Origin of the sequence: Flavobacterium hydatis (assembly GCF_000737695.1) — a bacterium.
In the GTDB taxonomy this organism is placed as follows: domain Bacteria; phylum Bacteroidota; class Bacteroidia; order Flavobacteriales; family Flavobacteriaceae; genus Flavobacterium; species Flavobacterium hydatis.
This window is the reverse complement of sequence record NZ_JPRM01000013.1, coordinates 1-57,671: the sequence shown is the minus strand read 5'-3', so window position 1 is coordinate 57,671 and position 57,671 is coordinate 1. Positions and strand designations below refer to the sequence as shown.

The 57,671-nt window shown below is 31.4% G+C and carries 57 protein-coding genes; 25 read left to right on the top strand and 32 right to left on the bottom strand.

Translation table 11 applies throughout. From position 1 onward, the window contains the following. Positions 1-227: 227 nt before the first annotated feature. On the bottom strand, positions 228-1,247 hold the full coding sequence (locus tag IW20_RS09475; protein WP_035621283.1) for a threonine aldolase family protein: 1,020 nt from the start codon (positions 1,245-1,247) through the stop codon (positions 228-230). 396 nt (positions 1,248-1,643) lie between these two features. Between IW20_RS09475 and prfB the strand changes: the two genes are divergently transcribed. Continuing rightward, positions 1,644-2,745 (top strand): peptide chain release factor 2 gene (gene prfB / locus IW20_RS09470; protein WP_117614470.1). Its coding sequence is split into 2 segments (ribosomal slippage): positions 1,644-1,706 and positions 1,708-2,745, totalling 1,101 coding nucleotides; the frame shifts between segments, so codons are not numbered across the junction. A 292-nt stretch (positions 2,746-3,037) separates the two neighbouring features. Further along, positions 3,038-4,528: a hypothetical protein gene (locus tag IW20_RS09465; RefSeq protein WP_051885671.1), complete on the top strand. Its 1,491-nt coding sequence runs from the start codon at positions 3,038-3,040 to the stop codon at positions 4,526-4,528. A gap of 132 nt (positions 4,529-4,660) precedes the next feature. Here the strand turns inward: IW20_RS09465 and IW20_RS09460 are convergent, their stop codons facing one another. Beyond that, positions 4,661-5,569 (bottom strand): phospholipase A, encoded by a 909-nt coding sequence (locus IW20_RS09460; RefSeq protein WP_035621280.1) that lies wholly within the window; start codon positions 5,567-5,569, stop codon positions 4,661-4,663. A gap of 331 nt (positions 5,570-5,900) precedes the next feature. Between IW20_RS09460 and lpxD the strand changes: the two genes are divergently transcribed. From lpxD to hemN, 6 genes are all read left to right on the top strand, one after another. Next, positions 5,901-6,899 carry a UDP-3-O-(3-hydroxymyristoyl)glucosamine N-acyltransferase gene (gene lpxD, locus IW20_RS09455; protein ID WP_035621279.1) on the top strand — a complete coding sequence of 333 codons (999 nt, stop codon included), beginning with the start codon at positions 5,901-5,903 and terminating at the stop codon, positions 6,897-6,899. Between the two features lie 172 nt (positions 6,900-7,071). Then, positions 7,072-8,700, top strand: coding sequence for an acyl-CoA carboxylase subunit beta (locus IW20_RS09450; protein ID WP_035621276.1), 1,629 nt, complete (start codon positions 7,072-7,074; stop codon positions 8,698-8,700). Between the two features lie 116 nt (positions 8,701-8,816). Beyond that, positions 8,817-9,239 (top strand): DoxX family protein, encoded by a 423-nt coding sequence (locus tag IW20_RS09445; protein ID WP_035621274.1) that lies wholly within the window; start codon positions 8,817-8,819, stop codon positions 9,237-9,239. Positions 9,240-9,340: 101 nt separating this feature from the next. Beyond that, positions 9,341-9,694 (top strand): hypothetical protein, encoded by a 354-nt coding sequence (locus tag IW20_RS09440; RefSeq protein WP_035621273.1) that lies wholly within the window; start codon positions 9,341-9,343, stop codon positions 9,692-9,694. Positions 9,695-9,809: 115 nt separating this feature from the next. Beyond that, positions 9,810-10,286, top strand: a complete 477-nt coding sequence (locus tag IW20_RS09435; RefSeq protein WP_035621270.1) for a hypothetical protein — start codon at positions 9,810-9,812, stop codon at positions 10,284-10,286. 118 nt (positions 10,287-10,404) lie between these two features. After that, positions 10,405-11,769: an oxygen-independent coproporphyrinogen III oxidase gene (gene hemN / locus IW20_RS09430; protein WP_035621268.1), complete on the top strand. Its 1,365-nt coding sequence runs from the start codon at positions 10,405-10,407 to the stop codon at positions 11,767-11,769. Positions 11,770-11,778: 9 nt separating this feature from the next. Here hemN and IW20_RS09425 read toward each other — a convergent pair whose 3' ends face one another. The 8 genes from IW20_RS09425 to IW20_RS09395 form a co-directional block, all read right to left on the bottom strand. Then, entirely contained in the window at positions 11,779-12,480 is a 702-nt protein-coding gene (locus tag IW20_RS09425; RefSeq protein WP_035621266.1) for a sulfite exporter TauE/SafE family protein, read from the bottom strand. A gap of 35 nt (positions 12,481-12,515) precedes the next feature. Beyond that, positions 12,516-12,965 carry a FixH family protein gene (locus tag IW20_RS09420; protein ID WP_035621264.1) on the bottom strand — a complete coding sequence of 150 codons (450 nt, stop codon included), beginning with the start codon at positions 12,963-12,965 and terminating at the stop codon, positions 12,516-12,518. A gap of 13 nt (positions 12,966-12,978) precedes the next feature. Then, a complete protein-coding gene (gene ccoG / locus IW20_RS09415; protein ID WP_035621262.1) occupies positions 12,979-14,397 on the bottom strand; it encodes a cytochrome c oxidase accessory protein CcoG in 1,419 nt (472 codons plus the stop codon). A 4-nt stretch (positions 14,398-14,401) separates the two neighbouring features. Further along, a complete protein-coding gene (locus tag IW20_RS09410; protein WP_035621260.1) occupies positions 14,402-15,346 on the bottom strand; it encodes a cbb3-type cytochrome c oxidase N-terminal domain-containing protein in 945 nt (314 codons plus the stop codon). 27 nt (positions 15,347-15,373) lie between these two features. Continuing rightward, the gene (locus IW20_RS25760; RefSeq protein WP_081912460.1) at positions 15,374-15,544 is read right to left on the bottom strand and encodes a CcoQ/FixQ family Cbb3-type cytochrome c oxidase assembly chaperone; all 171 of its coding nucleotides are present in this window, start codon (positions 15,542-15,544) and stop codon (positions 15,374-15,376) included. Between the two features lie 7 nt (positions 15,545-15,551). After that, positions 15,552-17,738, bottom strand: coding sequence for a cytochrome-c oxidase, cbb3-type subunit I (gene ccoN, locus IW20_RS09405; RefSeq protein WP_035621258.1), 2,187 nt, complete (start codon positions 17,736-17,738; stop codon positions 15,552-15,554). 3 nt (positions 17,739-17,741) lie between these two features. Then, a complete protein-coding gene (gene ccoS / locus IW20_RS09400; protein ID WP_035621256.1) occupies positions 17,742-17,933 on the bottom strand; it encodes a cbb3-type cytochrome oxidase assembly protein CcoS in 192 nt (63 codons plus the stop codon). 123 nt (positions 17,934-18,056) lie between these two features. Continuing rightward, positions 18,057-20,432: a heavy metal translocating P-type ATPase gene (locus IW20_RS09395; RefSeq protein ID WP_035621255.1), complete on the bottom strand. Its 2,376-nt coding sequence runs from the start codon at positions 20,430-20,432 to the stop codon at positions 18,057-18,059. A gap of 204 nt (positions 20,433-20,636) precedes the next feature. Between IW20_RS09395 and IW20_RS09390 the strand changes: the two genes are divergently transcribed. Then, positions 20,637-21,317, top strand: coding sequence for a Crp/Fnr family transcriptional regulator (locus IW20_RS09390; RefSeq protein WP_035621253.1), 681 nt, complete (start codon positions 20,637-20,639; stop codon positions 21,315-21,317). Here the strand turns inward: IW20_RS09390 and mazG are convergent, their stop codons facing one another. From mazG to def, 3 genes are all read right to left on the bottom strand, one after another. Beyond that, complete coding sequence (gene mazG, locus IW20_RS09385; RefSeq protein ID WP_035621251.1) at positions 21,318-22,088, bottom strand: nucleoside triphosphate pyrophosphohydrolase; 771 nt, start codon at positions 22,086-22,088, stop codon at positions 21,318-21,320. A gap of 98 nt (positions 22,089-22,186) precedes the next feature. After that, the gene (locus tag IW20_RS09380) at positions 22,187-22,669 is read right to left on the bottom strand and encodes a DUF5606 family protein (protein ID WP_035621250.1); all 483 of its coding nucleotides are present in this window, start codon (positions 22,667-22,669) and stop codon (positions 22,187-22,189) included. A gap of 63 nt (positions 22,670-22,732) precedes the next feature. Continuing rightward, positions 22,733-23,323 (bottom strand): peptide deformylase, encoded by a 591-nt coding sequence (def, locus tag IW20_RS09375; protein ID WP_035621249.1) that lies wholly within the window; start codon positions 23,321-23,323, stop codon positions 22,733-22,735. Between the two features lie 198 nt (positions 23,324-23,521). Between def and IW20_RS09370 the strand changes: the two genes are divergently transcribed. Then, the gene (locus tag IW20_RS09370; RefSeq protein ID WP_035621246.1) at positions 23,522-25,750 is read left to right on the top strand and encodes an FUSC family protein; all 2,229 of its coding nucleotides are present in this window, start codon (positions 23,522-23,524) and stop codon (positions 25,748-25,750) included. A gap of 43 nt (positions 25,751-25,793) precedes the next feature. On the opposite strand, the gene IW20_RS09365 is transcribed toward IW20_RS09370, so the two are convergent. Both IW20_RS09365 and ruvX read right to left on the bottom strand, forming a co-directional pair. After that, positions 25,794-27,287 (bottom strand): malate:quinone oxidoreductase, encoded by a 1,494-nt coding sequence (locus tag IW20_RS09365; RefSeq protein ID WP_035621244.1) that lies wholly within the window; start codon positions 27,285-27,287, stop codon positions 25,794-25,796. A gap of 115 nt (positions 27,288-27,402) precedes the next feature. Next, positions 27,403-27,819 (bottom strand): Holliday junction resolvase RuvX, encoded by a 417-nt coding sequence (gene ruvX / locus IW20_RS09360; protein ID WP_035621242.1) that lies wholly within the window; start codon positions 27,817-27,819, stop codon positions 27,403-27,405. A gap of 634 nt (positions 27,820-28,453) precedes the next feature. On the opposite strand from ruvX, the gene IW20_RS09355 reads away from it, so the two are divergent. Continuing rightward, on the top strand, positions 28,454-30,229 hold the full coding sequence (locus IW20_RS09355) for an LTA synthase family protein (protein ID WP_240478472.1): 1,776 nt from the start codon (positions 28,454-28,456) through the stop codon (positions 30,227-30,229). A 240-nt stretch (positions 30,230-30,469) separates the two neighbouring features. On the opposite strand, the gene IW20_RS09350 is transcribed toward IW20_RS09355, so the two are convergent. Next, entirely contained in the window at positions 30,470-31,096 is a 627-nt protein-coding gene (locus IW20_RS09350; protein ID WP_035621238.1) for a PAS domain-containing protein, read from the bottom strand. Between the two features lie 286 nt (positions 31,097-31,382). On the opposite strand from IW20_RS09350, the gene IW20_RS09345 reads away from it, so the two are divergent. Further along, positions 31,383-32,198 (top strand): 2,3,4,5-tetrahydropyridine-2,6-dicarboxylate N-succinyltransferase, encoded by an 816-nt coding sequence (locus IW20_RS09345; RefSeq protein ID WP_035621236.1) that lies wholly within the window; start codon positions 31,383-31,385, stop codon positions 32,196-32,198. Positions 32,199-32,248: 50 nt separating this feature from the next. Beyond that, positions 32,249-32,986, top strand: coding sequence for a glycosyltransferase family 2 protein (locus tag IW20_RS09340; RefSeq protein WP_035621387.1), 738 nt, complete (start codon positions 32,249-32,251; stop codon positions 32,984-32,986). Here IW20_RS09340 and IW20_RS09335 read toward each other — a convergent pair. After that, positions 32,978-33,700, bottom strand: coding sequence for a polysaccharide deacetylase family protein (locus IW20_RS09335; protein ID WP_035621234.1), 723 nt, complete (start codon positions 33,698-33,700; stop codon positions 32,978-32,980). The genes IW20_RS09340 and IW20_RS09335 overlap by 9 nt on opposite strands. A gap of 62 nt (positions 33,701-33,762) precedes the next feature. On the opposite strand from IW20_RS09335, the gene IW20_RS09330 reads away from it, so the two are divergent. Next, positions 33,763-34,536 carry a glycosyltransferase family 2 protein gene (locus tag IW20_RS09330; protein WP_035621232.1) on the top strand — a complete coding sequence of 258 codons (774 nt, stop codon included), beginning with the start codon at positions 33,763-33,765 and terminating at the stop codon, positions 34,534-34,536. Positions 34,537-34,615: 79 nt separating this feature from the next. Continuing rightward, positions 34,616-35,683 carry a glycosyltransferase family 9 protein gene (locus IW20_RS09325; protein ID WP_035621229.1) on the top strand — a complete coding sequence of 356 codons (1,068 nt, stop codon included), beginning with the start codon at positions 34,616-34,618 and terminating at the stop codon, positions 35,681-35,683. A gap of 14 nt (positions 35,684-35,697) precedes the next feature. On the opposite strand, the gene IW20_RS09320 is transcribed toward IW20_RS09325, so the two are convergent. The 3 genes from IW20_RS09320 to IW20_RS09310 form a co-directional block, all read right to left on the bottom strand. Continuing rightward, entirely contained in the window at positions 35,698-36,447 is a 750-nt protein-coding gene (locus tag IW20_RS09320) for a glycosyltransferase family 2 protein (protein WP_035621227.1), read from the bottom strand. Between the two features lie 216 nt (positions 36,448-36,663). Beyond that, complete coding sequence (locus IW20_RS09315; RefSeq protein WP_035621225.1) at positions 36,664-37,428, bottom strand: hypothetical protein; 765 nt, start codon at positions 37,426-37,428, stop codon at positions 36,664-36,666. A gap of 154 nt (positions 37,429-37,582) precedes the next feature. Further along, entirely contained in the window at positions 37,583-38,446 is an 864-nt protein-coding gene (locus IW20_RS09310; protein WP_035621223.1) for a hypothetical protein, read from the bottom strand. Positions 38,447-38,561: 115 nt separating this feature from the next. Here IW20_RS09310 and IW20_RS09305 point away from each other — a divergent pair, with 115 nt between their 5' ends. Further along, on the top strand, positions 38,562-39,578 hold the full coding sequence (locus IW20_RS09305) for a glycosyltransferase family 2 protein (protein ID WP_051885670.1): 1,017 nt from the start codon (positions 38,562-38,564) through the stop codon (positions 39,576-39,578). Here the strand turns inward: IW20_RS09305 and IW20_RS09300 are convergent, their stop codons facing one another. The 7 genes from IW20_RS09300 to IW20_RS09270 all read right to left on the bottom strand — a co-directional run bounded on the left by IW20_RS09300 (position 39,579) and on the right by IW20_RS09270 (position 45,386). Then, on the bottom strand, positions 39,579-40,535 hold the full coding sequence (locus IW20_RS09300; protein WP_051885668.1) for a glycosyltransferase: 957 nt from the start codon (positions 40,533-40,535) through the stop codon (positions 39,579-39,581). A 77-nt stretch (positions 40,536-40,612) separates the two neighbouring features. Then, a complete protein-coding gene (locus IW20_RS09295) occupies positions 40,613-41,248 on the bottom strand; it encodes an acetyltransferase (RefSeq protein WP_035621221.1) in 636 nt (211 codons plus the stop codon). Then, the gene (locus IW20_RS09290; RefSeq protein ID WP_035621219.1) at positions 41,248-42,258 is read right to left on the bottom strand and encodes a 3-oxoacyl-ACP synthase III family protein; all 1,011 of its coding nucleotides are present in this window, start codon (positions 42,256-42,258) and stop codon (positions 41,248-41,250) included. The genes IW20_RS09295 and IW20_RS09290 overlap by 1 nt, the downstream gene beginning before the upstream one ends. A gap of 8 nt (positions 42,259-42,266) precedes the next feature. Then, positions 42,267-43,010, bottom strand: coding sequence for an SDR family NAD(P)-dependent oxidoreductase (locus tag IW20_RS09285; protein ID WP_035621217.1), 744 nt, complete (start codon positions 43,008-43,010; stop codon positions 42,267-42,269). Then, positions 43,010-44,098 carry an aromatic ring-hydroxylating oxygenase subunit alpha gene (locus tag IW20_RS09280; RefSeq protein ID WP_051885665.1) on the bottom strand — a complete coding sequence of 363 codons (1,089 nt, stop codon included), beginning with the start codon at positions 44,096-44,098 and terminating at the stop codon, positions 43,010-43,012. Before IW20_RS09280 ends, IW20_RS09285 begins: the two co-directional genes overlap by 1 nt. After that, positions 44,095-45,150, bottom strand: a complete 1,056-nt coding sequence (locus IW20_RS09275; RefSeq protein WP_035621215.1) for a 3-oxoacyl-ACP synthase III family protein — start codon at positions 45,148-45,150, stop codon at positions 44,095-44,097. Before IW20_RS09275 ends, IW20_RS09280 begins: the two co-directional genes overlap by 4 nt. A 5-nt stretch (positions 45,151-45,155) precedes the next feature. After that, on the bottom strand, positions 45,156-45,386 hold the full coding sequence (locus IW20_RS09270; protein ID WP_035621212.1) for a phosphopantetheine-binding protein: 231 nt from the start codon (positions 45,384-45,386) through the stop codon (positions 45,156-45,158). Between the two features lie 256 nt (positions 45,387-45,642). On the opposite strand from IW20_RS09270, the gene IW20_RS09265 reads away from it, so the two are divergent. Continuing rightward, entirely contained in the window at positions 45,643-46,719 is a 1,077-nt protein-coding gene (locus IW20_RS09265) for a DegT/DnrJ/EryC1/StrS family aminotransferase (protein ID WP_035621210.1), read from the top strand. Positions 46,720-46,770: 51 nt separating this feature from the next. Further along, the gene (locus IW20_RS09260) at positions 46,771-47,343 is read left to right on the top strand and encodes an L-threonylcarbamoyladenylate synthase (protein WP_035621208.1); all 573 of its coding nucleotides are present in this window, start codon (positions 46,771-46,773) and stop codon (positions 47,341-47,343) included. 28 nt (positions 47,344-47,371) lie between these two features. Here the strand turns inward: IW20_RS09260 and IW20_RS09255 are convergent, their stop codons facing one another. Next, the gene (locus IW20_RS09255) at positions 47,372-48,502 is read right to left on the bottom strand and encodes a cysteine desulfurase family protein (RefSeq protein WP_035621206.1); all 1,131 of its coding nucleotides are present in this window, start codon (positions 48,500-48,502) and stop codon (positions 47,372-47,374) included. Between the two features lie 86 nt (positions 48,503-48,588). On the opposite strand from IW20_RS09255, the gene IW20_RS09250 reads away from it, so the two are divergent. Continuing rightward, complete coding sequence (locus tag IW20_RS09250; RefSeq protein ID WP_035621204.1) at positions 48,589-49,575, top strand: hypothetical protein; 987 nt, start codon at positions 48,589-48,591, stop codon at positions 49,573-49,575. Positions 49,576-49,758: 183 nt separating this feature from the next. On the opposite strand, the gene IW20_RS09245 is transcribed toward IW20_RS09250, so the two are convergent. Next, entirely contained in the window at positions 49,759-50,310 is a 552-nt protein-coding gene (locus tag IW20_RS09245; RefSeq protein ID WP_035621202.1) for a Smr/MutS family protein, read from the bottom strand. Then, positions 50,300-50,485: a hypothetical protein gene (locus IW20_RS09240; RefSeq protein WP_035621200.1), complete on the bottom strand. Its 186-nt coding sequence runs from the start codon at positions 50,483-50,485 to the stop codon at positions 50,300-50,302. Before IW20_RS09240 ends, IW20_RS09245 begins: the two co-directional genes overlap by 11 nt. A gap of 105 nt (positions 50,486-50,590) precedes the next feature. Between IW20_RS09240 and IW20_RS09235 the strand changes: the two genes are divergently transcribed. Further along, positions 50,591-50,872, top strand: coding sequence for a DUF2752 domain-containing protein (locus IW20_RS09235; protein ID WP_035621198.1), 282 nt, complete (start codon positions 50,591-50,593; stop codon positions 50,870-50,872). Between the two features lie 20 nt (positions 50,873-50,892). On the opposite strand, the gene IW20_RS09230 is transcribed toward IW20_RS09235, so the two are convergent. Next, on the bottom strand, positions 50,893-51,594 hold the full coding sequence (locus IW20_RS09230) for a DUF1003 domain-containing protein (RefSeq protein ID WP_035621196.1): 702 nt from the start codon (positions 51,592-51,594) through the stop codon (positions 50,893-50,895). 189 nt (positions 51,595-51,783) lie between these two features. Between IW20_RS09230 and epsC the strand changes: the two genes are divergently transcribed. Both epsC and cysM read left to right on the top strand, forming a co-directional pair. Beyond that, a complete protein-coding gene (gene epsC, locus IW20_RS09225) occupies positions 51,784-52,575 on the top strand; it encodes a serine O-acetyltransferase EpsC (protein WP_035621194.1) in 792 nt (263 codons plus the stop codon). A gap of 1 nt (position 52,576) precedes the next feature. Further along, entirely contained in the window at positions 52,577-53,464 is an 888-nt protein-coding gene (gene cysM, locus IW20_RS09220) for a cysteine synthase CysM (protein ID WP_035621191.1), read from the top strand. Between the two features lie 174 nt (positions 53,465-53,638). On the opposite strand, the gene IW20_RS09215 is transcribed toward cysM, so the two are convergent. Beyond that, positions 53,639-54,676: a sensor histidine kinase gene (locus IW20_RS09215; protein WP_240478471.1), complete on the bottom strand. Its 1,038-nt coding sequence runs from the start codon at positions 54,674-54,676 to the stop codon at positions 53,639-53,641. A 192-nt stretch (positions 54,677-54,868) separates the two neighbouring features. Here IW20_RS09215 and rlmD point away from each other — a divergent pair, with 192 nt between their 5' ends. The 3 genes from rlmD to IW20_RS09200 are packed head-to-tail and all read left to right on the top strand — an operon-like array spanning position 54,869 to position 57,657. Then, positions 54,869-56,281, top strand: coding sequence for a 23S rRNA (uracil(1939)-C(5))-methyltransferase RlmD (rlmD, locus tag IW20_RS09210; protein ID WP_035621187.1), 1,413 nt, complete (start codon positions 54,869-54,871; stop codon positions 56,279-56,281). Positions 56,282-56,327: 46 nt separating this feature from the next. After that, a complete protein-coding gene (locus tag IW20_RS09205) occupies positions 56,328-56,870 on the top strand; it encodes a DUF6452 family protein (protein WP_035621185.1) in 543 nt (180 codons plus the stop codon). After that, the gene (locus IW20_RS09200; RefSeq protein ID WP_035621183.1) at positions 56,842-57,657 is read left to right on the top strand and encodes a DUF6048 family protein; all 816 of its coding nucleotides are present in this window, start codon (positions 56,842-56,844) and stop codon (positions 57,655-57,657) included. Before IW20_RS09205 ends, IW20_RS09200 begins: the two co-directional genes overlap by 29 nt. Positions 57,658-57,671 lie beyond the last annotated feature (14 nt).

Sequence of the window (57,671 nt, the reverse complement as noted above, 5' to 3'; positions counted from 1 at the left end):
GTTCAGAGGTTTAAAAAAGAAACAAAGGTTCAAAGGTCTTACTAAATCAGTAAACTTTGAACCTTTGTTATTTAGTAAGCCTTTTAAAAATTTATGCTATTGCAAAATAGATAATCTTTTTAAATATAAAAAAAAGTTCAAAGACTCAATATTCTACACTAATTAGTAAACTTTGAACCTCTGAACCTTTGTTTCTTTGTACCTTTCCTTAAACCTCTGAACCTTTTCTAAAACTTCTGAAGTGTTTCTAAAACATAAGTATGCATTACTTGTCTATAATCAAGATGCGTAACAATCCTAAGTTTTCCGTTCCCCATTGAACTTATCGAAATATTTTTTTGTTTTAATTTTTCTATCAAAAGCTCATCACTAAAATTTGGTTGCAAAGAGAAAATCAAAATATTTGTCTCTACAGGTTCTACCGAAGCAACCCAATGTTTTGTCAGTAAAACTGCCGCAATTTCTTTTGCTCTCCGATGATCTTCTGCCAATCTTTCCAAGTTATTTTCTAGGGCAAAAATTGCAGCTGCCGCCAAATAACCAACCTGACGCATTCCTCCTCCTAACATTTTTCGGATTCTTAATGCTCTTTTTATATCTGCTTTGCTTCCTAATAACATAGAACCAATTGGAGCACCTAATCCTTTTGAAAAACAAACCGAAATAGTATCGAATATTTTTCCAAATTCTTTTGGATCTTGTCTTTTTGCAACTAAGGCATTCCAAATTCTAGCTCCATCTAAGTGGAATTTTAAATTATTAGCATCACAAACTTGTTTTATTTTTCTTAATTCTTCAAGTTCATAACATGCTCCTCCTCCTTTATTAGTGGTATTCTCCACACATACTAAACTCGTTAACGGACTATGATAAAACTCAGGATCATTAATTGCTCCTGCAACCTGCTCTGCAGTTATCATGCCTCGATGACCATCTAATAAGCAACAAGAAACCCCACTATTAAACGAAGCTCCTCCTCCTTCATAATGAAAAACGTGTGCATATTTATCGGCAATTAATTGCTCTCCGGGTTGTGTATGTAATTTTATTGCGGTTTGATTGGCCATGGTTCCAGATGGAAAAAATAACCCTGCTTCCATACCAAACATTGTTGCTATTCCAGCTTCAAGTTCAATAACCGTTGGGTCTTGCTTGTAAACATCGTCACCTACTTTAGCATTGAACATGTATTGTAACATTTCAACACTAGGTTTGGTAATGGTATCGCTAATTAAATTTATTTCCATATTCTTAAAGACTGTATCTTAATTTCACACAACAAAATTACGTATTACTAATAGTTATTTTGAGCAAGTTTTGATAAAATTTAACTCGTAAATAACATCAGAACCAAATTAACGTATTATTTATAAAAAACATATAAACAGACATCAATAGTTTTAAATAAATTTAAAAATTGGCTAACTAATTTTAAAAAATCATTTCTGTATTATATATATCATCCATTACTTTTTACAAGATATTAATTTACAACATAAACTTTTAGCATTCTTTTTTCTCTAATGAAATTTATTTCCGTATTCTAAAAACTATATCTTATTTTTGTCCAGCATAATTACGTTTTTACTTATATAAAACTGAATTAGCATAATATTTATAAAACATAAAACTACTATTAATTTATGACAACTACCGAACAAATAAAAGGTATTGTAGAGCGCCTTGGTGCGTTGAGGAGGTATCTTTGACGTTGATGCCAAATTAATTGAAATCGCCAACGAAGAGGAAAAAACTTTTGCACCAGATTTCTGGAACAATGCAAAAGAAGCTGAGGTTATTGTAAAAAATCTAAGAAACAAGAAAAAATGGATCGAAGATTATAACAAAGCCATCGAACTTACTGATGAGTTACAAATTGCCTATGATTTTTACAGAGAAGGAGGACTTTCGGCTGAAGAATTAGACGAGCATTATAAAGCCGCACAACAACATATTGAAAACATCGAGTTCAAGAACATGTTATCTGATGAAGGAGATAGCTTAAGCGCCGTAGTTCAAATTACTGCTGGTGCTGGCGGAACCGAAAGTTGCGATTGGGCAGGAATGCTTATGCGTATGTATATGATGTGGGGCGAAAGTTATGGTTACAAAATAAAAGAACTTAACTTTCAGGCTGGTGAGGTCGCAGGAATTAAAACTGTTACCCTAGAGTTTGAAGGAGACTATTCTTTTGGTTATCTAAAAGGAGAAAACGGTGTACATCGTTTAGTTAGAATCTCTCCTTTTGATAGCAATGCCAAACGCCATACCTCATTTGCATCTGTATATGTTTATCCGCTTGTTGATGATAGTATCGAAATTGATATTAATCCTGCTGATATCGAAATTACAACTTCTCGCTCTAGTGGCGCAGGAGGGCAAAACGTAAATAAGGTTGAAACCAAAGTACAATTAGTTCACAAACCAACAGGAATTCAAATTCAATGTTCTGAAACAAGATCTCAACAAGATAACAGACAACGTGCCATGCAAATGTTACGATCTCAGTTATACGAAATCGAATTAAAGAAACAGCAAGCACAACGTGCCGATATCGAAGCTGGAAAAATGAAAATAGAATGGGGGTCACAAATTCGAAATTATGTAATGCAACCGTATAAATTAGTCAAAGATGTTCGTACAGGTTATGAAACCAGCGATGTTGATGGCGTTATGAACGGCGAAATCGATCCTTTCCTTAAAGCATTCTTAATGATGATGGGACAAAAAGAAGAAGACGAATAAATCTCATCTCTTAAACATTTACAAAATACAAACCTCTAAAGTCATTGATTTTAGAGGTTTTTTTTTATAATTCTAAACATCGTTTAAAATATCTAAGCATTAAGATTTTCTTGTTTCAAACAACTTGATTTCAATTCTTACTCACCTCATAAATCACTGTTTTACATTCAAGTATAAATACCTGTTTTTCGTTCAAATAAGAAAAAGTTGACTTTTTCATTGTAAGTTTACTTTACTTTTTTAATAAAACAAATTGATTTACATAAATTAATAGCCCCAAATTATAAATCTTATGAAAACAAAATCAACTTTTTCTACTGTTTTGACTATACTGTCCCTCATAATCCTTGTAATATACAGCTGTGGTAAAAACAGCAAATCCAAAGAAGACAAAACATATTCTAATTTGGAACTTCCAGAAACTAATCGTGCATTTTTAAACCATCGGGATTCAGTACCATCACAACAACAATATAATGCCCCCCTTTTCGTACTCAGTCATGATTACCCCACTAAAGTCAAACCCGTTGTTAACCCTTCTTGGCAACAAGCTCTAAAAGGTCAACCAATCTCTGAATCAAATGCATTTGCTTACATGGATTCATTAAAAAGTCATATTGCTCCAAATATATTGCCTTTTTTCGCAGACAATAAAAAATGGAAAGCTGCAAAATATGGTTGGTTCAATGAACCTTGGTTAGGATTACAAAGAGAGGCTATTTTAGGCGCCTATTTAGGTAATGGAAATCCGGCAAATATGTTCAAAACACTAAAAGAAGATGAAGCAGGATATGCATTAGTTTTATACGATTCTACAGCTGCATATACCTTAGGGCAGATTTGGGGAAAAACTGGTCAAAAAGTAAATCTTGTCAAAGATGCAGCACAATTCAAGGAAGGTAGCATAATTGTGAAATTTGCTTTTTCAAACATCAATTATCCAAACTGGCCAGTACTAAAAAACGCACAAACCTTTAACATTTATGATACAATTGCTACAAAAGAGAACCCAAAATCTGGATATCAGATGCGTAAAGTTAGTTTTTTTCAAATGGATGTTATAGTCAAGGATAGCAAAACATCTCCAAAAACAGGATGGGTATTTTCTACTTTTGTATACAAAATGAATCCTAGAATGGATCCTCCAAAGGACAAAGCTAAAAGATTATTGTGGGATTGGGACAATATGGTACCATTAGGCGCGATGTGGGGTAATGACCCTGCAGTTAATAGTCCTGTTAAACCTCCTTACCCTAAATTATATGAAACAGTAATTAATCCAAATGCACCTGAATACAGTAAAGAAACATTAGGTTGGGGCGGTAGATTGAGTGGACCAAATGATGGAGCTGTTGTTCAAAATGCTTTTGATAGCTCAACAAATAAAAAATATAAAAATCTTGCAGTATCCTCTTGTATGAGCTGTCACAGTCCTGCCCAGGCCCCGCTTAAATCATTCGTATTCCCTGGAAATATGGTATCTGTCACTGTAAATAAAATAGAATATGACACATTGCATATTTACACTCCAGGCAGCCCAAAATGGAATTTATGGTTTAGGGATGATTATGGTAATATCCCTTTTGATTCAGGACCATACCAAGTAGCATTAGACTATGATATGGTCACGGCTCTTCAATCAATTCCTGCTTTTGATTCTGCGCAAAAGGGCAAACAAAACAACATGTATAACTCTCTCGAACAAAAGAAATTAGTAAAGAGAAATGTAGATGCTATAAAAAAATTCAGACTACATAACACTAAGATCGTAGCTAAAAATTAAAAAACTGTTTAAATATTTTGATTGTAAATCCTTTCCTTAAAGCATTCTTAATGATGATGGGACAAAAAGAAGAAGATAAATCTTAATTAAACAAATAGTTAACCCAGTATTTTATGCTGGGTTTTCTTTTACCTATAAGGGTCCGATTAAAGAAACACCAATTCCTACTGTAGTTTGCAAATTATTATAATCGATCAGCGTTTCTCCATAGCCATGTGTAACCAAAAGATATCCTTTTAAATTACCCGCAATGGGATATGACAATGAAAAAGCCGCATTCCCTCTATTTCTATCAAAATTTAAATTATTACTTCCCGTAAAAGTAAAGATGCTTTTATTATTTGTATAAATAATATTTATATCTCCACGCCCTATATATTGAGCAATATCTGGGTTATCATCTTTTTCAGAACGAAGCCTAAGCCAAGGTCTTACATAAACACTCCAATTATCACGATCAAATCCTAGATGAAATATAATCCTATTCCAACTTCTAGAAAAAGGCAAACCTTTTCCGTTTGATTCATGATTAAATGCAACACCAGCCATTCTCATATTAAACCCTAAAACTTTAAAATTAAGTGGATAATTAAAAATAACTTCTGGTTCATAATTAATTTCTCTAAATGGCCTTGACAAACTCTCATTATAGATTTGCCATTGCGATGCTTGCGTATATCCAACCCACAAATCGCCTTTTCCAAAAAGTAGATTATGAAAGATTTTTGTTTTAAAACTAAGCTGAAACTTTGTTTCTATATTATTATAATTCGTTCCTGGAGGCGCAACATATTCTGGCTTTCCGTTTCCAGAATAAGGTTGCTCATTTGGCGAACTATACCAATTAGCAGGCAAAATATAAATAGACTTATATGGAGTTATTAAAAATGTTCCGTTAGAAGATTCTGGAGTTAATTCCCATCTCTCTGATATTGTATGAAGTTTATTAGGCTTACTAAATAAGTCTTTAACCTGAGAATAAGCTAAAAAGGAATTAAATAACAAGAAAAACAGTATTTTTTTAATAGAAAATAATTTCATGAATTTTTAGTTAAATTTTATCATAAAAATACTGCTTAAAAGGCTGCTACATTTATATGTTTACTATTAAATCTTATATCATTCATGCTCATTTCACCTAACCTTTTCATATATAACGGCATTCTGTTATAAAAAAACTAAAAGACAACTTTTATAATAGCAAATCAAAAAACTGTTAACATTTTAATAGATTTAATAACGTTTTTCTAATAATGGAATTGTTATTTTATCTTTTTATTAAAATACATCAAAATATAATTAGGTAATTAAATACTAATTGATTTTATTTGGCAAAAAATACCGCTAATCCCCTAAAACTATAAAACAATAAATGAAATCCTATTCTATCCAAGAGCTTAATGAAGTAATTAATGGTGTTATTTATGGTAATACTTCACAGAACATTACCGCAACAGAACAATTAGACAAAGCCACCAATACCGAAATTTCGTTCATTGGAAATAAAAAATACGAAAAACACTGGCAAGACTCCAAAGCAAGCGTAGCTGTTGTTAATGAAGATATTTCGATAGAACCAGGAGAAAATCGCGCGTTTATAAAAGTAAAAAACGCAGATTTAGCAATGTCTCAAATCTTAGCTCTTTTTGCCCCACCTACACCTATATTCCATAATAACATCCATGTTAGAGCAGTTGTAGACGAGTCTGCAATTATTGGTGAAGGTGTTCGTATTGGTGCAGGATGCTACATTGGTCCTAAAGTAAAATTAGGAAATAATGTAACTGTTTATCCAAACGTTACCATTCTTGACGAATCTACTATCGGAAAAAATACAATTATATGGTCTGGAACAGTAATTCGTGAGCGTTGTCATATTGGTAATGATTGTATCATACATCCTAATGCAACTATTGGAGCTGATGGTTTCGGATTTCGTCCATGTAGTGAAAAAGGATTAGTTAAAATTCCACAAATCGGAAATGTAATTATAGGAAACGGAGTAGAAATTGGCGCAAATTCATGTGTTGATCGTGGTAAATTTAGCTCTACAATTCTTGGAGATGGTTGTAAAATTGATAATTTAGTTCAAATTGGTCATAACAGTAAGCTTGGTAAATTTTGTATCATGGCTGGAAATAGTGGCTTAGCAGGATCAGTAACATTAGGAAACGGAGTTATTATTGGAGGAAGTGCATCGATAAAAGATCATACAACTATTGGCGATGGAGCTATTGTTGGTGCAGGATCTGGAGTTACCGGAGATATTCCTGCTGGCAAAACCATGTTAGGATATCCAGCTGTAGAAGCACGTGACGCCTTAAAACAATGGGCAATCTTAAAACGATTAGTTTGCGATTCTAAAAAATAAAAATAGAATTCTTCATATATAAGAAAAACAGAAGTTCGCTTCTGTTTTTTTTTGTTTATAATTGTCTCTGAACACTTTACAGTTTCATTTTGTAAAACAAATTAATTATACTGTTTATTTCGATCGATTTCGTAAATTAGCAGACACTATTTTGTTAAAAAACTATATTATTATGGATTTAAACTTCAATAAAAACGAAGATCACAATAAACTCTTACTTTCTGAACTAAAACAAAAATTTGCTAAGGTAAAATTAGGCGGCGGCGAAAAACGTATCGAAAAACTTCATGCCGAAGGTAAAATGACCGCAAGAGAACGAATTGATTATTTACTTGATGAAAATTCAAAAAACATAGAGATTGGAGGTTTTGTTGGAGAAGGAATGTACGCAGAACATGGAGGATGCCCATCTGGTGGTGTTGTAGTAAAAATAGGTTATGTACGAGGAAAACAATGTGTAGTTGTTGCCAATGATGCTACTGTAAAAGCAGGTGCCTGGTTCCCAATTACTGCCAAAAAAAATCTACGTGCTCAAGAAATAGCAATGGAAAATAGATTACCAATCATTTATCTTGTAGATAGTGCTGGAGTTTATTTGCCATTACAAGATGAAATTTTTCCAGACAAAGAGCATTTCGGGCGTATTTTTAGAAACAATGCTCAAATGAGTAGTATGGGTATTACTCAAATCGCAGCCGTAATGGGTAGTTGTGTTGCTGGTGGTGCTTACTTACCAATCATGAGTGATGAAGCTTTAATTGTAGATAAAACAGGAAGTATATTTCTTGCAGGAAGCTATTTGGTAAAAGCAGCTATTGGAGAAACAATCGACAATGAAACTTTGGGAGGAGCAACAACTCACTGCGAAATTTCAGGTGTTACCGATTATAAAGCCAAAGATGATAAAGACGCATTAGATAAAATAAAAAATATTGTAGATAAAATTGGTGATTATGACAAAGCAGGTTATAGCCGTATTAAAGCAGAAAAACCAGCGTTAGACCCAAAAGAAATTTATGGTATTTTACCTAAAGCCCGAAATGAACAATACGATATGATGGAAATCATTAAGCGTATGGTTGACAATTCGGAATTTGAAGCCTATAAAGAAGGTTATGGCCAATCATTAATTACTGGTTATGCACGAATAGATGGTTGGGCAGTAGGAATTGTTGCTAATCAAAGAAAAGTAGTGAAAACTGCTAAAGGCGAAATGCAATTTGGCGGAGTTATTTACTCTGATAGCGCAGATAAAGCAACTCGTTTTATTGCTAATTGTAATCAGAAAAAAATTCCATTAGTTTTTGTACAAGATGTAACTGGCTTCATGGTAGGATCCAAATCTGAACATGGAGGAATTATAAAAGATGGGGCTAAAATGGTAAATGCCGTAAGTAATTCGGTAGTTCCAAAATTTACTGTTATCGTTGGTAACTCATACGGAGCTGGAAATTACGCTATGTGTGGCAAAGCCTATGATCCAAGACTTATTTTTGCTTGGCCAAGTGCTGAGCTAGCAGTAATGGGAGGAACACAGGCAGCAAAAGTATTAGCACAAATCGAAGCTTCATCTCTAAAATCAAAAGGAGAAATTGTAGACGAAGCCAAAGAGGCTGAATTATTTGCAAAAATAAAAGCACGCTACGACGAACAGGTTTCTCCATATTATGCAGCTTCCCGATTATGGACAGATGCTATTATAGATCCTCTAGATACACGCACATGGATTTCTATGGGAATAGAAGCCGCAAATCACGCTCCTATCTTAAAACCATTTAACCTAGGCGTTATTCAGGTATAAATACATTTAAACTCTAAAGAAAGATAAAATTACCCAAATCAATTTTACGCTCCTACAAATAACTATGTCATTAAAAATTAGTAACTTAGTGCTATTATTTTAAATAACATAATATCATGGAAAATGTAAAAAATTTAAATAAATGGGCAAATGCGCACACTTATTTACCTGTAGATTTATTACGTATTGCTTTGGGTGTATTTTTATTTATGAAAGGAGTTTTCTTCGTAACAAACATCCAATATTTGCATGATTTAATATCTCCAATTGACAAATTTGGTGGCGGAATGTTTCTTTTACATTACATAGCACCTGCACACATGATTGGAGGCATCATGATTGTTTTTGGGTTGCTTACCCGATGGGCTATTGGTGCACAATTACCCATATTGTTAGGAGCAATCTTAGTGAATTTTATGGGCGAAATGCACTCACAAAATTTACTACTGGCGATTTGTGTTTTTATTGTCTGCCTGTTTTTCTTTTTTTATGGTAGCGGAAAACATTCTGCTGATTATTATTTTAAAATGCAACAATAGTTAGTACAAAATAGCATTTAAAGAACAACATTTGTCTTATCTTATCCTATTTATTTCTTAAAAGAGCACATAAATTGCATTTTATGAATTAGATTTGCCGCATGAATTGGATTCGAAAAACCATCATTTTTGTTGGGCTTTTAATGCTCTTTTTATCTGCTTATTCAGCAGATGAAGTTGCTATTGATGTAATTCAACCTCAAAAAACAGATTCAAATTTTACTCATGATAGTATTCAGGCCTCCGCTTTTATACAACCTCAAGCAGGGTTTCATGTCGTTGCCGATGTAAAGACAAACTATCCGAGTCCTACTCTTACAAAGTGGTTTGATACTTTTTTAATTGTAATTCCAGATTGCAAAATCCAAAAAAGTATATCCAATTTTGCAAACCAAACTTTTAATCAGCGCAAGAAAATTTCAATATTGCTCTACCCTTTCCATTATTTCTGGTGATTTAATTTCATGATTCTATTTATCGAAGATTAATTTCTTCTCAAATAAACAGTTTGCAAACAGCATTCGGTTTAATATTTCATGTTATACAATTAAATTTTAAACACAAACAATAATGGATACATCTGTAACTATAATAGGCATCGCACTTGCCATAATCACACTATTACCTCTTTATTTCTCTTTACGTTCTAATTCGTTAAACAAAGCCAAAATTAAAGCTATAAAAGAAAAACATAGCCAAAATGGAGCTTTTGATTTTGACTTAACAGAATCGCAAAACAAAAGAATTTTAACTATTGACAGAAAGAACAAAGGCTTCTTAGTAATGAACTTTAATAAAGGAAAAGAAGAAGCTTCATTTATAAATTTAAATCACGTTAAATCTTGTCGTTTAGTTCCTACTACCGATGCAGACTCTGATACTATCATAAAAGTTGATTTTGAGTTTCTAGACAAGATATCAGGACAAAAAATTGTAATTCCATTTTACAACATTGAAGACGATCAAATAAGACAAGTTTGCTTACACGAAGATCAACAATTAGGTAAAAAATGGGTGCAAATCATCCAAGATTGTATTTCAAGTTAATTTTAATTCGCTAAAGAGGTTCATTAATGAGCCTCTTTTTTTTGGATTACATTATGATAATTATCATTTTAATCTCTTTGTATTCTAATTAATTTTGATATCCCTTAAATAATGTGCTATGAAAAATTCGTTGATACAAAAATATAATGTTCCGGGACCAAGATACACTAGCTATCCAACGGTTCCATACTGGAATGAAAATGATTTTACCTATCAACTTTGGATTGAATCTTTACAAAAATCATTTGCCGAAAGCAATAAAAAAGACGGAATTAGTTTATATATCCATTTGCCTTTTTGCGAAAGTATGTGTACTTTTTGTGGTTGCAACAAGAGAATTACAAAGAATCACGATGTAGAGAATCCGTATATAGAAGCTGTTATTAAAGAATGGAGTATATACTGCAAGCTTCTTAATGAAAAACCAATAATAAAAGAGATTCACCTGGGGGGCGGAACACCTACTTTCTTCTCCCCTAAGAATCTTGAAGATTTAATAAATGGCATTTTTTCTTATGCCGATAGAGCCAAAGATTACGAATTTAGTTTTGAAGGACATCCTAACAATACTACTTACGAACATTTACAGAAACTATACAATTTAGGCTTCCGAAGAGTTAGTTATGGTGTTCAGGACTATTCCAAAAAAGTACAGAAAGCAATTCATCGTGAGCAACCTTTTCACAATGTAGCCAAAGTAACCTTTTGGGCTAAAGAAATTGGCTATACCTCTATAAGTCACGATTTAATTTTTGGATTACCTTTCCAGGAAGTCGAAGATATAATTGATACTATAGAAAAAACGAATTCATTACAACCTGATCGCCTTGCTTTTTATAGCTATGCGCATGTACCTTGGATAAAAGGAAATGGCCAAAGAGGCTTTAGTGATGAAAACGTTCCTAAAGATGCCGAAAAAAGAAAATTATACGAAATTGGAAAACAATTATTGTATAAAAATGAATATCATGAAATTGGTATGGATCATTTTGCTCTAAAATCAGATGATTTATACACTGCTTTCAAAAGCGGTAAACTACATCGTAATTTCATGGGATATAGCGCTTCTAAAACGCAATTAATGATTGGATTAGGAGTTTCATCTATAAGTGATAGTTGGTATGGCTTTGCTCAAAATGTAAAAAGCATAGAAGATTACTATCAATTATTAGAATGGGATAAACTTCCTGTTGTAAAAGGTCATATACTAACTGAAGAAGACCTTATTATTAGAAAACACATCTTGAATTTGATGTGCAATTTTGAGACAACATGGAATAACGAAAGTGATTATTTTAAAGAAATACCTGAAATCTTAATTCAGCTAAAAGAAATGGAGAATGATGGATTACTTAGTATCAAGGATAAGACTATAAACGTAACTGAAGCTGGTAAACCATTTGTACGTAATATTTGTATGGCTTTTGATTTACATTTAAAGAGAAAAGCTCCGGAAACAAGTTTGTTCTCAATGACAATCTAAAAAAAACTCCTAATGACAATTAGGAGTTTCTTGTACAAATAAGCTCATATTAGACGGAGATAAATAAGGAATCCCTAAACCTAAACCTCTCAAAATAAACAGTACTCCAATAAAAATAGCAACATAAGGAATTGCTTTTTGAATTCTATTTCGAGCAGATTGTGATAAAAGGGAATTAAAATATACCACACTTGTCATTAAGGGAACAGTTCCTAAACCAAACAAGATCATATATAGAATACCCAGTTCAGCACTTTGCATTGCAATAGCACCAAATAAAGCCACATATACCATCCCACATGGTAAAAAACCATTAAGTATACCTATAATAAAAAGGGATTTATAGCTTTTGTTTCTAAAATGCTTCCCTAGATTTGATTTGATTTTTGAAATAAGCCTATAGACAGGTTTTGAAAAATTATATCTAGCAAATATGTTTTCGGGTGTTAAAACTACAATTATCATAATCAACCCAATGAGAATAGATAATTTTTGCTGGATTCCTGCCAGGAAGAAACCTTTTCCTAATAATCCGAAGATTAATCCTATGGTTCCATAAGCAGTTAATCTTCCTAAGTGATAAACTGTAACTTGTAATGCTTTTTTAGCTTTATTATGTTTATCTACTGGCAACATCATGGCAATTGGACCACACATACCAATACAGTGAAAACTACTGATTAAACCGAATATAAAAGCAGAATAGAGCATTGTTTTCTATATTTAGATAATTATGCAAATAACCTTTAGTTAATATAAACAACTTCTTTGGTTAAATACTGTTTACCATTATATTGCCATTCCATATTAACATCCCAACGTCCTTTTATCAATTTCTTTTGAGGAATCAATAATTCTGAATTGGTCAAAGCTAATGCAGTATTAAAATCTAGTTTTTTATTTGATGGGCGGTACATCAATACTTCCCCTTTTATATTTTTACTTTCGAAAGTATTTGGAAAAACAATTTTAACACCATCTTTCATTGTAATAATTGTTGGTTTCTGTTTTAAATCATGCGCATTTTGAATACGCACCATTTCTTCTCCAAAATGTGAATCGTGTTTATAATATTCTTCTACAACCAAATCATTGTCATATTTACTATCTGATTGTACTTTAAAAACAAAGTATAAAATGAAAGTCATAAACAATCCGAATGCAATTACTATTGCTGTTCCCCAGTTAATTTTCATGATATTGTTTTTTTTAATTAAAACTTCTCGGCCCTAAAAAGTTTGTTGATGTTGTTTCTATTAACTTATCTCCATTATAAACACCAATTTGAACCTTGGTCTTATCACTTTCTAAAAGTACTTTATCAATTTCTATAAATAATGTTCCTTGAGAAATTCCTTGTTTAGGAACTTTAAAATTTTGAGTTCCTACATTTTTTATAGTTCCTTTTTGATCAATTAAACCAAAATGAATGTCTGTATAATCATTCATTGTTTTATTGACAATCTTGTACGTATAAATATTACTTATCTTATCTCCTTTATGTTGGAAAAGTTGTCCTGGCAAACGTAAAACTATAGCTTGAACATCGTTTCTTAAAAATAACATTCCAACAAAAATCCCAAGCAATATAATCAATACTGCCGTATAACCTTTCATTCTGGCTGTAAATTTAAAAGGTTCTTTTTTCTCTATTTCATCTTCAGATGCATATCGAATAAGTCCTTTTGGCAAACCTACATTTTCCATGATGGTATCACACTCATCAATACAAGCAGTACAATTGGTACATTCTAATTGAGTTCCATTTCTTATATCGATTCCCATTGGGCAAACATGCACGCATTGTTTACAATCGATACAATCTCCTTTTCCTGTTGCTGCTCTATCTTCTTGTTTATTATATTTAGCTCTACCAAGTTCTTTTTCTCCTCGTACAAAATCATAAGCTACATTAATGGATTTATTATCCAAAAGTACACCTTGTAATCTTCCGTATGGACAAGCTATAATACATACTTGCTCACGAAACCATACAAATACAAAATAGAAAACCGCTGTAAATAATAATAAAGCTATAAAGTTACTTGATTGTTTTATCGGTCCTTCCTCAATCATTAAAAATAATTGATCACTTCCTACCAAATAAGCTAAGAAAATATTGGCTATCAAAAATGAAATCACAAAAAAGATAAACCATTTTGTTAAACGCTTTCTTATCTTCTCCCCATTCCACTCTTGTCTTGCTAATCGAGATTGTGCTCCTCTATCTCCATCAATCCAATATTCGATTCGACGGAAAACAAGTTCAAGAAAAATAGTTTGCGGACAAATCCATCCACAAAAAATACGACCAAATACAACTGTAAATAAAATTATAAATACAATCCCAACGAGCATTGAGATTACAAAAAGGTAAAAATCCTGAGGCCAAAAAGGGAATCCGAAAATATTAAAACGACGTTCTAATATATTGAACATCATAAATTGATTTCCGTTTACTTTTATAAATGGATTTGCAACCAGAATGGCTAGCAAAAAATAACTAACCCACTTCCTATATTCGTAAAACTTACCAGACGGTTTTTTAGGAAAAATGAATTTTCTGTTACCCCCTTCATCAATTGTTCCAATGGTATCTCTAAAAGCTTCGTCTGGTAAATTTGACATTGTATTATTTTTTAACTTGTATACTATCTGTTGTTTGTGTTGCAACTACTGCTGCGTCTGTTTTCGGTGCATCTTTGTCTATCCAAATATCTCCTTCAGGTTCTTTTGGATCTTTTGGATTACTACCTTTTAAAGATAAGATGTAACTTGCTACTTTCTGTATCTCTTTTGGTTTTAACGTTCCTTTCCAGGCTATCATTCCTTTTCCGTCACGCCCTCCATTTGTTACTGTATGGAAAATTTCTTTTATTCCCCCTCCTAAAATCCAATGATCATCGGTTAAGTTTGGTCCAATTTGACCTCCTCCATCAGCTCTATGACAAGCAGCACAATTGGTTGCAAATATTTCTTTTCCTGCTGCAAGATCTCCAGCATCTGTTAATAAAGTAACTGTTTTCTCATCCATTAAATCTGGAGCCGTTTTAAGATACTCATCAACTTCTATCTTGGCTTGCGCCATTTCTTTCTGCAACTCCATTTCTTGGTTGTCTCCACCAAACAACTCGTAACGAGCCATATAAACTACTGCAAAGACAATAGTAATATAGAACAAATAGATCCACCATGGCGGTAAGTTGTTATCTAATTCTTTGATGCCATCATAATCATGATCCAATAACAAATTTCCTTCCGTTTCCATCGGCTCTGTTTTTGTTAACTTTTGCATCAAATTCTTATACCAAGCTCTATCTTTTAAACTCAACTTACTATCAATTTCAAGTTTAGCCTTTTGTTCATCTGTCAACAAATTATATGTTATGCGATCTATAGCACTTACTGTAATTTCTATCGCTATTAAAAGGAAAAGAAATACAAACAAAAAGACAGAAACCATTGGGTATTTTATAAATGCTGGTTTATCGCCCGAGTCTATAAAATATTCCATTGCACCAAAAACGATGAAGAAAATTAGTGGTATTCGTATATATACTGGAATTAATTTTTTCATTTTATATATTATTTTTAATTCTACAATTTAATTTTCTTCTAATGGAATGTGACTCATTTCTTCAATTTTCTCTTTCTTGTATGAAAACACCCAAATTCCCAGACAAACAAAAAAGATAAAAAATATTAGCAAGGAAAGTATCGGGAATATTTCTATCCCCGCTATAGTTTCTAAGTTGTGTTTTACTTGTTCAAACATAATTTCTCTATTTTGAAGTCTCTTTTACTTTGATATCTGTTCCTAATCTTTGCATATAAGCAATAAGAGCCACAATTTCTCTTTCATTCATCGGAACAAATTTTTCTCCTTTTGCTTCTGCTTTTTTCTTACTAGCTGCATAACTAGCAACATAGTCTGGATCGTTTTCTAAATTCTTTTCGATTTTTAAAGCTTGTGCTCTCAATAATTTTTGAGCATTTGCTACTTCATCTGGAGAATATGGAACTCCAAGCTGAACCATTACTTCCATTTTCTTTTGTGTTAATGAAATATCCATTGGCTTATTATCAAACAACCATTTGTATCCTGGCATGATTGAACCTGTCGATATACTTTGTGGGTTCCAGAAGTGATTAAAGTGCCAGTTATCATTATACTTACCACCTACTCTTAATAAATCTGGTCCTGTACGTTTAGACCCCCATAAGAATGGATGATCGTATACAAATTCTCCTGCTTTAGATTGTGGTCCATAACGTTCTACTTCAGCTCTGAACGGACGTACTGATTGTGAGTGACACCCAACACATCCTTCACGAATGTATAAATCACGACCTTCAAGCTCTAATGGTGAATATGGTTTTACACTTGTAATCGTAGGGATATTAGATTTTACCATAATCGTAGGTACGATTTGAATAATCCCTCCAATTAGAATAGCAATTGTAGCCAAAATTGTTAACTGAATTGGTTTTCTTTCTAACCATGAATGGAATTTTTCTCCACGAACTCTACTGCTACTAATTCTTTCTAATGCTGGTGCTTCAGCCAATTCGTCTTCAATAGGACTACCAACTCTTATTGTTTGGATTATATTATAAACCAATACAAACATTCCCACAAGGTATAATGTACCTCCAATAGCTCTCATCCAATATAATGGCATAATCGCTGTAACTGTTTCCAGGAAGTTTCCGTAAGTTAAAGTTCCATCTGGATTAAATTGCCTCCACATCGAAGCTTGTTGAAAACCAGCAAAATACATTGGAACTGTATATAATATAATTCCTAACGTACCAATCCAAAAATGGAAGTTGGCTAATTTTTTAGAAAATAAAGTACTCTTTGTCATTCTTGGTATCAACCAATAGATCATACCAAAAGTCATAAAACCATTCCATGCTAATGCTCCAACGTGTACGTGAGCAATAATCCAGTCTGTATAATGCGCAATAGCATTAAATTTCTTAAAAGAAAGCATTGGTCCTTCAAAAGTTGCCATACCATAACCTGTAATCGCAACAACAAAGAATTTTAAAACTGGGTCTTCACGAACCTTGTCCCACGCACCTCTTAATGTTAAAAGTCCGTTTATCATACCTCCCCAAGATGGAGCAAGCAACATAATAGAAAAAGCAACCCCTAAGTTTTGCGCCCAGTTTGGTAACGCTGAATATAATAAGTGGTGAGGTCCAGCCCAGATGTATATAAAAATTAATGACCAGAAATGTATAATCGATAATCGATAAGAATACACCGGACGATTGGCAATCTTAGGTACAAAGTAGTACATTAATCCTAAAAATGGAGTTGTCAAGAAAAATGCAACTGCATTATGACCATACCACCATTGCACTAAAGCATCCTGAACTCCTGCGTAAACAGAATAACTTTTCATTGCAGAAACTGGTATCTCTATATTATTAAAAATATGTAATACTGCAACAGTAACAAATGTGGCTAGATAGAACCAAATTGCAACATATAAATGGCGCTCTCTACGACGTAAAATTGTACCAATCATGTTGATACCCATTACAACCCAAATTAAAGTAATAGCAATATCTATTGGCCATTCTAACTCGGCATATTCTTTAGATGAAGTAAATCCTAAAGGCAGTGATATAGCTGCTGCTACAATAATTAATTGCCATCCCCAGAAATGTACATTACTTAAAAAGTCGCTGAACATTCTGGCTTTTAAGAGTCGCTGCAAAGAATAATACATTCCCGCAAAGAAGGCATTCCCTACAAAGGCAAAAATAACTGCATTGGTGTGTAAAGGTCTTAATCGTCCATAGCTTAACCATGATATTCCGTCGGTAATATTAGGAAAGAGGTACATAACGGCCAATGTAAGACCGACCAGCATCCCTACTACACCAAAAAGAATGGTAGCATAAATGAATTTCTTTACAATTTTGTTGTCGTAATAAAATTGTTGCATTTCCATAATCTAGATTTGTTTTTCTGTGGTTGTTTTTATTTTATTATTTGGAGTTTTTTTGATTTCATCATCAAAAAGCATTCGGACGGAAGGAGTGTAATCATCATCATATTGTCCCGATTTTACAGCTACAACGAACGCTATAAAAAAACCTATGGCAATGATGATACTAACTGAGATTAATAAGTAAATTACGCTCATAACTATGAAATTTATTAAACAAAATTACTTTTATACATTCTTTTAAAATATGACATTTATCATACTCAAACAGTTATGTTAAATTTATGAAAAAATAATCAGATTTACCTGATTATTAGTACTTTATTTCCTTTTAGCGTAATAATTACTCATAAGAGTAACAAAAGTTACAATCGTAATTGTACTTAAAGGCATTATTATCGCAGCTACAAGAGGTAATAAATTCCCTGTAATAGCAAACGTTAATCCAACTACATTATACAGTAACGACAAGGCAAAACTCATCTTAATAATTTTGATAGAGTTTTTAGAGAGTTTTAAAAAGTAATTTAAACGTTGGAACTCGGTTGCATCCAGAATCGCATCGCAAGCCGGCGAAAACACATTGACATTCTCTGAGATAGAAATTCCAACATTGCTTTGAGCCAGTGCTCCCGCATCATTTAATCCGTCGCCAACCATCATTACATTATGACCTTGATCTTGTAGCTCTTTAATAAAGTTTAGTTTCTGTTCTGGTTTTTGATTAAAAATAAGCTCTGTTCCTTTAGGTAAAAGACTTTCTAGCGTTTCTCGCTCTCCATCATTATCACCCGATAATACTTTGATCTTATAATTCAGACTTAGTTCTTTAAACAAATCCCCTAACCCTTCTCGGTATTGGTTATTAAAAATATATTTACCATAATAAACTCCATTTATTTTGATATGAAGTGAGGTTTGCTGAATTGAATTTTCTTCTTGATTTGCTACAAAAGAAAATGACCCGATTTGAAACTGATGATTTTCGATTTCTGCCAAGATTCCTTTTCCTGTTATTTCTTTAAAATCATCCAATTTTATTCGGCTTGATTCTGGCAAGAAATCATATAACATTCGGCTCAATGGATGGTTTGAAGCCCGAAGTACATTTTTAAGCATTACAAGATTTACATCAGAAAGTTTCTCACCTTCGTATGTAATATTCGATTTTTTATTCGTTGTAATTGTTCCTGTTTTATCAAAAACCAAAGTATCAACTTTAGCAAGTTGCTCAATAACTAAAGCATTTTTTAGATAAAATTTTTGTTTTCCTAAAATCCTCAAGATATTACCAAATGTAAATGGTGCTGTTAATGCCAGTGCACATGGACATGCCACAATAAGTACCGCCGTAAAAACATTAAAAGCAGTATTTGCATCTATAAATATCCAATATCCAAAGCCTGCAAAAGCAATTAACAATAAAATTGGGGTAAAATAGCGGCTTATGGTATCGGTTATCGTCTTATGTTTTTGCTGAACATCTTTCTGGAAAATATCATTCCCCCACAATTGTGTCAAGTAACTCTGAGAAACGGTATGTAATACTTCCATTTCTATTACTTTTCCTATTTGCTTTCCTCCTGCAAAAACTTTATCTCCGGATTTTTTGGTTATCGGGACTGCTTCACCAGTTACAAAACTATAATCTATTTCGGCTTTGTCACTTATTAAGATTCCATCTACAGGAATTAATTCCTGGTTTCTAATTAATAATCGATCTCCTTTATCAATATCATAAATAGGAATACTCTCTTCTTGAGTATTAGGATTAATTCGGGTTACAGCAATAGGAAAATAAGATTTAAAATCTCTCTCGAAACTTAAAAAACTGTAGGTTTTAATCTGAAACATTTTCCCTAATAACATAAAGAAAATCAATCCAGTCAAGCTGTCAAAAAAACCTCCTCCATAATCCATGATTATATCAAAAGTGCTTCGTATAAACATTACAATAATTCCTAAAGCGATAGGAATATCAATATTCAACATTTTACTTTTGATACTTTTATAGGCAGAAACATAATAACCACTTGCCGAATACAAGAAACTTGGCATTGCCAGAATTAATATTAACCAACGAAAAAATGGTTTATAATTATCTAGCCAAAACTCTTTTACTTCAAAATATTCGGGAAAAGAAAGCAACATAATGTTTCCAAAACAGAAAAAAGCAACACCTAACTTATATGTCAAACTTCTGTCGACATTATTTTTTCCTGCTTCGTAGTTTTCTAAACTAATATAAGGCTCATACCCTATTGAACTTAAAGTATTAACAATTTCCTTTAAGCTAATATTTTCTGGATTGTAAGTAATTCTAACTTTCTTTTCTGGGAAATTAACCTGAGAAGCACTAATTCCCGGTTTTAGACGATTTAGATTTTCTAAAATCCAAATACAAGAACTACAATGAATATGTGGAATATTTAAAGAAACAATAGCTGTTGATTCTTCTTGGAACTCTAATAACTTTACCTGAATACTTTCATTATCCAGAAAATCATATTTCCCCTGAATATCTTGTGGTGTTGCTCCCGGAGATTTTTCGAAATCATAATAACAAGTTAAGTCATTAAGACTAAAAATCTCATAAACTGTTTTACATCCACTGCAACAAAATTCTTTTTCATCAAAAACAATTACTTCATTTTTTGGGATAATCAAACCGCAATGAAAACAATTTTGTACACTCATAATTTAACCATTTTAAGCTTTTGCAAAGGTCATAAACCGAGTAGTTAAAAAATATGACAATTATCATAGCCCATAAATTACATTTTTAAATTTAATAAAATAAATTGGGAATAAACTTATAGAAATCATATTTCTGTTATTATTCCAAAAATTAAGATTAAAAAATCATAATTATACTTAATTTTGCAAACAAATAACTTTGCTATGAATAAATGTGACCAATGTATCGTAAGACAACTTACCTCGTTAAAAGCTTTAAACAAAGATGAAGTTATAAAATTAGCTAATAGTAAAACTACATATACTATTAGAAAAGGCGACTCAATCTTTGAAGAAGGTGAAGTTACTAATGGCGTTTTCTGTGTAAAAGATGGTATTGGTAAACTTTCTAAGTTAAGTGCCAATGGTAAGGATCAAATTGTAAAGCTTGTAAAATCTGGAGAACTTTTAGGTCAACGCTCTATGATTAGTAATGAACCTGCTAACTTAAGTGCCAAAGCTTTAGATGATATGGAAGTATGTTTTATTCCTAAAACCGAAATCATCAATTTCTTTAATCAAAATAATCAGTTTTCTATGAATGTAATGAAAACAATTTGTGATGACTTAAAAGAATCTGATAACCATACTGTTTCATTAGCTCAAAAAACTGTTAAATCTCGTTTAGCCGAAACGCTATTATATTTACACGACACATTTGGTGAGAATAAAGACAATACGCTACAAATTCAACTTTCCAGAGACGAATTAGCAAGTATGATTGGTACTGCTACAGAAAGCTGTATCCGGTTATTATCAGATTTCAACAAACTAAAAGTAATTGAATTAGTTGGAAAAAAAATTGTCCTGAAAAATATTAGTGCCTTAAAGAAAATGGCCGAGTAATTAAAGCTTTTTTGCTTCGTTCCAGAAAATATCCATTTCTGCCAAAGTCATATCCATTAATGGCTTTCCTAATTCTCCTGCTTTACTCTCTAGATACTGAAAACGTTTTATGAATTTTTTATTGGTGCGCTCTAAAGCATCTTCGGGATTTACATTTAAAAATCGGGCATAATTAATCATCGAGAATAATACATCTCCAAATTCAGCTTCAATCTTATCTTGATCCCCAGCTTCTACTTCTACTTGTAGTTCTTGTAATTCTTCCTGTACTTTATCCCAGACTTGATGTGGTTCTTCCCAATCAAAGCCTACCCCTTTTACTTTATCTTGTATTCTGCTTGCTTTTACCAATGCTGGTAGACTTCTTGGAACACCTTCCAAAACAGATTTCTTGCCTTCTTTTAGTTTTAGTTTTTCCCAATTTTGCTTTACTTCTTCTTCGTCTTTTACAACTGTATCACTATAAATATGAGGATGACGATGAATGAGTTTTTCGCAAATTTCATTACACACATCTGCCATATCAAAATCGTTTGTTTCGCTACCTATTTTGGCATAAAAAACAATGTGTAATAATAAATCTCCTAATTCTTTTTTTACCTCATTTAAATCATTATCCAGAATTGCATCACCTAATTCATACGTTTCTTCAATAGTAAGATGACGTAAACTTTGTATAGTCTGCTTCATATCCCAAGGGCATTTTTCACGCAAATCATCCATTATGTTTAATAATCTTTCGAAGGCTTGTAATTGCAATTCTTTGCTCATTTTTGAAGTAATTTTAAGTTGGTAACGAATTTGTAAAAGTAAAAAATCCTGTCAAGAAATCATCTTAACAGGATTAAATATCGTTCACCTAAATGAAACTATTTTTTTTCAGTAGCTGCTTTAGCTTTTTTTGCTGGTGCTTTTTTTGTTTCTTCAAGAACTGGAGTTTCTTCTTTAGATGCTGCTGGTGCAGGCGCTAAATCTGTAACTAATCCTTTTGCCTGAAGCATGTTATACCAGTTCAATACTTTTTTAATATCTGAAGGATAAACTCTCTCTTCGTCGTATTGAGGTAAAATTTCTTTAAAATAAGCTCCTAAAGTAACATTATCTTCTTTGTGAGAAATAGCTTGTCCTTTGTTTTCTTTTACTGCAATTAATTGCATTACTTCAGATAAAGGTTTTTCTCCTTCGTAAGTATAAATTGAAATTTCTGACAACAAACTTACATTACTCTTTAAGCTAACAGTGATTTTTTTTCCATCAATTAATGATTCAGCTACAAATCCTGTACGCGTTTGTACTTTTAATGCGTATAAACCTGGTTTCCCAGAAATAGCTAATATTTTTTCTAAATTCATGTTTATTATAATTAGTATTAAGAATTCGGTTATTTTATTTTTTATCTAAAAGAACTTCAAAAACTATCTTCCTTTTTTAGCAGCAGCAAATTTCATCCTGTATTCCTGAAAAGTTTTGCCTTCGGTAATGTTTTTTAATTTCTTTTGAATTAAACGTTTTTTTAATGATGAAATTTTATCTGTAAACAAAATTCCTTCGATGTGATCGTATTCATGCTGAATTACTCTTGCAATTAAACCATCAAACACTTCGGTTTTTACTACAAAATCTTCCTCACAATATTCAATTGTAATTCTTTCGTGTCTGTAAACATCCTCACGAACATCTGGAATACTCAAGCATCCTTCGTTAAAACTCCATTCTTCACCATCTTCTTTTAAGATTTTGGCATTGATAAAAGTTCTCTTAAATCCTTTTAATTCTTTTTGTTCATCTGCTGGTAAATCCTCATCATCACTAAAAGGAGTTGTGTCGATTACAAATAAACGCAAGGCCAAACCAACTTGTGGCGCAGCAAGACCCACTCCATAAGCATTGTACATTGTCTCGTACATGTTAGCTATTGTTTCTTTCAAATTTGGATGTTCCGGCGATACTGCCTCCCCAACTTTTCTTAAAACAGGATCACCATATCCTATAATTGGTAAAATCATTCTTGTTGTATTATGTATTAACGACTATTAATCCAGAATTTCATTATTCTGAATGTAGGTTGGCAAAAATAGTAAAAAATAGTCAATGAATAATTCTATTAACCAGATTATCTACTTTTTGATTTCTATTTAAATCAAAGTCACTATTATTACTAAATAACTCTTACAATTCTTATCTTTGCTAGTAAACCTATTTCTATGTTAGATCGCATCGTTAAATTCACAGACAGTACTTCTTTTACTAATGCTTCAAAAGTTACAATCGCATCTGTAGTTCCTGTCTTGTTTTTTAACTTCTTGGGGTATTTTGAAATTGGTTTTACCATTGCTCTTGGTGCTTTTTATACTTATCCGAGTGATATACCGAGTAATCTTAAACATAAAATAAAAGGAATTGTAGTTACTGCTCTTATTGTTTCTGGAGTTAACCTACTAGTTAATCTTGTTTATCCTTTTCCTTGGCTGTTTTATCCATTTTTAGGAATATTACTTTTCTTGTCCTCTATGATTTCTGTTTATGGACAAAGAGCAACTATGGCTTCATTCTCGGCATTGCTTTCGATTTCTCTATCATTTGCTCATTTACATGAAGGCTGGGAAGCTGTATTACATTCTAGCTATATTTTTGCTGGTGGATTATTCTATTTGATAGTTTCGCTTATCTTTCATTATATAAAACCGTATCGTTATATAGAATTACAAACTGCCGATGGAATTCGATTAACTGCAAAATACTTAAAGCTTAGGGGTGATTTATGGAATCCTGAAGCTGATAGAAAAAAGATTATCGAAAAACAATTACATCTTCAGGTTGAATTAAACCAAATTCACGAGAATTTACGACAAGTACTTATTGGCAATAGAGCCACTTCTGGCGACTCTAGCCAAAACAGAAAAATGCTTATTGTTTTTATAACGTTAGTCGAAATTCAGGAATTAGCTTTATCAACATCATTTGACCATGATAAGTTACACAAAAAATTTAGCGAACATCCTGAGGTTTTACGCTCTTATCAAAATCTTGCCTATAAACTTGCATCGACTTTAAAAAAACTATCTAAAAGTGTCCACAAAGCTTCTAAATATATATCTATAAATGATTTAAAAAAGGAACTTGACGGATTACAATCTGCTATTGATGCGTATCAAAATAATTTAGGTAAGATTGATGCTTCTGAAGGAGTTTGGATGCTTACTAATATGCTGAAATACGCCCAAAAACAAGTCGAAAAAATAAAAATCGTAGAAATGGCTTTCTCATTAGCAATTAAATCTTTTGATTTTAAAGACAAGGACAAAGAACTTGAAAAATTCCTGACTCCGCAATATTATCCGATACGCACATTAATAGAAAATTTCAGTTTTTCCTCAACATTTTTCAGGCATTCGCTACGACTTACCATAACTATTATGGCAGGTTTTATAATTGGCAAATTACTTCCGTTTCAAAACGTATATTGGATTTTATTGACAATCGTAGTTATCATGCGTCCTGGTTATGGTTTAACCAAAGAGCGTTCTTACAATCGTGTTATTGGTACTATTTTAGGAGGTTTAATAGCCTTTGGGATTGTGTCCTTAGTACATAATCATGTCGCAATAAGCATTTTTGCGATTGTTTGTATGCTTATTGGCATTTCTTTTACACAAAGCAATTACAAAGTAAGTACTACACTTGTTACCATGTACGTGGTTTTTGTATACGGAATATTAACACCAAATATCCTTGAAGTTATTCAGTTTCGAATTCTGGATTCTCTAGTAGGTGCTACGTTAGCCTTTTTGGCAAATTATTACTTATGGCCAGCTTGGGAATTTCTTAATGCTGCGTCCTTTTTAGAAAAATCTATCGAAGCCAATAGAAACTATTTAAGAGAAATTGCCGAGTATTATAATAAAAAAGGAACATTACCTACATCATATCGCTTGGCTAGAAAAAATGCTTTTATAGAAATAGGAAATCTTATGACTTCTTTCCAGAGAATGGTTCAAGAGCCTAAATCGAAGCAAAAACAGCTTCCACAAATAAACAAGCTTGCCGTACTAAACCATTCTTTACTTTCGTCCTCAGCATCATTAGGTACGTATATACAGTCTCATAAAACAACATCGGCATCTGAATCTTTTAATTTTGTAATTGACGTTGTGGTTTACAATTTAAACTACTCGATTGCTATTTTAAGACATGAAAGCACGGCTGAGTATAAAAACAAAGACATTAACAAGGAACAATTGACTTTTCATTTTGAAGAATTAAAAAGAAAAAATTTCAGTCGATTAGAAAATGATAATGAACTCGACGATAGCGCAAGGGAAACCAAAATGCAAGAAGCACAATTGGTAATCGAACAGTTAATATGGATGACTGATTTAACTGAAAAGATAGTAACAATTACAAAAGAGTTTATAGCACAAAATCCAGATTAAATTAATCTGGATTTTGTTTTTATTCTTATTATGTAACGCTACATTAGTTATTTAACTTCAAGGTAGCGGCAGTATTTTTTCTAATTTCTGATAACAATTCTGGTTTATCATTTAAAGTCTGACCGTAAGAAGGAATCATCGCTTTAAACTTTTCATCCCATTCTGGTGTTTTAACCTTATCTTTAAAACATTTCCCTATTAACCCAACCATGATAGAAACTGCTGTTGAAGCTCCAGGCGAAGCTCCTAATAAAACAGCCAACGTACCATCATCAGTATTAATTACTTCTGTACCAAACTCAAGAATTCCACCCTCTTTTTCATCTTTTTTAATTACCTGAACACGTTGTCCTGCTCTTTCTAATTTCCAATCCTTAGATTTTGCATTTGGCAAGTATTCGCGTAAAGCATTCATTCTATCTTTTGGCGATTGTCTTACTTGCTCAATTAAGTATTTAGTAAGTGGGATATTATGATAACCAGCTGCCAACATTGGCATTATATTGTCTGTTTTTATAGATAAAGGCAAATCCATATAAGATCCATTCTTTAAAAATCGAGTCGAAAAACCAGCAAATGGTCCAAAAAGCAATGCTCTTTCTCCATTTATCATTCGTGTATCAATATGTGGTACTGACATAGGTGGCGCACCAACACTAGCTTTTCCGTAAACTTTGGCTTGATGCTGAAGAATAACTTCTGGATTGGTACATTTTAACCATTGTCCGCTCACAGGAAAACCACCAAATCCTTTCCCTTCAGCAACATTTGCTTTTTCTAATAAAGGCAACGAACCTCCTCCGGCACCAATAAAGACAAATTTAGTATATACTTTTCTGGTTTGTCCAGTGGCTAAATCTGTGATTTTAATTCTCCATGATTTATCCTCACGTTGTTTTAATTTTTTTACTTCGTGATTAAAATGTATTGTCACACCATCTAATTTTCCTAGATAGTTAAACATACTTCTTGTTAACTCCCCAAAATTAACATCAGTTCCAATTGCCATAGAAGTTGCTGCAAATTTATCTGTAGCGTCTCTTCCTTCCATTACCAATGGCATCCATTCTTTTAATTGAGCAAAATCAGTACTAAAAACCATCTCTTTAAAGATTGGATTCTTTTGTAGTGCATCAAATCTTTTCTTAAGATAATCTACATTTTTTTCTCCCCAAACAAAACTCATGTGAGGGACACTTTTTATAAAATTATCAGGAGATCCAATTTTGTTTTGCTGTACTAAATACGACCAAAACTGACGAGAAACTTCAAAGGATTCAGCAATACTAATTGCTTTTTTAGGATCTATACTACCATTTTTTTCTGGTGTATAATTTAATTCACAAAAGGCTGAGTGTCCTGTTCCTGCGTTATTCCAAGCATCAGAGCTTTCGGCTGCAGCAACATCTAATCTTTCGTAAATTTCAATTTTTAAATCTGGCTGTAATTCTTTTAAGATTAACCCAAGAGTTGCACTCATAATTCCAGCACCAATAAGTACTACTTCGGTATTTGAACGTATGGTTTTGTCGGACATAGCAAGAAAATTTTAAAGTGCAAAGGTACTTCATAAAATTGCAAAAAAAAACTATAAATTTCACCTTAAAAGTTATAGTTTTCTAAAACGTTTTCGAGCAAAAACCTTTAAAAATTTAAAACATTTTTCGAGACAAATAGTCCTGAAGCATTATGGTTGCTGAGATCTCATCAATCAAACCTTTATTCTGACGTTGTTTTTTACTAAGACCACTGTCAATCATTGTTTGAAATGCCATTTTGGAAGTAAATCTTTCATCGACACGAACCACTTTCATCTCCGGAAAAATATTCGAGAAATGAGTTACAAAACCTTTTATAATTGAAGCACTTTCAGATGGCTGCCCATTCATTTGTTTTGGTTCACCAATTAAGACTGCTTCTACCTTTTCTTTAGCAAAATAATCTCTTAAAAAATCGATAGTTGTACTAGAAGGAATTGTAGTTAAACCTGATGCAATAATTTGCAATTCGTCAGTAACAGCAATTCCTGTCCTTTTTTGTCCGTAATCTATAGCGAGAATTCTTGGCATCTTATTAAGTATTATAAAACAAAGATACATAAAGTATAAACCTTCTGCCTTAAAAAATTAATCCGTTCTATATTCTAGAACGGATTAATTAAACTTTTTTTCCAAAAAAAAATTAAAACAATATCAAAAAAAATAATTTAAAAACCTCCCAACCATCTATTTATACTAATTCACAGATTTAAAACAATCCATAAATAGAACTTTGCTCTTTAAAATATTCTTACATATAATTTCAATTCAAAAGTAAATCTAATTATAGCCCTAATTCATGATAATTATCATCGAATAAAAGAAAGAATTAACTTATTATAAATATTTATTCACAACACTAAAAAGCATACAGAACCAAATTAACAATTTAAAAACCAAATGATTACATAAAATTAAAATTCAAAACTCTTTAAAACAGATTTATTTTGTTATAAAATTAGATTAGCTAAGTAATCGTAATTTGAAAAAAAAATAGTTCTTTTGCCTCAAATTTCTCATATATAATAGAAAATTACTCAAAAATAAATACCCAAAAATCACTAAATACCAAATGAATAACTATAAAAACAGCATTATTTTATTCCTAAAAAGATTCTTTTTAATTGTCATAATTTACCAATTTTCTCGAGTTCTATTTTATCTTATGAACTCAAAATTATTTGAAGCCTTTACATTTCAAACTTTCCAAGGAGGTCTTCTTTTTGATTTTGCAGCCATAGCTTATATAAATATTGTTTTTTTGCTAGCACATTTGATCCCTGGGAATTTTAAATATAAACCAAGATATCAAAGCATTTTAAAGATTTCATTTTATGTTGTAAATCTTATTTTTATTGCTACAAATTTCATAGATATTATTTACTATCGTTTTACAGGAAGAAGAAGTACTTTTGGGATGATTACCGCAAAAGGTATGGAACATGAAGCTTTAGGCTTAATTCCATCTTTCTTAAAAGAATTCTGGTACATCTTTGTACTATTCCTTATAGTTAGTATTATATTTTGGAAATTGATTCCGAATTTAAAAACACATTTAATACACGAGAAATCAACCAAAAAGGACTATTATAAACAATACTCTTATTTTGTTCTTTCGATAGTTATAATCCTACTTATGGGACGTGGTGGGTTCCGAAAAAAACCAATTAAAATCGTAGATGCAGCTGAATATGGAGCATTAAATAATTCTGCATTAGTCTTAAATACTCCTTTCTGCATCCTAAAATCTGCTGTTAAAAAAGAAGACATTGAGAAAGTAAATTATTTTAATGAAAAAGAATTAACTTCAATTTACAATCCTATCATTTCTTTAAAACCAAGCGAACCAACTATTAAAAAAAATGTAGTTATTTTAATTTTGGAAAGTTTCGGTAATGAAAATATTGGCCGCGGACAAACTCCTTTCTTAGATTCTCTTATAACAAAATCATACTATTTTAAGAATGGATTTGCAAACGGGAAAGTTTCAATTGACGCTGTTCCATCCATCCTCTCAAGCATCCCTAGCTTAATGAATAACTCCTTTATATTATCTAGTTATTCTTTAAATAAAATAAATGGTCTTCCTAAGATTTTCAAAAAAGAAGGATATAACACTTCATTCTTTCATGGTGCATTTAATGGTAGCCAAAACTTTGACCAATACGCTCAAGTTGCAGGTTTTGACCAATACTTTGGAAAAGACCAATATACCGGAGAAGAAGCTTTTGATGGTAAATGGGGGATTTTTGATGAAGAATTTTTACAATTTTACGCAGCTAAATTAACATCGTTTAAACAGCCTTTCTTTAGTTCGTTATTTACTATTTCTTCTCATAGTCCATATACTATTCCAGAAAAATATAAAGGAAAATTTCCTAAAGGAACTACTGAAATTCAAGAAAGCATAGCGTACACTGATTTTGCTCTAAGAAGATTCTTTGAAACAGCAAAAAAACAAGGATGGTATAAAAATACTCTATTTGTTATTTCTTCTGACCATACTTCGTCTGGAGGAGATAAGGATATTGATAAGACTAATATTGGAAAATTCAACATTCCGATTTTGTTTTTCGACCCATCAAACCCTGAATTAACGGGTGTTAACGAGAAAAACTTTCAGCAAATTGATATTATGCCAAGTATTTTAGATTACTTGAACATAAAAACTGACATGGTAAGTTTTGGTAAAAGCTATAAATCTAAAGATAACTATGTTGTTTATTACTTACAAGGAACATACCACTACATCAAAGATGATTATTATCTTGCTTTTTCAAACAATAAAACAATTGGATTATATAACTGGAAAGAAGATATTTTATTAAAAAACAATTTAATGCTAAAAGATAAAACTAAAGTTAAAGAGTCTGAAAAATTCTTAAAAGCATACATTCAATCATTTAACGAAAGAGTTGTCAGTAATAAATTAGCGATCTAACTAATTTTAAATACTAAAACAAATAGAAAAAGGAAAGAGGTTTTAAAATCTCTTTCCTTTTTTGTTTAATTACAACTCTATGCCGTTTAATTTAACCAAACACATCATAAAACCTAAAACTACCTAGATCAGGAAATAGAATTAATACCTCAATCAGTATTCACAAAAAAAGGTCTAACTTTTTTAATTAAAGTTAGACCTCATTATTTTAAAACTTAAATCTTTTTAGAATAGTTTTATTTATCTACCAAAGAAACGACTAAAGAAACCTCTCTCCTCTTCTTCTTCTACATGAGCTTCAGCTTGCTGAGTTGGAAACTGTGATTTTTCATTCTCGTAGATTAATTCTTTTATATACTCAACATAAGTTCGTTTTTTCTCTTCAAGAAATCCGATTAAATATTTCTCACTAAATTCCATTCCGCTAGCAGATTCTATCTGTAATAGCTTTTTATACAAAGGCTCAATATGCATCGAAATTACTTCTTGTGGCACAGAACGTCTGCGTCCAAAATAGTTTACTATTGCTCCATTTGAATCTTTTGCAATTTCAAAATCGGTAACAACCCAGTAATATCTTCCAGACTTAGCTAAATTCTTTACAACTGCATGAAAGTTATTTCCTTTTTTAAGATTCTCCCATAATACTTTAAATATCACTCGCGGCATATCCGGATGTCTTATGATACTATGTGGTTGCCCCATTAATTCGTAATCTTCATATCCGCAAACATCAACAAAAATTTCATTGGCGTATTCGATAATTCCAAATGGGTTTGTTTTACTCATGATAACTTGGCTCTTATCCCAAGAAACTTCTTTATCAATTGGTGTAGGTCTGTGAAACGACTCGTTTTCTTGATTCATTGTTAAAATACTAATTAATTAAATTATTGGATTCAAACAATTTAAAATCACCTTATGTTATTGTTAAATTGTCTTACAAAAGTAATTTTATAAGAAAAGTTAAAAATTGATATTTATCAGGGAATAAGACAAAAATTTATTTATGTAGGAAAAATTATTTAAATAAAACGCCTTTATTATGTACAACAATAAAAAAACAATATTTTTTTATAAAAATGTTACTATAAAGAAATGAGGGTTGTTTTAAAAAAAAATCGAATTATATTTGCCTAAAATCTTTACTACTATGAATCCTTTACAAACTATTATAGAACAAGCCTGGGAAAACAGAGCTTTGTTACAAGAAACTACAACAACTGATGCTATCAGAGAAGTTATTGAACTTTTGGACGCAGGAAAATTACGTGTTGCTGAACCAGTTGGTGATGCTTGGCAAGTAAACGAATGGGTAAAAAAGGCAGTTGTGATGTATTTCCCAATTCAAAAAATGGAAACTTTAGAATCTGGTATTTTTGAATATCATGACAAAATGTTACTAAAAAGAGGATATGCTGAAAAAGGAATTCGTGTAGTACCTAATGCAGTAGCACGTTACGGAGCTTATATCTCTAGCGGAGTAATCTTAATGCCTAGTTATGTAAATATTGGTGCATATGTAGACGAAGGAACTATGGTAGACACATGGGCAACTGTAGGAAGCTGTGCTCAAATTGGTAAAAATGTACACTTAAGCGGTGGTGTAGGTATTGGTGGCGTATTAGAGCCTTTACAAGCAGCACCAGTAATTATAGAAGACGGAGCTTTTGTAGGTTCTCGTTGTATTGTTGTAGAAGGTGTGCACGTTGGGAAAGAAGCTGTTTTAGGTGCAAACGTATGCCTAACTGCCTCTACAAAAATTATCGACGTTACTGGAGATACTCCTGTAGAAATGAAAGGATACGTTCCTGCTCGTTCAGTAGTTATTCCTGGAAGTTATACTAAAAAATTTGCTGCTGGTGAGTTTCAAGTTCCTTGTGCTTTAATTATTGGTACTCGTAAACCATCTACAGATTTAAAAACATCATTAAATAATGCACTACGGGAATACGATGTTGCAGTATAATATTATTTTATTAAACTCTATAATTATAAGTAAGTATGTTAAGTAAAGAAATGAAAAAACTATCCGTTATCATACTTACTTATAATGAAGAGTTTTATATTGCCGATGCAATAAAATCCGTTTCATTTGCTGATGAGATTATTGTTTTAGACTCTAATAGTACTGATGCTACACAAAAAATTGCTACAGATTTAGGCGTTAAACTGATCTCTAGAAAATTTGACAATTACTGCAGCCAAAGAAACTATGGAATAGGCTTTGCAACTGGAGATTGGATATTATTTTTAGATGCAGACGAAAGGGTTACTGATAAACTTAGAGTAGAAATTTTAAAAAGTATCGAATCGGATAAATTTGATACTTATAAAATTTGGTTTCCTCATTTTTTCATGGATCGCTTTTTATTTCATTATACAGACAAAGTTGTTCGTTTGATGAAGAATAGCAACTTGATTTTTGAAAATGAAGTACATGAAAAATTAGTACTAAAATCAAAACCTGGTGTTCTAAAAAACTACATGGAACATTACACCTATAAGGGTTTATTTCATTTTATAAGTAAAAAAGACAAATATGCTTGGTTTCAAGCAAAAATGTCTGCTGATAAAGGAAAAAAAGTAACGCTGTTCCTACTCTTTTTCAAGCCTTTTTATCGTTTTTTTCATACTTACATTGTAAAAAGAGTATACCTAGATGGCGTTCCAGGTCTTGCTGCTGCAGCGATAGACGCCTATGGAGTATTCTCAAGATATGCAAAAATGATGCTAATCGAGAAAGACCTAGAATAACTTTAATTTACCAAATTTTATTTTTAACCTAAAAGTCATCAAGCTATCATGACCTTTAATGTCTATTCGCTTGATTTCATAGTTATCCTTAAAAGGAAAGTTATTGGGACGATTACCTATTTTTAAACCGAACTTTATTTTATTCTTTGCAACTAGACGTTTAAACTGATCATTTTCATCACCTTTTTTAGGATAATTACCATATGGATAAGCCAATGCTGGATATACTTTTAAATCATTATTTTTAATCACCTCTTCACACTTTAGAAAATCATTTTCTATTTCTGAGGCAGATAATAAACTATATTTTTTATGCTCATATGAATGATATCCCAATTCTATCCTATCGTTTAACCCTTTTAATTGTTCAATTGTCATGATTTTTTCGCCCAAAGATGCTGATTTTTCGTTCCATAAATCTGTTTTTCCTATATATGAAAAGGGAATAAAAAAACTAGCTTTTAAATTGAATTTTTCTAATAATGGAGCAGCAAAAACAAGCTGATTCACCGTAACATCATCAAAAGTAAGAACAATACTCTTTTTAGGAATAGATTTCATTTTTTCTAATTCTGCAAAATGAAATGTTTCATAATTATTGTCTTTCAAATACTGAAATTGTTGTTCTAGTTTCTGAACTGAGACTGTCAACTTATTACTTTCATTTTCAGATTGACAAATATTATGATACATTAAAATAGGGAGTCTTGACATTTTGTTTGATTTTATACAAAGTTATAAATCTAAAATTATTAATATTGCACAAAATTGATTTTATGTCTCAAAATGTAATAGTTCCCAAAATTAGCGTTTTGGCATTTTGTTTTAACGAAGAAAACAACATAAAGAAACTTATTGAGAATGTGTCGTTTGCTCATGAAATTATCCTTATAGATAACAATAGCACAGATAAAACAGTTGCTATTGCAAAAGAACTTGGCGCAACTGTTATTATACAAACTACCGATAATAAAGCGCAACAACAAAATCTAGCTATAAATCAGGCACAAAATGATTGGATACTACTGCTAGACATAAATGAATATATCTCGCCTGAACTTAAAGACGAAATTTTAACCAAAATTTCTGATCCAAAAAGTAATCCTCTATACTACATTAAACAAACGCTGTTTTTCTTTAAAAAAAAAATAGAACATGGCGAATTTAATAACAAAAAAAGAATTTTTCTTTTTGATAAAAAAAGACATTCATTTTCTAGTAATGAAGAAAGTAACCCATCCATAACATTATTTGGAGGATCTAATTTATTAAAAAACCGAATAGACTCTTATGCTTATAAGAGTTTTGATGAATACAATTACCAGTTAAGCTTATTAAGCAAAAAAGAAGCTCTGGAATTGTATGCTAAAAATGTAAAACCAAATTTTTATCATTTTTTAATGAAACCTTTTTTCAGTTTCATGAATCAATATTTTATTCGTTTGGGATTTCTTGATGGTAAAGAAGGTTACATTCTTGCCTACATAAACTCATTTGCAGTATTAAAACGCTATTTGATTCTTTGGTTAGCACACAATAAAATGGAATAATCCCTTTTAAATCGCTATTTTTGCCCCTAGAATCCAACAAAAACATAATCCGGTTTTTTATTAAACTCGTCCCCAAATAATGAAAATATTAGTTATACAACAAAAAAGAATTGGTGATGTACTTATTAGCACAATTCTATGCAACAATCTAAAAAAGAAATACCCAGAATCGACTATCGATTTTATGTGTTACTCTAATTGCACAGATGTTTTAATAGGTAATCCAAATATTGATTCTGTAATTGTATTAGAAGAGAAAATAAGAAAATCATACTCATCATTATTTAAGTTTATTTTTAAAATCAGATCTAATAAGTATGACATATTAATCGATGTATATGGCAAATTAGAGACTAATTTAATAACAATATTCTCTGGTGCCGAATATAAGATATCATACCACAAATGGTATTCTTCTTTATTCTACAATCACAATATGAAACGACTTGTGAGTAATGACGAAACGAAATATGGATATGCAATAGACAATAGAATTATATTACTTAAACCTCTTAATATCGATAATGCATCAATAGACCCTTTTCCTAAATTGTATGTAAGCAAAGAAGAGGATCAGGAAGCAATTGCATTATTAGACAAACATAAAGTAAGTAAGGATCGTAAAATTGTGATGATAAGTCTTTTGGGAAGTGAAAAATCAAAAACATATCCTCTAGAATATATGGCGAAAGTCGTAGACTATGTTGCAGAAAATAAAGACGTAACGATACTTTTTAATTATTTCCCAAATCAAATTGAAGACGCTCAAAAAGTATTCGATTTATGCTCAAAAAGTACACAAGAGAAAATACATTTTGATTTATTAGGTAGCAACCTAAGATCATTTATTGGTATAATGAATCAATGTGATATAATTATAGGAAATGATGGTGGAGCAATTAACATGGCAAAAGCATTAAACAAGCCTTCTTTTACAATATTTTCACCTTATGTAGAGAAAAATGACTGGGCAACCTTCGAGGATGGATTGCAAAACATTTCGGTACATTTAAATGACTTTAAACCTGAATTAATTAATAACATTTTACACAAGGAAATTAAAAGTAATTCGGCTTTATTCTATCAAGATTTTAATCCTGAATTATTTAAGAGTCAGATTGATTTTTTCATGACACGAAATCTTTAAAAATCTGATAAATTTTATACTTTTCGTTTTTGAAGCTTTAAAAGTTTAGCATACTTCATATAAGAAAAAAAACTCTGAATCATTGCAATTGATAATCCATCTATTCCATTAAAGATACCTCTCTTAAAAAAATAACAACGAACAAAGGCAACAGTTCCATTAAGTACAGGCTTAAAAAACGTTATTCTTATTCCTTGGTCAAAAAGTTGCTGAGCATGCCAAGTAGAATATTGGTTTTTCTTTGAAATAATTTGCTCTAGTGATTCCCAGCCGTAATGAAGAATATGCACTGGTACTTTTTTTTCTCTTCGAGTTACTATGCTTTGATGCACAATCGAACTAGAAGGATGGGCTGATTTTTTATTAAAAAAACGAACTTTATAATCTGGATACCAGCCTGAGAAATCTATAAGTTTATCTCCCAAAAAGTTTTTTACTCTAAAACTAAAAGCATCATAATTATCTTCTAAATATTTTTCTTTTAAAATAAAGTCTTCAGCGTCTTTATCTAAAAATTCATCAGCATCAAGATTAAGAATCCAATCATTCTTGCAATATGACAAACCATATGTACGTTGTGGTCCATCTCCCAAAAAAGATTGCTCAATAACAATTGCTCCTTTTTCTTTTGCAATAGAGGCTGTTTTGTCTTTACTAAAAGAATCAACAACAATTATTTCGTCGCAGATTCTAAATAAAGCATCAATACATTTTCCTATATTTTTTTCTTCATTGAAAGTAATAATCAATCCACTAATCTTCATTTTAAAATTTAATATATGAAACACAAAAATATAACTTTTTGATTAGCCAATCCTTAATCTTTTGTTACAATTATATATCTCTAAAAAATAGTTTGTAAATTATTTCTACAAAAAAACTCGTTTGTCTAAAAAAAACGAGTTGATTAAGAAAAAAAAAGCAATCTACCTTAATATTTCAATATTATTTTCATGAGTATAAACAAAAAAAAGTTCTGATTATTTCTTCCAGAATTTAAGTTTCTTTTTTAATCGTTTTTTCCTATAAAAATGCTCCTGGAAATCTGAAGTATATTTCCATAACGTATTGAATATTTTTTGCTCAGATTCACCGTATAGTTTAGCGTATTCGTTACTCATTACAGCAACCATTTCTTTAACAGGTGTCAATCTACATAAATTCTTCATTCGCATTTCAAAACTCATAGAATTATGAAATTCCATTCTATTTAAATCTACCAAGAAAAAACTATAATTTCCATCTACATTTTTTTTGATTAATGTATTACCGGGAGAATGATCTAAAAATTCTATTCCTTTTTCATGTAAACCAAAACTAAATCGGGTAAATTGTCTCAAAATATTTTCGTGATCTGGATAATCAGGAATCTCTACAAGTTCTCTAAAAGTAAGTTCGGTTATTAAATGCTCGCTAGCATAATAGCTATCTCTTAGCCCTAACCAATTATAATTCTCTAAATAAGCAATTGGCAACGGTGTTCCAATTCCTTTTTCTAATAAAATTGTAGCATACTCAAAAGAACGCCTAGCTTTAGACTTTCGAAAATACTTGTAGGCTATTTTATTTATTAAATTGGGAATTTTAAATGACTTTATATTAACGACCTTATCATTTAAATCAAATAATTTAATAACATTACGCTGACCATTACCTAAAAGAGTACCTGAATTATTAAATGCTTTAATCTTATCAAGTATTGATGTTGTCTCGTTAGCAAAAACCGGATTTATTTTGAAATTCATTTAAGAGATTTTTATACAAAAACAAAAATACGCATAGAAGTTAACACTTCAAATTAATATGCTGTTTTCATAAATGAAATAAATTATAAAGAAACAGCAAGTCTTGACTAAAAACTTGCTGTTACTTGATACTATTTAAATTTTATATATAAAATTACACGAAGAAATCTTTAAACCATTGTCCAAAGTTTTTCTTCCATATAAAAAAAGACGAAGGCATTATCTTTTCTAAATCTAGATTTTCTTTTATTTCTTCAAACGTACTTCCTTTAACAAAAGCTAGTCTTTTCCATCTTTCAGGCTCTAAATAATAAAAATCGAATATGGTTTTGTAATTATGCTCATTTACACTTTCCCACTTTTCAATAAGTGCCTTTTTATTTATCTCAAAATCATGCCCCCAATTACTAAACTTCATTTCTAGTTCTTCCTTTGAGCGTGATATACATTCGTGAAGAACCAATCCTTTGTAATAAATTACTCTCTTACGTGTTCTTCTTCCAATTTTATAACTTGGATAATTTGTAGCTACAATAACTTTCGATGTTTTCTCAACATACAACATCCCAGTATCAACTCTTTTATAAAGATTTACAAGATAAGGTGATATTTGAATTTGATTTTTCTTCGGGTTGTCAAGAAAATGATCTTTAGTTCTTAAAAAAGCGATAAATTTTTTGAACTCCAAAAAATACTCATCACAATCTAATTGGATTAACCAATTACCAATACCCATTTTTTCTGACAATATTTTACGCTCACGAACTTCGCATTCCATGCTGCTTAACTCTGGGCAATAAAAATTTTCTTCTATAATTTGGATTTTTGAATCTACATCTACCGATTTAATCCATTGAAAAAATTCGTCTTCTATAATAAAAGACTCCCCTTTCCAAGTTTTTCTTTCTTTATCAATTGCTAAAAAAATCGAATCCGATTCTTTATACACCTGAGGAAGAGCAGTTTTAAGATAACTATAATCATAAGAAACCAAAAAGCCAACTTGAATTTTTTTCATTTATTTATTTTTATAGGCACAAATGTACTAATATTAATTAAAATTATTTTTAGAGCTAACCACAATTGAAAAAGTAATATTATATATTTGCCTTTTTCTGTTAATAACAAATATCATGCACACTCCAAAAATCTCTGTTATAATGCCCGTATATAATGCAGAGTCTTTTTTAAAAGAAAGCATAGAAAGCATTCTAAACCAAACTTATACTGACTTCGAATTACTAATCCTGAATGATAAATCTACTGATAATAGTTTAGAAGTAATTAAACAATGCCAGCAGAAAGATTCTAGAATTGTTATAATTGACAAAAAAATAAACGTTGGTCCTGCAAACCTTAGAAACGAAGGAATGCAAATTGCAAAAGGCGATTTTATTGCTCTTATGGATGCAGACGATATTGCTTTACCAACTCGCTTTGAGAAACAAGTAGAAGTCCTAAAAAACAATCCTGAGATTGGAGTATGTGGAACCTGGTTTACATTTTTTGGATCAAAGAAAAATAAGGTTATCAGACATGGTGAAGATCATGATCATATAAAAATTTCATTTTTACATAGCTGCGGTATTGGAAATCCAACGGTAATGCTAAAAAAAGAAGCTTTATCTGGTTTAGAATTCAATAATGATTATGTTCCTGTCGAAGATTATGATTTATGGAGCAGATTATTACCTAAAACTAAGTTTCATAATATCCAGGAATCTTTATTAAATTACAGACTACATAACAACAACATTAGCAAAACAAAAATTGATAATGTAAACAAGTCTATAAAAAGAGTAAAAGCAAACCAAATGACTGAATTTGGAATAGATCCTGTAGATGCCAAAATAGACTTTTATATAAACGCCGTTTCAGTAAAAAGAGGACTTCTTCCTGATGAAGTTATTGAAGTTATAAATGCTTCAAAATTTCTGCTTTCGCAAAATGTAAAGCTGAAAAATTTTGATCATCCTGAACTTGAAGAACACATAGAAAGAACATTAATACGTACCATTCGTAATGCTAGTAAATACAATCTTTCTTATTATAACCATTTAAGAAAAAACGAGAAGGTACTTTTTCAGAAAATCAATACATTAGATAAAATTGTTCTTTTGTTTAAATCTATATTTAACCTAAAGAAATAATCAGGCTTTAATATAACGCCAAAGAAATTTTATCTTAGTTAAAAAACCAGCATTCGCTAAAAATTCTTTAATTGCTTTTTTAGGTTCTGTTTTATCCTGATTTTTATCTTTAACTAATTTTAAAGCTTCTTGTGCCGAGTATTTCAATAACGAATTCATAGTTTTTGCTACATTCTTTGTTCTAGCTTCTGGAATGCATTCATATATTTCTTTTAGATTGAGATATGATGAATATCGCTGAAAGAAAGCTGTTTTTAAAGAATATATTCCTCCCGGATGCCATCTATAAACAGCTCCTTGAAAATTCATGTAAGCGCCTTTTCCGTGACATAATGCCAAAGCATAAAGTGTATTATCTTTTCCGTAAGTAAACTTTTTATAATCAAGCGGATCAACAGCAGTTTTTCTAAAAAGACAAGTTAAAGTATACGTACAATAAGGAACAAATAGATTATCAAAATCAATCGTATAAACTGAAGGCAGAGTATCTTTAAAATCATTAGGAACTAATTCTGTCCCTTTTTTAGTAAAAAAATCTGTCCATGTTATTACATAATCATCATTGCTTTCTAAGAAATCAACCTGCTTTTGTATTTTGGATGAGTCTATCCAATAATCATCCCCTTCGCACAAAGCAATATACTTTCCTTGCGCCATCGGGAAAGTAAGATCACTCCAAAAATTAACTTTTTTAGAATATTGATTTTCTTTTTCGAAGATAGGCTTAATGATTAATGGATATCTATCTACAAACTCTTTTACTATAATCGCAGTTTTATCTGTAGAAGCATCATCATGTATAATTATTTCAAAAGGAAATGTCGTTACTTGACTCAAAAAACCTTCAAGGGTTTCCTTGATAAACCCTTCATGATTATATGTATCACATAAAATACTTACAACTGGTTTTGTATCATTATTTGTCCAACTTGAAATAATGGTATTTTGATCTCTCATGAAATTATATCTAATATATAGTTAATCATCTCCTCAATATTTCTACCAGCAAGACAATTGATTCTTTTGTTTTTAATTTAAAATTCAAGCTTTTTAGCTGGAACTCCAAAAACTGTTGTACCTTCTTTTACGTTTCTAATAACTAAACTTGCTGCGCCAACTGTAGCTCCTTTGCGTACTATGACGTTTGGCAATATTGTAGCTCTTGTATTTAAACAAACTTCTTCTTCTAATACCACAAACCCTCCTGTAAAACAATAAGCGTTTAAATGAGACCATTTACCCAACTTTGTATCATGTCCTAATCCTACAAAACCTTGTATGGTAACAAAGTCATCGATAACACAATCGTTGCTTATATTGGAATTCATAAAAACTATTAATCCATTACCAAGAATAGCATTTGTATTTAAAATTACCGAAGGGTGAATTAAATTAATAAACTTCCCTCCTTTAGCAAGAACCAATTCTACATAATGCTTTTTCCATTTTACACTTCCTAAAGCGCAAACAAAAACATCATTATCCTGAATTTCATAACTCTCTACTGATGAAATAATTTCTGGGTAATTTTCAAATCCCGCAAGCGCATCTGACTTATCATCCAAAAAGCCTTTTAAAACATACTCCGTATTATATCCCGAACATTGCTTTGCCAGATCATGAACCTCACGACCATATCCTCTTGCTCCTATTATTATTAAATTCTTCATCAGTCAATTATTAAATTACATGCTGCCCAAGAATATCCTACTCCAAAACCAGCTAATATTAAATTATGACAATTTGCTAGTCTATCTTCTTTTTGAGCTTCATACAATGCTATCGGAATTGTAGATGAAACGGTATTACCACAATGTTGCATTGAGATAAAGAATTTTTCTTCTGGTATTTTGATTTTTTTTCTCAAATGATTAAGCATATACTTATTTGCCTGATGAAAAATAAATAAATCTATATCATCTTTGGTTAGATTAGATTTTTCTAAAATTGACTCTGTAAGTTTTGGAACAAACTCTCCTGTAAAATTGAAAATTTCTGTTCCGTTCATGAATAAATTTTTATCATTTCGAACATTTCCAAACTCATCCGTAATATCTTCATTATCGTTTGAAACTGGGAAACGCATTCCTCCTTGCTTTACAATTAGATTCTCTGCTCCTTTTCCGTCAGTCCCAAAAATAAAATTACCAATAGAACAAAATCCTTCTTCACTACTTATTAACGTTGCAGCTGCAGCATCTCCAAAAATAGTTTTATTGCTTTTGTCTTTTGGGTGAATAAATTTCGAATAGGTTTCTGAAGTAATCAACAAAACATTTTTTGCCATTCCTCCAGCAATAAGTCCTTTTGCTAAACTCAAACCATATACAAACCCTGAGCATCCTAAATTAAAATCTAAGGCTCCTATAGTGGTATTTAATCCTAATTTTTCCTGAATAATACAGGCTGTCGTTGGTAAGAAATAATCTGGACTTTGGGTGCAAAACAATAAAAAATCTATAGTTGATTTATCTATATTATGCTCAACAAATAATTTCTCAGCAGCTTTTACAGCCATGTCTGATGAAAATTCATCATTTGCACTTATATGGCGAGAATTTATTCCTGTTTTTGAACTGATTTTTTCAATATCCCATTCTGGAAATTCCTGATTAATTAAATCATTAGATAAAATAGCTTCGGGTAAATAATACGATATGGCTTTTATATTAGCTTTCATTGTCAGAATTATATCGTTGATGTTCTTCCTCCGTCTAAAACTATATTTTGTCCCGTAATCCAGCTACTTGCATCTGATAGTAAAAAAACAATTGGATTTGCAACCTGAATTGGATCTCCATAACCCAAAGGATATTTCTTTTCATCTTGCTGAATCACTTCTAAAGATAAATCTTCAATAGACTTAGATGTTATTTCGGTTTTAACCATTCCTGGCGAAACACAATTTACACGCGTTTTACTTGTAGCAAATTCTGCAGCCCAAACTTTTGAGATTGCAATTAACGCTCCTTTGCTTGCTGCATAAATTCCGTTTCCTTTCATGCCAAATAAACCGGCAATCGATGAAACTAAAACAATTGAGCTTCCTTTATTTATTTTTTTCTTTTTAAAAATTAAATTAACCAGATATACAATTGAGTCAAAGTTTATCGCTCGCATTTCATTCATTAATTCTTCTGAATAAAATTTAACTGGGGCTAATGTTACAACTCCTGCCGAATGTACAATTCCATCAATATTCTCGATGGTATCTACAATAGCTTTGATATCTTCCATTTTAGATAAATCTGCAACTATAAAGCTGTTTTCATCACCACATTCCTCTATTAATTTTTCGAGAAAATCTTTACGTCTTGCTATGGCTATAAAAGTTCCTCCTTGTCTTTTTATTGCTAAACAAGTTTCATAACCAATTCCCGAAGATGCTCCGGTTACTATTATTTTTTTTCCTGATAAATCAAATGGATTCATTATATATCTTTTAATTCTTTTTTACCATTAAAGTACTCGTAAAACTTTAAAATTCTAAATTCTTCATCGCCAAATATTGGTGAGCTGTCTTTAAATTTTACTAAATTCGACTGAATATTTTCAATGATCTTTTTATCTTCATTTAAAACTAAATCTAAGGATTCATTGGAACTATTATTAATAAAATCAATAATATTTTGCTCTGACTCGCTTAGCTCTTTATCAAATTTAGGAGCAAAATAACGCACTCTTAAATTTGTTTTTGAAGGGGATTCTGGAAGCATAAAACCAAAATAAAACCCTTTTCCTTCTACCGAACTTATAAATGCATTAGGATAAATATAAAAATGTAAATATCCTTGCGGTTTAAACGTTCTGCTTGATAATGACTTTTCTATAATTTTACTCTGTTTTGCGCTTTCTCCTTTAGGGAATTCGCACCAGCTATGTGCATCATAAAAATCAAACTTTTCTGGAGAAACGGAACCAAATCCCATTTTTGCAAATGAATTTTCATGTACTGAAGTACAATGGTAACACTCCAAAACATTTTCGACCAAAAGTTTCCAATTTACATTATGTTCAATTGTATAATCGATTGTTTTAGAACCAAAATGTTTACTTATATCTTCTAGCGGAGTAAATATGTTTCCTAAATACTGCTCTAAATTTTTATCTAGCTGATTATTTAATTTTATAAAAATAAAATCTCCGCAATAACCAACTTCGTATTCTTTAAGTCTTAATTCGTTTATATCATCTTTCTCAAATGAGTTTCGACACATGAGTCCTACTACATTACCTTTTTTGCCATACGTCCAGTTATGGTATAAGCAAGAAGAAACTCTATTTCCATAAGGTTCCTGATGTATTGTATTAAATCTGTGCAAACACACATTTTGAAAAGACTTTATTGTACCATTAAAGTTTTGGACAAAAATTTTATCTCCATAGTACTCAAAAGTTACAAAATCATTATTGTTTAATAATTCATTTTTATGAGCAACTAATATCCAAGATTCATCAAAAAACAAATCTTTCTCTTTTTGATAAACCGCTTCGTCTATGTAATTTAAATTTTTGATCATATTTCTATTAAATCTGAAATCACAACATTATCCAATTTTACTTTGGCTGTTCCCCAAGATAAACCAACTCCAAATCCGCATAGAATTAAATCCTGAGTAGTATTGGTAAGGCTATCTTTTAATTCCGTTACTATTGTTAAAGGAATTGTTGTAGATGATGTGTTACCAAATTCTTTTAAAGAATACGGAACTTTCTCTACGGGTAGTTTTAGTTTTTTAACAATCATTTTGTTCATCATCAAATTTGCCTGATGAAATACAAAATGATTTATAGCATCTTTATCGATTTCAAATTTTTCGATAAGTTTATTTACGGTCTTAGGAGCTTGTGAGATCCCAAAACTAAAAACATCCATTCCGTCTAAAATTAGCTGACAAGCATTTCTTTCGATTCCTGGCGAAATAGTATGATAGGTTAAGGAATCAGAATTTGTTCTGTTTCTAGAACCTCCATCATTTACGATTATCGTTTTATAACCTGAACCATCTGTACCTAAATCAAAAAGCAAACGTTCTGCTTTTTCATCAAGTTCAAATGCTGTTGCACTACCTCCATCTCCAAAAAGCGGAACGGTACTTTTATCTGTTTTCGAAAGTAATTTGCTACTAGTATCTCCAGCCAAAAGCAATCCTTTTTTGATTCCGGTTGAATTCATCATACTAGCAATTATCGACATACCGTAAACGTAGCCTGAACATCCTAATGGCACATCAAAAGCAATACAATTTGTCGATAATCCTAATCTGTCCTGAAGTATAGCCGCAGAAACGGGTAAAATATAATCGGCAGTTTGCGAAACAAAAACTAAAATTTCTATTCCTTCTTTCTGCCAATTTAAATCTTTGATTAATTTTTCAGCAGCTTCACAACACAAATCAGAAGTACAAATCTCCTTGGTTGCAATACGTCGCTCTTCAACGCCTGTTGCATCAATGAATTTCTGAATTTCTTCTTGTGTCAATAGATCTAAATCAATATTGCGTTCTGTATTTTTAGGAACGCAACATGAAATACCTTTTATTGCAATATTATTTACTGAAAAAGTAGCCATTTCAATTACCCTTTATTTTTTATTATTTCGAAGATATCGTTTAATGTATTTGAAGATTTAATATCATCTCCAGTTAATTTTACTGAATATTCTTCATCTGCCATAGCAATTAATGATAAAGCTGTTAATGAATCCCATTCTTCTAAATCTCTAAAAACAGTTTCTTGTTTTATTAATGTTGCATCTGTATCATCTAAAATGTCTGCAAAATTTTGCAAAAAAGTGTTGATTTCCATAGTATTCTTAATTTTATTTTGGGTTTATTATGTATTTAAATTCTGTAATAAGTCTATAAAAAATGTTCCTGATTGTACAAGAAAAACCATTCTTAAAATATTGTTGTTCAAACAAGTCTGACTTTAAGAATATTTCTTCTTCTTTTATAATATTGACTTATACTAATAAATTAGGTTTCTTTTCCTATTTTTACCCCGCAAATATAACAATAGTTTACCCTTAACGGTTAATTAAACTCACTAAATCCATAATTAAATGATTCCTGTAACCAAAACTTTTTTACCTCCACAAGAAGAATACAATTCTTATGTAAAACGTGCGTGGGATAAAGCTTGGCTCACAAACCGCGGTGAACTGACATTAGAACTAGAACAAAAACTTAAAGATTATCTTAGTGTTTCTAACCTAACAATTACTAATAACGGTACAATCCCAATACAAATTGCATTAAAGTTATTTGGTAAAGGAGGTGAAATAATAACAACCCCTTTTTCATATGTTGCCACTTCGGCTGCAATTGTGTGGGAAAATTGTACTCCTGTTTTTGTAGACATTCATCCTGAATATTTAACAATAGATGAAACTAAGATTGAAGCTGCAATAACTCCTAGAACAACTGCAATATTAGCAACTCATGTTTTCGGGAATCCATGTCATGTAAATATCATAGAAGCTATTGCAAAAAAACACAATCTTAAAGTTATTTATGATGCTGCACATTGTTTTGGCGTTACATACAACAACCAATCTATCTTTAATTTTGGAGATGTAAGCACTTGTAGTTTTCATGCTACTAAATTATTCCATACAGGAGAAGGTGGAGCCATGTTCTGTAATGATGATGAAACACAGCATCAATTATTTTACAGTCACAATTTTGGACATAATGGTCCTCTTGCTTTTCATGGACTCGGAATAAATGCTAAAATATCTGAATTACAATCAGCTATGGGATTAGCAATTTTCCCATATATGGAACACATTATTTCTGAAAGAAAAAAAGTAACTGATTTTTACAATGAAAATCTAAATTTCAGCAACTTAAAGAGCATAAAAATTAGAGAAAACACTGCCTGGAATCATAGCTATTATCCTTTATTGTTTGATTCTGAAACTACATTATTAAGAGTTCAAGAAGAATTACAAAAAGAAAATATAGTTCCTAGACGTTATTTCTATCCATCGCTAAACACCATCGATTACACAAAAGGTGATGTAATGCCTATATCTGAATCTATCGCATCACGAATAGTATGTTTACCGCTTTACGTAGGACTTACTCCTGAAGATTTAGAGAAAATTGTTCAAATTATAAACAAACTAACATCGTAATATCAGTTTACTGTTATTATTTAAAAATATTTCTCATTTAAATTCAAACTTATGAGTCAAGACTTAAACACCGAAATTCTCAACGCATACGAAGTCATTAAAAATGGCGGAATTATACTTTACCCAACCGATACTGTTTGGGGAATTGGTTGTGATGCTACAAATCCTGAAGCTGTTGCCAAAATATATAAATTAAAGCAAAGAGCAGAAACTCAAAGCATGATTTGCCTAATGAATGGCGAGAAAATGATGTATAATGTATTTAAAGATATTCCTGAAGTTGCTTGGCAAATCATAGATTTATCCGAAAAACCAACAACAATTATCTTAGATAAACCACGAAATGTAGCTCCTAATATTATCGCACCAGATAATTCTTTAGGAATTAGAATAGTAAAAGAGCCTTTTTGTTTTAAACTTTTAGAGCGAATGAAAAAGCCATTGGTATCAACTTCGGCTAATATTTCTGGACAACCTACTCCAATAGCATTCAAGGATATTAATCCTGAAATTATTAAAGGTGTTGATTATGTAGTAAATTTATATCACGACAAAGTAGCAGGAAAACCATCTACAATTATAAAACTTACAAGTGATTCTCAAGTAAAGGTAATCCGTAAGTAATTTAGAACTAATTGATAATTAACGATTGTTAATTATCAATTAGTTTCAAACTTTCAATTAACCAATCGATATCTTCCTTGGTATTATAATGACTTAAAGAAATTCGCAAATTCGGAAGTTTTAAATCATCTTCAGAAAGCATTTCTTTTAAAACATGCGATGGCCTAATACTTCCAGATTGGCAAGCGCTTCCTCTAGAAACAGCAATTCCCCTCATATCGAGATTAAACAACAACATTGCCGTTTTATCTGCCGAAAAAGGCAGTATTATATTTAAGATTGTATAAAAATCATCTTGCTTCCCGTTAATTCTAAAACCTGACAGTTCTTTTTCTAATTGATTGATTAAATATGTTTTTAATCCCAAAACATATTCTTTTTCAACTTCTAAGTTTTCATACGAAAGTGTCAACGCTTTTGCCATTCCAGCAATCTGATGTACAGCTTCAGTCCCTGCTCGTAAACCTTTTTCTTGTTCTCCTCCAAAAAGCAATGGTTGCAATCCCGAATTTTTTCGAACAAAAGCAAAACCAATTCCTTTAGGCCCATGAAACTTATGTGCACTTGCTACAATAAAATCCAATAATTCACTTTGTAAATCAATTTTAGCCTTACCTACAGATTGCACTGTATCCGAATGAAATAATACTCCGTATTGCTTACATATAACACTTACTCTCTCTAGGTCTAAAACAGTCCCTGTTTCGTTATTTACATGCATTAAACTCACCAATGTTTTCTTCTCATCCGAGAGTAAATTCGATAAATGAGTTAAATCTATAGATCCATCAGGATTAATGTTTACATAATCAACCTGAATATTATATTCTGATTCTAATACCAAAACGGTATGCAAAACAGCATGATGTTCGATTTTGGTAGTAATAATACGCTCAACTTTTAAATCTTTTACAGCCGAACGGAGTATCCAATTATTAGCTTCGGTACCACCAGAAGTAAAAATAATCTCTTGTGCCGAACAATTAAATTGTTTAGCAATACTCTTTCTTGAAAGTTCTAAAATTGTCTTAGCATTTCGCCCAAAGCTGTGTGGCGATGATGCATTTCCATAATCTTCTGTCATTACTCTGGTCATTTCCTGAATGACTTCTGGACGTATGGCAGTTGTTGAGGCGTTATCGAGGTATACTTTTTTCATTGTGGCAAAGTTATGAAATATCAATTGTCTATTCTTAAATATCAATTATCAATTTTTTCACTATTTTTGACCCAAATAAAAACATAATGAAAAAAATTGCAAGCATATTATTATTTGCCTTTCTATTAAACGGTTGTGATGATGGAGATTTATCGGTTGACATCATTAATTTTCAAGATACCACAACATTTAATTGCCCTACTGATGACACAGTTTTAAACACTCTACTTTTTAAACTAAAAGAAAAAGAATCATTATTACTCTACGTGCCTAAAAACATTTTTAATGGCCAACCTAATACAGTACCACAATTTTACGACATTGACCTTACTACTAAACGCGTTATTTATCGCGCCTATAATGGAAAAATTGAGCAAAATGATATTTGTGCCGTTATCCCTCCTGCAACTCCTACTGTAATTGAAGAATGGATAGCAACATCTGGTTTAATCAGTGTTCTCACAACTCCTGATATAGTCCCTAATGAAACCAATAATAGTACACGTATAAAAGCATACAACTATAGTATCATTTTCAGAAATATTACATTTGATAAACCTAGTGGACCTCAAACTTACGAATCCTTTTCATTTGGAACTTATACAGTTCCTGTAAGTCCTGCTACTTTAGCTACACCTTTCCTAGCAGCTAACGCAGGGCAATGTCTGGATTCAAAACGAGTATACAATTTTAATACTGGCACTTCAGAATCAATTACAATCGATAATATCGACCCAACCTTAATCGTAAATGTAGTCACAGCTCCTGATGCACCGAGAACTGGATTAATCAATGACACAACAAATAAAGTAATATATCGTACTTATAAAGGCGGTGTTTTAACACCGGATTATTTCTGTAATGCTATTCCTCCTGCCAATCCTTCTATAGTCGACACATGGGCAGGTATAAATGGTGTTGCTGGAGAAAGCGGTATTATAGAAGTTGCAACTACAACTTTTGGGACAGGTTATAAACACACCATAACACTTAGAAAAGTTTCACTACAAAAAGGTACAAATGTCTTCAAACTAGGTGATACTTATGCCTTAGGCGAGATCATTAAAAACTAAAAATCTCTTTAAAAAGAATTGCTAAAAACATTCTTTTTAAAGAGGATTTCCTAATTAGTCACCAAAGAATATATTCTTACAAAAAACGTCTGTTTTTAAATTGAGTTTCAAATTGAAATTCTCTTTAAAAACAGACGTTTTTTTATGCTTATTTCTAATTTATTTTAAGCTCTAAAATGTACTCTATTTAGCATTTTGTACAAAATAAACTTCCGTTGCTCCTAAGCCGTATTTTTGATAATTGGCATCCTGAAAATTGATTCCGTCATAACGGCCTAACAAAAAATCAAGTTCGGCTTTTAAAATTCCTTCACCAACACCATGAATAAAAACAATCTTAGGAATGCGATTTCTAATTGCAAATTCAATGTGTCGTTTAGCTGTTTCTGTCTGTAACGTCAGAATATCATAATTAGACATTCCGTGCTTATTTGGAACCAATTTCTCGATATGTAAATCAAATTCCGGAGCTGGAATTTCACGTTTATCCTTGCGTTCTTTTACAAAACTCCTTGCTTTTGGCTCTTCTTTCTCTTTTGTAATCTCACTTACATTAATTCTTTTAATAGAATTCATTAAGTTGCTGGAATCTTGAATTTTAATCAACTCATTGACAAAAAATGTCATCGTAAATCCGTCCTCAGTTTCTATAGCCACTTCGTTATTTTTAACTGATAAGACTACTCCATTTATCGCTTCGTCCAGAACCGAAACTTTATCTCCTTTATTCAACATCTTGCTCTTCGTTATCTTGATTCTTACTTGGTGTTTTTGCGCTTAATTGCATCATCCCTATCATAAAAATTACAATCGCAATAATTGTAATATAAATATTTTTGTTTGCAGATGACTGTTCATATAATGCAACCAAAATTGCAATTATCATTATTGGGATTCTTAGTTTTTTCATTTTAATAAGTTATCAGGTTCCAAAAGTAATCAACTTTAAAATACGATTTAATTATTCTTGAAATGCATTCGAGTATTTTTTGTAAAATTGTAAAAACCAAATCTCTTGAATTTAGAAAAATACATGCTGCCATGCTTAAGCAAAACACTCTTTGGAATTGAGTGTTTAGGATGCGGTTTTCAGCGCGCTTTATTCTTACTTTTTCAAGGTGATTTTAAAGCCGCTTTTGAGATGTATCCTGCGCTTTATTCCAGCCTGATTTTTCTAGGAATTATTGCATTATATTTCTTTGATAAAAGTCGAAATTATAAAAAGCCCCTTTGGATTTTTGGAATTCTAAATAGCATCATTATGGTGCTCGGTTATACATACAAACACTATTATTAATCTTCTCCTAAATCAGAAAATTATTTTTTTAGCTGATTCAAAATATCATTAATCATTTCGATTTGTACTCTCTGAATTTCGATTAATTCTTGCTGCTGATGCAAAATTAAATGATCTAATTTTTCATGCATCATTCTTATTTCTAACTCTGATTTTAGGTTAATCATATAATCCTTTTTAGCTCTATCACGGTCTTTTTCTTCCTGACGATTTTGACTCATCATAATTACCGGAGCTTGTAAAGCAGCAACGCATGACAAAATCAAATTAAGCAATATAAATGGATAAGGATCGAAACCTTTATTTGTCAAAATATAAATGTTAATACAAATCCATAACATTATAAAAATTACAAATAGAATAATGAAGGTCCAGCTTCCACCAAAATCTGCAACTTTGTCTGCTATTTTCTGGCCAAAACTTCTTGATTCCACTTCATCTTCAACTGCACTTACCAATATTTTTTCATCGGTTAAAGATCCTATAACGTTCTTTTCAAGATTAGAAAGAACACCAATTTCTTCAGATAAATAATTAGAAATGTATTTTTCCCGAAATATATTCAATTCATGTATCGAAATATATCCTTCTCTTGTAAATGATGGATAAGCTGCAACAATTAATGCCAATATTGGACTTTGTATGGACTTCCCTGAGACTTTTTCACTTTCAGGATAAGAAATATGCGAAAGTGCACTTTTAAACATTCCGTTTGTTTTCATTTTAATAAATTTATATAAGCTAATTTACTCTTTTAATTCGCTTTATAATAACAACTTTAATCCTGTCTTACTATTTTTTAATATTGTAAACAGAATGTTAATGACTAATTTCTTTAACTAATTACTACCTCTATTTACAAAAAACACATTACTTTTAACATTTCAAACTAACAATTCAATTTTATAATTGTGACAAAAAATATGATTATCCAAAACATAAGTGCTTTAAAGAGCCACTATTCTATAAACTACGGAATCAAAACTAAGACGGAAGATTTTACTGAGAAGCTTTTTTATACGCTATTTGACTCTAATGCTCCTTTAGATAAAAGCATCAATGAACTTGAAAAATGCTTTAAAGAAATTGCGATAATAGCTTGCAAAAAATCAGAAAATTCATGTGAATCGATTTGGGAAAAGTTTCTAGAAAAACTACCTACAGTTTTGGAAAAATTAATTCAAGACGCAACATATATTTTAGAGAATGATCCCGCATCAAACAGCATTGAAGAAGTATACCTGGCTTATCCTGGCTTTTACGCTATTGCCATATACAGACTAAGCCACGAATTATACAAACTGGACTTATTATTGTTTTCAAGATTAATGAGCGAATATGCTCATCGAATTACAGGAACTGATATTCATGCAGGCGCAACAATTGCTTCGCCGTTTTTTATTGATCACGCAACAGGAATTGTAATTGGCGAAACAACAGTTATAAAAAAGCACGTAAAAATATATCAAGGTGTAACTTTAGGAGCATTAAGCATTACTAAGGAAATGAAAAATGCTAAAAGACATCCTACTGTCGAAGAAAATGTTTGCATTTATGCCAACGCAACAATATTAGGTGGCGAAACCACTATTGGCAAAGACAGTATTATTGGCGGAAATGCATGGATTACCAAATCTATCCCAGAAAAATCAATTGTAACCAATACTACTACAACCGAAGTTAAAGTAAAAGAAAAAAGATAATATGAACACTCATACATTAGTAAACCTGATAGGAAACACCCCCTTGATGGAAACAGTGAATTTAGTTAAAAACAAAAACGTCAAACTTTTATTAAAGCTTGAAGGAAATAATCCTGGCGGAAGTGTAAAAGACAGAGCTGCATATAATATGATCTTTTCTGCAATGGAAAGAGGCGATATTAAAAAAGGTGACAAACTTATCGAACCAACAAGTGGTAATACTGGAATTGCACTTGCAATGATTGCACAATTAATGGGTATTGATATCGAATTAATACTTCCTGAAGATTCTACCAAAGAACGTGTACAAACTATGCGTGCTTATGGCGCTACAGTTATTTTAACACCTGCTAGCGAAGGAATAATCGGTTCTAGAGATTATGCCGAAAGAAAAGTTGCCGAAGGCGGATATATTATGCTTAATCAGTTTGCAAACGAAGACAACTGGAAAGCACATTATAAAACTACTGGCCCAGAAATCTGGAATGATACCGATGGAAAAGTAACTCATTTTGTTTCGGCAATGGGAACTACAGGAACAATTATCGGGACTTCGACTTATCTTAAAGAGAAAAATACGAATATTCAAATTATAGGAGCGCAACCTAGCGATGGATCTCAAATTCCAGGAATAAGAAAATGGCCAATAGAATATTTACCAAAAATATTTGATGCAAAAAAAGTAGATACTATTGTAGATGTAAGCGAACAAGAAGCACGCGATATGACTAAAAGATTAGCGCTAGAAGAAGGTGTTTTTGCAGGAATGAGTAGCGGAGGTTCTGTTGCTGTAGCCTTAAAAATTGCTAATCAACTAGAATCTGGAGTAATTGTAGCCGTAATCTGTGATCGTGGCGATCGTTATTTATCTTCCGATTTATTTGATTAATAAAGAAAGGTTCAAAGTTTCAAAGGTTCTGAGGTACTAAGGTTTTTAAAAACTTGCTACAAAATCTTTGCAACTTTGTTTTCTTAGAACCTTAAAAAAAGACACAAAATTGCAAAGACTCTGGACTTGACACAAAAAAATCTTTGAACCTTTGTTACTCAGAACCTTTGAACCTTAAAAAATTAATTTCTCAGAATTATTATAAGGAAAAACGATTGTAAAAGTTGCTCCTTTATTTCTCCCAAGACTCATTGCACTTAATTTACCACCGTTTTTATCTATTATCTTTTTACATAAATAAAGTCCAATACCTGTAGAAGTTTCGTTGGCAGTTCCTAATTTACTCATTTTGGTAAACTTTTTAAATAACTCTTCTATTTGGCTTTGATCAAAACCAGTTCCATTATCCGAAACAGTAAAAACTAACTTCTCATTATCCTCAAAAATACGCAATAAGATTTCGCTTCCTGAGTAAGAAAATTTTATGGCATTACTTATCAAATTTACAAGAACCTGAATTAGCAATCCTTCATCTATTTTAAGCACAGCTTCGTCAACAGTAATATCCGAAACCAACTTAATATTTTTTTGAGCCAAAAGCTGAGATACTTGCTCTTTTACAGCTGGAAGAATTGGCGCTATCTGAATTGTTTTTAGTACCGAACTAGATTTAGCAATTTCATCTTGCTGTTTTAATAATTTAATGAAATTTTCGATATATCGAAACTGCAAATCTGTTGACTCGCAAATTAATTCGGCCATGTTCTTAACCGATTCTGATGGATTCTCTTCAATAATAAGTCTCGCCAATCCTTGAGGGTTTCCTGCAAAATTTCTTAAATCGTGAGAAATCATATAAATCAAATCCTGCTTTTCATTTATAAAACTCTCCGCTTCATCGATAGATTCCTGAATATTACGCATTAATAATCCAGCTTCATCCTCGTATTGAGATGGCAAAACAGATAACTTTCGAGCAGTTCTATAATTATCCAATGCTTTAGACGCTACAACAATTGGCTTTATTAATTGACTTATAACCACCAACGTAACCAGAGTAGCAAACAAGGTCATGATTAAAGAAAAAATTAAAATAGAATTAGCCGAAACTGTATTGTTACCATAAAGAACAAAAAACAAAATCCCGATTAACGGAATATGAATGCCTATAAAAGCAACAAAGAGAAATTTAAATGCATAACTTTTCTTCAAAAAACTAATCTTCGACAAGATGTGATACAACTTCATAAAAATAGTATAAGTTCCTGATAAGCCATAGAATTTGGGGTTCTAGATTAAAACAAAGTTAACTTTTAAACACAAAATAAATGTTAAATAAAAGAAATTGATAAAATTTTTCCCAAATTAAATTTATAAAAGTTTACAAACCCTTATTTTTGCGCTATGGGAAGAAAAAATACAGACAAAGTTGTCTTTCATCAAATACAAGTCCTTGATGCTGGAGCAAAAGGCGTATCGGTAGCAAAAGCTCCCGACGGAAAAGTAATATTTATCCCGAACGTAGTTCCGGGAGATGTGGTAGATGTGCAAACCTTTAAGAAGCGTAAAGCGTATTATGAAGGAAAAGCCGTGAAATTTCATGAATTATCAGAACATCGCATCGAACCAATTTGCGAGCATTTTGGTGTTTGTGGAGGATGTAAATGGCAAAACATGAAATACAGCCAACAGTTGTATTACAAACAAAATGAGGTTAAAAATCACTTACAACGTATAGGAAAAATTGAGCTTCCGGAATTTGAAAATATTTTAGGTTCAGAAAAACAGTTTTTTTACAGAAATAAAATGGAATTTTCATTTTCGAATAGCCGTTGGTTAACCGAAAAAGAAATTGATAGCACCGAAGATTTAGGAAATCGTAATGCATTAGGTTTTCATATTCCTAAAATGTGGGATAAAATCCTAGACATTAATAAATGTCATCTACAAGAAGATCCATCTAATGCAATTAGAAACGAAATCAGAGCTTTTGCTAATGAACATAATTTAGCATTCTTTAACCCAAGAGAACATTCTGGTTTATTAAGAACGTTTATGATTCGTACAGCTTCGACTGGAGAAATCATGGTATTGATTCAGTTTTTTGAAGAAGATAAAGCTAATCGTGAATTAATCTTAGATCATCTTTACGAAAAATTCCCGCAAATTACATCACTACAATATGTTGTAAACGGAAAAGCAAACGATACTATTTATGATCAGGATGTGAAACTATATAAAGGTAGAGATTACATACTGGAAGAAATGGAAGGTTTAAAATTTAGCATCAATGCAAAATCCTTTTACCAAACCAATTCTGATCAAGCTTATGAGTTATACAAAATAACACGTGACTTTGCAGGTCTTTCTGGCAATGAAACAGTTTATGATCTTTACACAGGAACAGGAACAATTGCTCAATTTGTATCTAAAAAAGCAAAAAAAGTAATTGGTGTAGAAAGTGTTCCAGAAGCAATTATAGACGCTAAAGCAAATGCTGAACGCAATAATATTACCAATTGTGAGTTTTTTGTTGGAGACATGAAAGTTGTGTTTAACGAAAGTTTTATTGCTACACACGGTAAACCAGACGTTATTATTACCGATCCACCTCGTGACGGAATGCACAAAGACGTAATTGAACAAATTATGAAAATTGCTCCAAAAAAGGTAGTTTACGTAAGCTGTAACTCGGCTACGCAAGCACGTGACTTAGCGTTAATGGACGAAAAATACAAAGTAACCCGCGTAAGACCAGTAGATATGTTCCCGCAAACACATCACGTAGAAAATGTTGTACTTTTGGAACTTCGCTAAGTTCTAAATAAACAAAAACGTGTGAAGCATAAATCACAAACAATAAATGAAAAAAATACTTTCTATAATAATCATAATTGCCTTCGCTTTTTCAGGATGTGAGAAAGATGATATTTGTGATGCCAATACACCTACGACACCTCGATTGGTAATTTCTTTTTATGACCGTGGCAATACTTCTGTTCCTAAAAACGTAAGAAACCTAAAAGTGATTGGCGAAAAGATGACTGATGGTATTATCTTTAATGAGAATGCACTTATTGAGTCAGACAAGTACATCACTAATGGAAATAAGATTTCTATCCCGCTTAAAACAAATGCAGAAAGCACAACGTATCGTTTTATTCTAAATTATAATGATCCAAATGCGGCTTTGATAAACGAAGATAGATTGACATTTAATTATACTCATCAAAATATTTTTGTTTCTAGAGCATGTGGTTATAAAACTACTTTTCAATTAGATCCAAGAATACCATTTGTTCACACCGATTCTGATAATCTTGAAGGTTTTTGGATGCAAGTTGTTACTGTAGAAAAGTTTAACATTGAATTAGAAAATGAAACACACATCAAAGTATATTTTTAGTTTTTGCCTTATGTTGTCTTTGTTTTTGGTTCAAGCCCAAGAAACACCTGCAACCAAAAATCCGATAACACCCAAAACAGAAGAAAAACCTGTAAAGACAACTCCTAAAAAAGAGACTAAACAGGAAGCTAAAAAAGACAGTATTCCTGCAAAAACAGACCGTTATGGAGTACGCGTAGGTGTCGATTTATATAAACTAACTCGTGGTTTATATGATTCTGACTATAAAGGTGTAGAATTTGTAGGAGATTATCGATTATCTAAAAAGTATTATCTAGCTGCCGAAATGGGTGTCGAAAATAAAACTACCGATGATGACAGAATGAACTCAACTGCAAAAGGTACTTACCTAAAAGCTGGATTCGATTATAATTTGTATGAAAACTGGCTTGATATGGAAAACATAATATCAATTGGTTTACGTTATGGTTTCAGTACATTTAGTCAAGAATTAAATACATACAAAATATACAACTCAGATCCGTATTGGGGAGAACTTCCTCCTGAGGTTTCAGGTCAAAAATTTAGTGGGTTATCTGCAAGTTGGCTAGAAGTAAATGCAGGAGTAAAAGTAAAAGTAGTCAACAATATATTTGTAGGTTTCAGTGTGCAATTAAAAACATTGGTTACAAACAAAAAACCAGACAACTTTGATAATCTTTATATTCCAGGATTCAACCGAACATATAACGGTAATTTCGGAATTGGTTTTAATTATACTGTTTCTTATTTCATCCCTATTTATAAGAAAAAGGTAGTAATACCAGAAACAAAAGCCAAAAAATAATATAATCTTACAAT

Coding starts and splice junctions, on each gene's coding strand:
- IW20_RS09410 (WP_035621260.1), bottom strand. CDS start 15,346: ATGAAAAAATTAATTCCAGTATATATACGAATACCACTAATTTTCTTC.
- mazG (WP_035621251.1), bottom strand. CDS start 22,088: ATGAGCAAAGAATTGCAATTACAAGCCTTCGAAAGATTATTAAACATA.
- IW20_RS09330 (WP_035621232.1), top strand. CDS start 33,763: ATGTCTCAAAATGTAATAGTTCCCAAAATTAGCGTTTTGGCATTTTGT.
- IW20_RS09465 (WP_051885671.1), top strand. CDS start 3,038: ATGAAAACAAAATCAACTTTTTCTACTGTTTTGACTATACTGTCCCTC.
- IW20_RS09275 (WP_035621215.1), bottom strand. CDS start 45,150: ATGGCTACTTTTTCAGTAAATAATATTGCAATAAAAGGTATTTCATGT.
- IW20_RS09295 (WP_035621221.1), bottom strand. CDS start 41,248: ATGAAGAATTTAATAATAATAGGAGCAAGAGGATATGGTCGTGAGGTT.
- ccoG (WP_035621262.1), bottom strand. CDS start 14,397: ATGTCAAATTTACCAGACGAAGCTTTTAGAGATACCATTGGAACAATT.
- IW20_RS09230 (WP_035621196.1), bottom strand. CDS start 51,594: ATGAAAACAAACGGAATGTTTAAAAGTGCACTTTCGCATATTTCTTAT.
- IW20_RS09285 (WP_035621217.1), bottom strand. CDS start 43,010: ATGAATCCATTTGATTTATCAGGAAAAAAAATAATAGTAACCGGAGCA.
- cysM (WP_035621191.1), top strand. CDS start 52,577: ATGAACACTCATACATTAGTAAACCTGATAGGAAACACCCCCTTGATG.
- IW20_RS09435 (WP_035621270.1), top strand. CDS start 9,810: ATGGATACATCTGTAACTATAATAGGCATCGCACTTGCCATAATCACA.
- IW20_RS09315 (WP_035621225.1), bottom strand. CDS start 37,428: ATGAATTTCAAAATAAATCCGGTTTTTGCTAACGAGACAACATCAATA.
- IW20_RS09325 (WP_035621229.1), top strand. CDS start 34,616: ATGAAAATATTAGTTATACAACAAAAAAGAATTGGTGATGTACTTATT.
- IW20_RS09395 (WP_035621255.1), bottom strand. CDS start 20,432: ATGAGTGTACAAAATTGTTTTCATTGCGGTTTGATTATCCCAAAAAAT.
- IW20_RS09250 (WP_035621204.1), top strand. CDS start 48,589: ATGAAAAAAATTGCAAGCATATTATTATTTGCCTTTCTATTAAACGGT.
- IW20_RS09425 (WP_035621266.1), bottom strand. CDS start 12,480: ATGCTCTATTCTGCTTTTATATTCGGTTTAATCAGTAGTTTTCACTGT.
- IW20_RS09200 (WP_035621183.1), top strand. CDS start 56,842: ATGAAACACACATCAAAGTATATTTTTAGTTTTTGCCTTATGTTGTCT.
- IW20_RS09300 (WP_051885668.1), bottom strand. CDS start 40,535: ATGAGAGATCAAAATACCATTATTTCAAGTTGGACAAATAATGATACA.
- IW20_RS09205 (WP_035621185.1), top strand. CDS start 56,328: ATGAAAAAAATACTTTCTATAATAATCATAATTGCCTTCGCTTTTTCA.
- IW20_RS09390 (WP_035621253.1), top strand. CDS start 20,637: ATGAATAAATGTGACCAATGTATCGTAAGACAACTTACCTCGTTAAAA.
- def (WP_035621249.1), bottom strand. CDS start 23,323: ATGATTTTACCAATTATAGGATATGGTGATCCTGTTTTAAGAAAAGTT.
- IW20_RS09450 (WP_035621276.1), top strand. CDS start 7,072: ATGGATTTAAACTTCAATAAAAACGAAGATCACAATAAACTCTTACTT.
- IW20_RS09305 (WP_051885670.1), top strand. CDS start 38,562: ATGCACACTCCAAAAATCTCTGTTATAATGCCCGTATATAATGCAGAG.
- IW20_RS09240 (WP_035621200.1), bottom strand. CDS start 50,485: ATGAAAAAACTAAGAATCCCAATAATGATAATTGCAATTTTGGTTGCA.
- IW20_RS09265 (WP_035621210.1), top strand. CDS start 45,643: ATGATTCCTGTAACCAAAACTTTTTTACCTCCACAAGAAGAATACAAT.
- ccoS (WP_035621256.1), bottom strand. CDS start 17,933: ATGAGCGTAATTTACTTATTAATCTCAGTTAGTATCATCATTGCCATA.
- IW20_RS09440 (WP_035621273.1), top strand. CDS start 9,341: ATGAATTGGATTCGAAAAACCATCATTTTTGTTGGGCTTTTAATGCTC.
- ccoN (WP_035621258.1), bottom strand. CDS start 17,738: ATGGAAATGCAACAATTTTATTACGACAACAAAATTGTAAAGAAATTC.
- hemN (WP_035621268.1), top strand. CDS start 10,405: ATGAAAAATTCGTTGATACAAAAATATAATGTTCCGGGACCAAGATAC.
- IW20_RS09475 (WP_035621283.1), bottom strand. CDS start 1,247: ATGGAAATAAATTTAATTAGCGATACCATTACCAAACCTAGTGTTGAA.
- IW20_RS09460 (WP_035621280.1), bottom strand. CDS start 5,569: ATGAAATTATTTTCTATTAAAAAAATACTGTTTTTCTTGTTATTTAAT.
- IW20_RS09245 (WP_035621202.1), bottom strand. CDS start 50,310: ATGTTGAATAAAGGAGATAAAGTTTCGGTTCTGGACGAAGCGATAAAT.
- IW20_RS09345 (WP_035621236.1), top strand. CDS start 31,383: ATGAATCCTTTACAAACTATTATAGAACAAGCCTGGGAAAACAGAGCT.
- rlmD (WP_035621187.1), top strand. CDS start 54,869: ATGGGAAGAAAAAATACAGACAAAGTTGTCTTTCATCAAATACAAGTC.
- ruvX (WP_035621242.1), bottom strand. CDS start 27,819: ATGCCAAGAATTCTCGCTATAGATTACGGACAAAAAAGGACAGGAATT.
- IW20_RS09260 (WP_035621208.1), top strand. CDS start 46,771: ATGAGTCAAGACTTAAACACCGAAATTCTCAACGCATACGAAGTCATT.
- lpxD (WP_035621279.1), top strand. CDS start 5,901: ATGAAATCCTATTCTATCCAAGAGCTTAATGAAGTAATTAATGGTGTT.
- IW20_RS09350 (WP_035621238.1), bottom strand. CDS start 31,096: ATGAATCAAGAAAACGAGTCGTTTCACAGACCTACACCAATTGATAAA.
- IW20_RS25760 (WP_081912460.1), bottom strand. CDS start 15,544: ATGTTTGAACAAGTAAAACACAACTTAGAAACTATAGCGGGGATAGAA.
- IW20_RS09370 (WP_035621246.1), top strand. CDS start 23,522: ATGTTAGATCGCATCGTTAAATTCACAGACAGTACTTCTTTTACTAAT.
- IW20_RS09365 (WP_035621244.1), bottom strand. CDS start 27,287: ATGTCCGACAAAACCATACGTTCAAATACCGAAGTAGTACTTATTGGT.
- IW20_RS09340 (WP_035621387.1), top strand. CDS start 32,249: ATGAAAAAACTATCCGTTATCATACTTACTTATAATGAAGAGTTTTAT.
- IW20_RS09335 (WP_035621234.1), bottom strand. CDS start 33,700: ATGTCAAGACTCCCTATTTTAATGTATCATAATATTTGTCAATCTGAA.
- IW20_RS09280 (WP_051885665.1), bottom strand. CDS start 44,098: ATGATCAAAAATTTAAATTACATAGACGAAGCGGTTTATCAAAAAGAG.
- IW20_RS09320 (WP_035621227.1), bottom strand. CDS start 36,447: ATGAAGATTAGTGGATTGATTATTACTTTCAATGAAGAAAAAAATATA.
- IW20_RS09270 (WP_035621212.1), bottom strand. CDS start 45,386: ATGGAAATCAACACTTTTTTGCAAAATTTTGCAGACATTTTAGATGAT.
- IW20_RS09445 (WP_035621274.1), top strand. CDS start 8,817: ATGGAAAATGTAAAAAATTTAAATAAATGGGCAAATGCGCACACTTAT.
- IW20_RS09420 (WP_035621264.1), bottom strand. CDS start 12,965: ATGAAAATTAACTGGGGAACAGCAATAGTAATTGCATTCGGATTGTTT.
- IW20_RS09290 (WP_035621219.1), bottom strand. CDS start 42,258: ATGAAAGCTAATATAAAAGCCATATCGTATTATTTACCCGAAGCTATT.
- IW20_RS09310 (WP_035621223.1), bottom strand. CDS start 38,446: ATGAAAAAAATTCAAGTTGGCTTTTTGGTTTCTTATGATTATAGTTAT.
- IW20_RS09355 (WP_240478472.1), top strand. CDS start 28,454: ATGAACTCAAAATTATTTGAAGCCTTTACATTTCAAACTTTCCAAGGA.
- IW20_RS09255 (WP_035621206.1), bottom strand. CDS start 48,502: ATGAAAAAAGTATACCTCGATAACGCCTCAACAACTGCCATACGTCCA.
- IW20_RS09380 (WP_035621250.1), bottom strand. CDS start 22,669: ATGAATTTAGAAAAAATATTAGCTATTTCTGGGAAACCAGGTTTATAC.